Raw genomic sequence first — 57,671 nt, forward strand, 5'->3', positions numbered from 1 at the left:
ACCTGTTAATAACCAGTTGCAAAGTACAAAGCCCGCCATATCAGGTATTCAACCCCTAATTAAGTTTAAACTGGTTGATTTAAGCTTTAAAAGCTAATTTATCACATTTAATGCATTTTTCATTCGTATTTTTTTAATTTTTTCCTTTTTAATTAAGCTTTAACGTGGTTATAACATCATAGAAGCGAACTTTTTACGTCGCCACCTTTAATATAATGTGGATATTAACGATTTACAGGCAACGTTCAATGTGGACAACTAAATTAATGTCCACAAGATATTGTGGATAACTCTGTGTGTAATGTGGACAAATACTAAGTAATCAACCCTTCAAACTTATCCACAATATTTTTATAAGTTGTGGATAAAACTTCTTTTTCTCCTTTTTCATAACGCAAAAACCCTTTAAAATAGGCATTTAACCTAGTTAAAAACTTTATTAGCATATTGTGGATAAATTCCATTTAACAACTTATCCACAAATGTTAAACTTGATTAAGAATCTATAAAACTATTTAAATTGGAGTAAGCTAATTTATGAATATCAAAATAATCGGTGTTGGTAAACTTAAAGAAAAGTACCTTAAGGATGGTATTGCTGAATATAGTAAGCGTATGTCTAAATTTGCTAAGTTTGAAATCATCGAGGTGCCAGATGAACGCGCACCTGAGCAACTATCGACTGCCCAGATGCAGCAAGTTATGCAAAAAGAAGGTGAACGAATTCTAAGCAAGGTTAAAGACCGTGAGTATGTATTTGCCTTGGCAATCAAAGGGGCAGAGCGCTCTAGTGAAGAGTTAGCCGCTGAAATCAGTGAATTAACTATCCGTGGTGATTCCGACCTTACCTTTATTATTGGCGGCTCGCTCGGCTTAGCACCTGAAGTTTTGAGCCGTGCGGACACACAAATTAGTTTTGGGCGTTTTACACTTCCCCATCAACTAATGCGGCTTGTCCTAAGTGAGCAAATCTATCGGGCCTTTATGATTAACGCACATAGTCCCTATCACAAGTAACTGCTCACTTTCATGTTACAGTCCATGCTTAATTTTATATTAGAGCCCCACAATCAAAGCTTATTGTGGGGCTTTTTGTTATCCACAGAATGCCGAGAGATTCACATATTTATACACAGTTAAATGTTTGTAGTTCTATTTAAGATTCCCGTTACAGTTTCCCCGAGAAATATATAAAAAGGGGGTGTCTTGACTCTTACAGGGGCTGACTTTATGGTGTAGTTCCCGTTTTTCATCCGATTAGATAGCAATATATTTATTTAGTCGCTATCTCCATTCTGATCTTTGCAGTAGCCCTCTGCTTTACGATTTTCTCATATAGTCCAGTTGCTTCAATTGTGTCTAACTGCCAAGGTAGCCCTGAGCTTCGTACTCCACTAGATAATGGATGTGCTGGTTCCTTCTCATTTTGCGATACTAGGACTTTTATCTTATCAACTGCCAACACTAGAAAGTTATTCCCGGCCACTGTTCCAACTTCAATTCCACACCAAATCAACCGCCACACCCGCGCACTAAAAAACGCTTCATCATCCATCCACAGATTTGACTCCACGTTGACCTGTTTTTGACTGACGAAGCGCCATTACATCTACATTATTTACATTTACTGCTTGTTAAATCTGTTTCACCCCACTATTGAGACTCCAATCAACCTGCTCCACGCTAACTAAACCATCTTGATTAGTATTAATCTTTACTGCATGCATCTTTTACCCTCCAAATAAAAATAGGGCACTGCTCTTAGTTTTTGTAACCTAAATACCTTATTAAAATATATATTTAAAATTACAAATCAAAAATTTCAGATGGACGTAATCCCCCAAAAAATAAGATCGACAAACGCGAATTAAATCGGACCATATTTTTAATATAGGAGCACTTTGACAATCGGAAGGAATTTTTTTAATTCAAATTATAGTCCGGTTTATCCGTTGTACCTTCCCAGATAGTAATCGGATGGATGTACTCTTTCTTGGTTTGCTTGCCACTCATACGAGCTTCAAGTATATCAACTGCAAGATCAGTCATATTATCTAATGGCTGTATTATTGTCGTTAATTGTGGCAATACATTGCGTATCAATTCTGTACCATCATAACCAATTATCAATAAGTCATTAGGAATAGATAAACCTCGGGTTTGAGCAACTTGCATGGCAAAGGCCGCATCTGTATCATTACCTGCGAATATGGCATCAATATTTGGATTTTCTTCAAATATTTGATCCAATAAATCCAATTTCTTTGTAATTGGTATATCAAAATCTATAATATATGTTTTTCCGTCAAGATTGTTTGCTTCCATCACGGATTCATAACCTAGACGCCGTTTTTGCATAGGACTTTCTTTTTGAGAAACATTTGTATGGACTATATTTTTTGCTCCCTGGTCAATCAATCGTTCAGTCGCTAGCACTCCGCCTTTGTAATTATCTGACTCGATAATAGGTATATCATCGTTGATAATTCTGTCGATCGCAACTATTGGTAAATTTTGCTGCCTATACTCAGCTATATTCTGATTATGGGTTCCAACTATTAATCCGTCCACTTGTTTACTTAGTAATTGATTAAGGTAATCAATTTCCTTACTAGCATCATTGGTTGAGTTTCCAATTATCACTTTATAGCCTTTTTTATACAATTTCTTTTCTAACAAACTCGCCAATTCACCAAAAAAAGGATCAGATATCGTCGGCAATAAAATGCCAATTAAGTTTGTTTTAGTTTTTAACAATTGCCGAGCAACAATATTTGGGTGATATCCTAATTCACTTATTGCTAAGTTTACGTTATCAATTGTTTTTTGGCTCAAATAACCTCGATTATTTAGGACTCTGGATACGGTCGTTTTCGAGACGCCAGCATGTCTCGCAACGTCCTCTAATTTTGGTGTTGGCATGATTAATTCCTCCATACATTATATTTTACACAAAAAACCCTTAGATAATAACCTTACGGTTTAGGTCTAAGGGTTTGTACTATTATGCTTTTAATTCTTGGTATGCCAATGCAAAATTCCCTAAATTCGCTGAGCCATTGTCTTTAATTAATGGACGGGTCAAGTACTGATTTAGGTTTGGAATATCAATATATCCATTCATCATTTTCTTAAATTGATTACGAATTTTACTCATCAATGTATCATTGATAACCCCACCTCCAAAAACAATTTTATCAGGGCGAATAATTAATGTCGTCTGCATAGCTGCCTGAGCGATATACCATGCCATAATATCCCAAACATGATCATCGAGTGTAACATCAGCACCTTTTTTTCCTAATCGTGCTTCAAATGTGGGACCGGCTACCAGTCCTTCAAGACAATCATCATGGAAAGGACAAATTCCCTTAAAATTCAAATCATCAGGATGTCTTTTTACAAAAACATGGCCCATCTCAGGATGTCCAAGTGATCCAACGAAGTCTCCGTTTACAACAGCGCCAGCCCCAACACCTGTACCGATAGTGTAATAAACTAAAGAATTGGTCTTTTCATTAGCCAATGTAGACATAACATATTCTCCATACGCAGAACCGTTTACATCGGTTGTCCAAGTGATAGGTACATCAAAATGTTTCTTTAGCGTTCCAACGAAGTCAACGTCTTTCCAACCCGGTTTTGGCGTATTTGTGATAAATCCATATTTCTTTGAGTTTTTGCGTATCTCAATTGGTCCAAATGACGCAATACCGATTGCATCTAGGTCAAACTGCTTGAAGTAATCAATAACTTTTTCTAAGGTTTCTTCTGAATTAGTTGTTGGAATTGATACTTTATCCAAAACTCTGTAATCTTCGTTTCCAACAGCACAAATGAATTTTGTACCACCTGCTTCAACACTACCAATTAACATAATATTTTCTCCCTCTTATTATAAGATTTCACAGAATTCGATAATAACGCCTTCAGGACCGCGAATATTGAAATACTTAATGCCATTCTCCCAAAACGGTAATAATTGAATTTCATTGTCAATCATCGAAAAGCCCTCTTTTTTAGCATCTAAGAAAGCCTGGTCTATGTCTTTAACGTTTAACGAAATGTGATTAATAGCTCCAGCAGCATCAACAATATTGTCTAATTGCCATGTTTCAATTACTAGATGGTCCTTTTCCATGAAAATGACTTTTCCGCTTGGAAAGTCTCCAATTTTAGTAAAGCCAAGTTTCTCCCAAAACTTTTCTACTTCATTGAGGTTTAAGGTTGGAATGCCGATGTGTTGTAAACCGTCAAAATCATTTTTTAACATACTTTTTCTCCTAATTGATTCGTTGGTGTTTTAGACTCGGAATTATATGACTATCTGCCCAACCAGTGATTCCACCCTGGAAGATGAATGCAAATATTGTTCCTAAGCCGTAATTAGTGAAATCTGGATAAATAATTATTGCAATTAAGCCAATAATTGTAGGTGGTATATATGATACCCACATCGCAATGATTGCATTTCCTTTAAAGTATTTAAAACGAAGGATTTGCATAAGATCATCAGCAGGATGAAGGACTAAATTAACTCTTTGATAAATCGAAATAGCTACAGCTATAAAAAACACCCCAATGAAATTTAACAATGTATAGCTGGCACCACCAAGTAAATTATGAACATCTGGAAATAAACCTGAAAATTCAGTAGCGAAGAAACTGATTAACATTGAGAATGGAACCATAAATGCGAGATTCCCAAAAAAATTTTTCCAGTCAAAATGTCCTTGTAATATAACGTTCAGTAGTGCAGTCAGAACGCCGAATCCAAAGAAAGTCCAACCTAACATGCTAGTTGATCCGTTAAATACGGCTTTATTAAACCCTGATTGAGTAGCGGTCCAGTATGCTGATCCCAATATCGAAGGATGCATCTTCTGACTTGTCACTATTGTTAATACATTACCAAATGAGTTTAATAATAGAGACAAAATGAAATAATAAATTGAGTGACCTAATGACATAGTATTAGACCGATCAAGGGCCTTATGATTAAGCATTCTATTCCCCCTTCTTTATATGCTTGAATGATGTTGGTTAAATACCTCTATAAATAAAAGCGCTTTCATTAATTTAAATTATAGTCGTAAAAAATTAACTGTCAATCGATTGACATAAATTCATTTTAATGTAAGTATCAAAATATTGTCTTATGAATTACTATTACTACTTCTGCTTTGTCGGCAAACAGAAAAACCATACCCGAAAGTATGGTTTTGTTATATTATCTCTTAATTTATGAATCTTCGAATGTACATACTGATAGCTATAACCAATATTAGTCCTATTATTGAAAGCCAAATTTCATTATTCATCATTCTTTATTAGGATATTTACAATCTCTATGGCAACAGTACAAATCATCGCCTTACCTATTTGGATAAATTATTTCGTTGCTAATAGTGCATTTTACTGAAGATATAATTCTTTAAATATTTCCAATGCAGTTTCTAATTCTTTTGAATTTTTCCCAAAAGCATATTCTACTTTTTCTCTTAAATCCTCCTCAACTAAATTATAAAATGGCGTAATCGGCATAATAGAATCCTGTGGATAGCTTGGGTTTTCAACCATAATAGATAATATTCCACCTGAGCCAGCATTGAACTGCTGATTTTTTGCCGTAGCAGTAATTCCAATACGTACATTTTTCCCAAAACCAGGTAATTCAAAAGAGAAATTTTCATAGTTTGACTCGCGAATAGCTATCTCATCTAAATTGATAAGGAATACATTATTCATTGCTTGCTTCAAATTAATATAGCCTACACTGTCCCTTACTGGTAAGTAGTTTTCCATTATTGTTTTACCGCCTTCCAATGACCATCAAATTCTTCTATTTTATAACCATTACTTTCCAAGAAAGTTATTTCTTTGTAGTAAGATGTCTCTTCACCAGTCACACTATAATTTTCAAACTCAATATAAGGACTATCATTTAAAATAATATTTTTACCTTCATTAACCTGATCCACTAGAAACTGGTGATTAACTTGAAATGGAACTCTATCACCAATTCCCTCCATTGCCTTCCATCCATCATCACCGGCATCAAAATATGTCATTCCATTAGTATATGCTATCTGTTCATATGAATTCACATCTTTAGCTTTGAACTTCCCCAATAATGTAGTATCTGCACTCTCGTTATGGGTAGTAAATTCAACTAACGCATCGATATCTTCCTGACGAATATTTAATTTATCAATTCCTGTTGCATAGTCAATTAAATCACTTGTACTAAATCGCTCCGCAGTCGATAAGTGCTCCCTACCAATTTCAATGATTTTTTCAGCTTTAGCTGCACCTTCTCCAAGTTCAGCGCCCTTAAGTCCAACCTTCAACTCACCAGCACCGACAAACAAGCTACCAATATCAAAAACATAGCCACCTATCTTATAATTGTCACCTTTCAAAACAGAATTTGCCATATCACCAAAATAATTTTTTACTGATTTTAAATCATTCGAAGATATTTTATTAGCTGTTTTTAGAAGATTTTGCATATTCTCAGGTAGCACAGGTCGAATTATTTGCAAAGGTTCCGTATTGCTAGCCAACCAACTGATTGCGTGTTCTCCAGCCGCTACAAAATTATTTAATGCACCCGTTTGGTCATCAAGCTCCCATTGACGTTGTTTCTGACCCGCCGCAAAAGTTATGCCAATTTCTGCAACCTCAAAACTAGCTTGTAAAGCCTGCGAAGCACCAATTGCCACAGAGGATACTAACTTACCGGCTGCCCCAATCATCCCTTCTAATTCAAGCATACTTCCCTTAACACCACCAAGTAGCCACGGTACCTTTAAGTCTTTTGTATTCTTAACAATATTCTTATCCCACCAGTTACCGATGCCAGCGGCCTTTTCTTCTAACCAACTAGTAACCGGGTGACGTTTACCCCACTGCGCTCGACGCCGCTTCTGTTCTTCAATTGCCCTTTTTCTTGCGGCTTTTTCACTAGCAATTATTTGTTTATCAATTTGATTAATTTCCGTTGCAAATTCATTATTTTTAAACGTTGCCTGCAACTTTGCATCTGAATACGCCAATCCCGCAACTGATTTAGAAGCTGCTAGCTCCATTTTCGCTCTATTAGCTATTTCCTCAACTGTACTAGCCTTGCCCGCTGCATCAAATTGATGAACTGATTGAATTGTATCAGTTAATACTTTTTTTGATTCTCTAATTGCATGATTAAAATCTGTTGTTGATGGATTCTTCAAGGAAACAATGTCATCTACGCCATGATAAATCTGTGCAAATTTCTTACTAATTTGGTTATTTTCGTCAATTAATTTTTCTAAGTCACGACTCAAGTCTTGGAGAATATCCTCATCTAAGATAGCATTTTCATCAGTTTCTTTTACCATGCTTTGGAAAGCTAGAATTGTCTGTTGATAATCTTGGACCAAAATTGTATCCATATCCTTAATAGCTTTTTGTAGAGGTACATGCACATTAGCTGCATTATTCTTTACCGCTTCACCTGTTGCGCCTTCAAAAGCATTTGTATTAACAATATTTTGAAAACCTTTACTCGCTTTATCAGCCGCATCTGCTTGTTTTTTCGCTGAATTTTGCAAATGATTGAGATTCTCAGATATCTCTTTCATATTGATATGGAAGCCCATTTTACTCCCCCTCAGATTGCTGACTTAGCTCAACAATCTCTGCTAGGTATTCTCGAGCAACCTCGTCAGGCATAAAAGCTGAAGACACCTGTTGATTGGCTAATTGTGACGCCTTTAAAATCTTCTCTTCCATTTCTTTTTCTAATTCATTGGTGTAACCAGGGGAAACCACGTTCTCAATCATCATATTTGATACACCAATTGGCTCAACTTCTGGTAATGCTCCCAATGGCCAAATCACCGTAATATAATCAAACAAATAATTTGCATATACTCCTGGTAAATCTTGCTTACGTCCAGTGACCATCACTAAAACTTCTTCTTGATCTGAAACCATCTCTTGCCACTTATCAGGTAACATTTCGCGGTTTAACTTTAAAACCGTTCCTAGTGGATGAACTGGGCTATACACAGAATCAATTAATCCCATTAAACGCAACAACTGATTAAAAATCAGGGACTTTCTGTATGGTCCAACTTGTAAATCTACGTTCCCCGTTACCCAATCAAAATCAGCCTTAACTAAAGGCCCCATCATAACTTGGTGTGAAAAAACTTCACCTCGTTTACGGATTACCTGATAAATATCCTTAAACACTGCTTGATTAATACCTAAACTCATTGCTAATGTTATTAAACTATCATCCACCAACGGTGCAATAATTTCGTCTGCTTTTAAAACCGTCTCAATAACCTTATTTGGTTCAATATGTTCTTCCATTATCCTCTCCCCTTAATATGTGTTGCATTCTTAGCAATGTTAGCAGCTGCTTTACCATCAAAATCCACCACATTTTGACCAACAGATAACATCTTCGCAGTATCGTTACTTGCCACTTCCTGCGTTGCTTTAACAACACTGTTTACCTTATTTTGAATATCCTCAAATTTTTTAAAACGCTGAAGGTTAGTGCTTCCTGTACTGGTACCTGAAATAGTTGGTACCGCTGTTGCTTGGGCCTTTGCAGTATTGACCAATTTAGTCCATTCACCATGCGAAAATTTTATTTTTGCCATTTAAATATCCCCATTTATTTAATCGCTGCCATAAGTCCGCTAATTGTTGCATTAATCTCCGCCATTGCTCCACCAACGCTTGACTCTTCAAATTCCAACTTAGCAATTTTACGATTTAAAGCATTAATTTCGTCCTGATTCTTATCATATTCGCTCTTAACGGCCTTAATAATTTGCTCACTGCTTTGTTCAAACTTTTTTCGTCGAGACCCTTTAAAACTCCCTTGTGCAGTTTTCTTAACTTCTCGGTTCACCTTCGATTTAAAACTGTTTAACTCGGACATTTCACGCTCAGCTAAACGTTTAGCATCTTTCAGCCGTTCTAACTTTTGAGCAATTTGTTTATGTTGTCCCATCTTACTGTCATATTCCTTACGGAAATTAGCTACCTTGGAGTTAATTGCCTTATTAGCAGCTTCTTTAACCTTATCTAGTTCACTCTGTCCCATTTTTACCCCCGCTTAAAAAAGGCGATGAATTCATCCATAACCCATCGCCTTTTTATCAAATTTTAAAATCCAAAACTCTTAGCGTCTTGTTGGTCACGCTCTTGAACTGTTTGTGCGTATTGATTCAACTGTTGATTAATATTCGATAGCAATTCTTCAAACTGATTAACTTGCTTTTCCAATTGTGCATATTGTTGCAAATATGACTGGAAAGCTTGTCCTTGCCATTCGGAAGCAATTTGGTCATTCATTGACTTAACTTGTTGCTTGGCTGCTTCAATTTGGTCCCGTGCCTGTGTATAAACCTTTGCTTGTTGAATCAACGTCTCCGGTGTTACTGAAATTTGTGCCATTATTTCCCCTCTTGTTAAAAACCAATTCTTCATTATTTGCTCATCATTTAACTAACTCACTTTAGATATAATATCATGTCAGCTAAATTTATTCAATTGGAATACAAAGAGAATAATTGAATCACTTTAAAAAATGTTTTAATTATTGTTTTTACAAAAATAACAGTTGTTAACATCGTAATGAATTACGCCATCTCCCTTTATATTTATTCTTAGTCAAAAATAAAAGGTCACTCCATCTTCCAAAACATTAATTTCCTAACTCACTAAAATAACTTACAAAATTTGAAACATTGTTCCACATGAAACCCTCAAGTTTCAAATACTAATTCACAAATAAAACTGGGTAACTCTCTTAGTCCATCTATTTCAAATTTTATTCTTAGCTCCTTAAAACCATGATATTTCTAATGCTCTGTACAATAATTAAAATATCCTGCCATAACCACATAACTTCAATCTAAAACCTCGCTTATCCTAGTTCAAAACCTCCTACCATAGATTTACCTATCCTCTCCATTACAGCGCTAGAAAAATAAAAAATCCGACTAAATCAATAGTCGGATTTCTCATTCTTATTGCGATTCAAACCGTTCTTCTGGGTTCTTCAAATTCTTATAATCCATATTCATCTTAGAAATTAGTTTTTGTGAATCGTCCTTAAAAGAACCATACATCATTCCACCGCTCATACTAATAATCGTCTGCCACTGTACATTCTTCATAGTCGTTTCAGCTGCAGTCATGCCATCAGGAACTTGCGCATATTGCATTGTATACTGACCATCATTGCCTATAACGTATCGGTAAGTGTGTTCTGCCCAATTACTCAAACCATCATTAACATTTGTAAAGTATATATAACCGTTACTACCAAGGTAGACTTCAAAATTTGCTCCTGAAATGGGAACTTTATCATGATCTGAAGCCCAAGCATAATAAAGCATTACAGCGAGTTGCTGCTTCTCACTCGCTTTTTCAAAATCCTCATCGTCCTTCTTATTCGTATATTTAATTTCCTGTGCTTGCGTAACCAAAGCCTTGCTAGCATTTTGATACTTCTTACTATCAGCATACTTAATTGCTAACTTTTTAAGGGAGTATACATGTGGCGCTTCATAGTCTGACGTTTTTACGTTCATCATATAGACAAACAACTTATCCTTGTCCCAACGTATTTTAGCAGAACTAATCGTATACTCAGATGAGCTCACCTTACTAAACACTACATACTTATTTTCTTTAGTTATATCCGTATCATATGTTATATGTTTACCCTGTGCATCATTCACTTGGGGCTTTAGATAACTCATCTCAAGTGCACCCAATGTAAGTTTTTGTTTGCTAGTTAGTTGCTTATAATCAGTATTTAAATGATTGCTTCCCACTTCTTTAGGTCTTGAGCTTATGTAAAAATACAATACTCCCCCTACTACAACTAATATTACTAACCCAATTAATAAACTAAACAACTTTTTCTTCTTCACAATTGTATAATCCCATTCCTAATATTCTATAACGTTTAGTATATCAGTTATATTAATTTATATCACTAACCATCCTCAAGTGTAACTCACTGGCTTTTGAGTTTACTCACTTCTCAAAACTACATTTAGTCCAAAATTTCCACCTTTTCTCTGGAATTATAGTATTATCCCTATACACCATTTCAAAATATTACTCGCCTCAGCACTCTAAAGACCAACTAACAATACTTTTAACGTAATACCATTTAATTCATTTATTATATATGAGCTAATTTTAATAGCTTGCTTTAAGTAAAAAAATGACCATTAAGAAATTTCTTAATGGTCACTCAGTATTTATGTTTCATGTGGAACAGAAACGCAATTTAAAATATAGCTATCACACTAACAACCACACCTGCAACGGTTGCCATTGTAATAATTGAATTAAGTCTTGCTGCATTAGAATTATTGACTTCTGCCTGATTCTCCGCATTTCTTCGTTGCTGCTCTTGTTCAACTGCAAGAAGCCCTCGCCGTCTAATGTAAAAGAATACTCTTTCTTGGTCAACATTCTTAATATCTATTTCACTGTCTTCACTATATCCTATTTTACTAAAATCTGTTTTATGTTTATCTACTTCAATATAACCATACTGAAGTAGATGTTTAATAATTGTTCGATAAAAATTGACGCCTGATTTTTTTGCATATAAATTTCTTTCACGATATGGCCAGACCAGCATTTTATTTATATGCCTTGTTCTATTTATATAACTTTTTTCCATAAGTAATTCTTTCATAGAAACTGATACACCAAATTTCTCATGGGGATTTTTCTGTATTAAATAGAACATCTCCAAAACGTATAATTCATCAGCTGTCAATTCGCCAACATTTTCTTGAATTGTATTATTCATTAATATTTCACCTTTATTGTCAGAATGGTAAGCTCATAAAAAACTAGTGCTCACCACCGGGCAACATAATCCGTGAGGTATGTCGTCCATTAAAGTAGTTCGTCTGGTCTTCTGGAACCTCTGGCTCATTAAAGTTGGACTTAACCTTAACGTACTTTTGGTCATTCAATTTTGAGCCAACCAAACCAGCCCGCACAATGCGCTTCAAGTAATTCGAAGCTTCATTCATATCAAAGTCCAAAGCACTCTTCTCTGCTTGAATAATTAAATGAATATTGCTCTCTTTAACGTGTTTAATAATCTTATTGAAAAAGGCTTCTGAGGGCATCGTCTGCATTGTAAACTCCTTCCAACTAGGGAAGTACCAAATTGCTGATGAATTGCCCTCTGCTTGCATAATTCGATTATCAACAGCCATTGCAAGGTTTGGCAAAACTTCACTAAATTTGTCAGCCTTCAAGACCTGAGTAAACCTAGCGTCATCTTCAGCAAACTGATCAGCTGCATCAAAAATGTATACTTCCGCTTGGTTCTCACTTTGTAATTGCGCCAAATCCTCAATGACAATTGGTGTTAATAGCTCAGCCTGGGTTGGCGTCTCATTAACAATTAAGAAGAAATCATCCTGCTCAGGTTGATAACCAACAATTTCAGTTGTTTCAACGTCCATCCCCATTGGAAGATTACCAAGGGTTAACTGCTTTTTAACTGCCGGTAGCGCATAGAAATCCCTAACTGATAACTCAGTTGGTAGCATTGGCACACCACTTGGCCGGTCACCTGACCAGGCTGCATCCATTGCCTTAATCTCATTCTCCATCGCGTTCATACGCTCCAAATCAGCTTCACCCTCAGCCGGTAAGTAAGTTTGATAACCAACTGGCTCCTCTAGCTTAATTTGCGCTCTTCCAATTATCTCTTGTTGTAGAATTGCGTCATTACCAATCAAGCTACGCGCTGATGTATCGTCCACTAAGTAATAAACTAGTAGATTTGGCATATTCGACATCATCGAAATCTTAAAGGTATTTTCACGCAGAGCCGTTGTGATGAAATACATTCCTACATTGGCACCCTCACGAAGTAATTGATTGAAAATTGGTTCAAGCCGATCTTCTAAATCACTTTCCCGTAAGGCATCATAGGCATCAACAACTGTGACAATAACTGGTAACTGCTGACCAGTTTTACTCTCATACTGTGACAGACTCGCAACTCCATCCTGTGCAAACATTGCCTTTCGTTCGTCCAAAGTTTCATGAATGCGCTTGGCAAACTTGATAACCTTTTCCTCTTCGTCCAAACGTGCCAAATCAGCAACATGCGGTAAATTCTTAACTGGGAACAAACCATTTGTTCCAAAATCTAGCAAATTGAACTGAACTTGTTCAGGCGTATTTACCCGTGCTAAGTTCATGATAATTGTCTGTAACGCAATCGTCTTACCATAACCAGCTGAACCAAAGATCGCCGTGTGACCCATTTCTTCTAAGTCAAAGTTCAAAACCTCTTGCGCTTGTTTTGCTGGTAGGTCCATTACACCAAATGGTACCGCTAACTGCCGTTCACCATCCAACCAATGCTGCTTGAAGTCAGCGACCGGCGTGATAAGATGTTCACCCAATGGTGGCAACCAAGGCTTTTCTGGAATTGCTGCAGCATTCTCCTTAGCCAAGTCAGCAATATAATCAACAATTGCCTCAAGTTGGGAGACTTTCTCTGCCTTATTAAGCGCCGCTGCATCCGTTTGGGCATCATCTTCATCCATGTCTGTCGCAATTAACTGACGTTGGCCTAAATCATTAACCAGCCATATCCGCTCATCGACCTTATCTTCAACAACAGCTTCTGGGTCATAAGTTGCACCTGACCAAGCACTTTGGAATAATTCGTAAATTTCATTATTTCCAACTTGTAGATATGCTCGTCCAGGTTCGACAATACTAGCTGCATCCGGTGTTTTTAAAATTTCTTGTGAATCTTGAACATCCTGCACTTTCAGTGCCAACTTAAAGCGTGAATTAGACCAAATTTGGTCATCAACCACCCCTGATGGCTTCTGAGTCGCCAAAATCAAATGAATTCCAAGCGACCGTCCAATACGGGCAATTGACACTAATTCAGCCATAAAGTCTGGCTCATTTGCCTTTAATTCGGCAAATTCATCCGAAATCAAAAAGAGATGCGGGATTGGCTCCGTTGGGTATTTTTGCTTATCAGGATCATCATTGGCGATGTTCTTACCCTTTTTATAAAGCTTTGCATATTTGGTAATATTATTGACGCCAAACTGATTAAACATGGCCTGACGCTTTTGTGATTCCGCACGAATTGAGGCTAACGCACGTGCCGAGGCGGCACCATCCAGATTAGTAATTGCCCCCATTAAGTGTGGTAAATTTTGGAACAAATTGACCATTCCACCACCCTTAAAATCAATTGGCAAAAATCCAACATCTTCAGGAGCAAAGTTTACGGCCAATGACAAAATATAACTTTGTAAAGTTTCCGACTTTCCTGAACCAGTTGTACCCGCAACCAGACCATGCGGACCATGTGCGCGTTCATGCAAGTTCAAATCAACTACATCATCCTTCCCCCGTAAACCAAGGGGGACGGCCAATGATTTACTAGTATCGGCCTTATCCCAGCGACTAACAATGTTTAATTCCTCAATCCGTCGAACATTGTACATATCCAAGAAAGTAACTGCTTTTGGAATCGCATTTTTTTCAACTTCAACGTGCTTTAGGTTTGCCAGACGCGTAGTCAATTCACCAACTGTTGTGTTCTTTGGTAACTGCAATGGCTTGAAATTAATCTCACGTAATTTCTGATCTTCAGTGATCAACTCAGCCGCAGCATTTGAAGTATATTCAACCATAGTTGTTACCGTTTCTGGTAACATCGCCCGATCTTCCTTCCCCCAAATAACTGACACACCATATTGGTTCATATCTTCAGCTAAAAACTCATTTAGCCCGTGTCCAGCAAGCCAGGAACTATCCAAGATTACTAAGACATATTGCACTGCAAATTGCGGTAAGTCGCGTCCAGCTTCCCGTACCAGTTGACGACGCTTGTTTAACAACTGGTAAAACGAGCCTAAGACCATATCACGTGATTGTGCGTTATGAATGATTCCACGTAAATTCAATTCTTGCATTTGAAAATGAGGTAACCAGCGCCAATCAGCCCAATCGCTATCGTAGCTTTGTTCCGGCACCAAGGCGATAAACTGAACATCGCGATAAGAATGGAAAGTCGCAATTTGCAATAAAGTCGTTGTAACCGCGTTCTTCAAAATCGGATAAACACCGACCAAACCGACTGTCTGATTACGTAATGTAGTACTAATTGGCATATTATCTAATTGGCGATACTGGCTAACTAAATCCAAAGCACTTCGTTCTAAGTCATCCTTTGGATCACCTTCCAACTTGAAGTCAATTGTATAAGAGGCGGCAACATTTCCTTTACCCAAAGAGAAGTTTAAATAATCTTTATTGTCAGCTGTTTTTTCATAAATTCGCGAATCATAATTTTCAATTAACTCGGCTAATTCACCCATATCAGGGTATTGGTACTCTTCGGCATGCCTTTGAACTTTTGCAGCTTCTTTTAGCTCAACTGATTTTTGCAAAAGGTAGTGCTGGTAACGGTCAAGGCGATCCTCTTTGGCCATTTTATCAAGCTTCTTATTCTTAAAATAAGATGCGCTTGTTAAACCTGCCGTGAAGATTCCAGCTCCTCCCATCCCCAATGACAATAATGGGTTACGACCAGACATTACCGCCATCAAACCACTCATTGCAAACATTCCTAATGGTGGTAAAATTGTGCGCATTAACTCACCCTTTTGACCTGGTTGTTCTGCCTCAGGTAATGCTAATGCAATCTCATTGGTTGGCTTCGTATATATAATTCTTGGCGACCTACGGTAATCAGGAAACTCAACGGGATAAGTTGGCTCGTACTTAGTCTCACGCAATTCCGTTTCATCTAAGGCAAAATCATTCCAGATTCCAGTCAGTTTTAATTGGTCTTTTGCTCGCTCGATTAAAATACCATTCACTAATAAACGAGTTCCAACAACAAAGTCACCTGTCAGCTCAGCGACGCGCTGGTTATTCACGAACACAGCCTCACCACGGCTATATACGCTAAAGGTCAAGCCTTGCGCATCTTTGCTAATAATCGCCATACTATTGCCAGCCGCCGTCTTAATCGTTGCATGTTCATCACTATTAACCGTCATCGTTTGACTTGGTAAGTTCGTCGTGATTGTTATAAGTTCCGTATGGTCCTTAATTAAAAGAGAGTCATTTATTGGTAGCTCACTAGTCAATTGCTGGCCATTTATATCAATTACGTTATTATCGCTTAATTGATAGGTTGGCTTCGTTCTTGATAGTTCACCATGTTCAAAGTGATCGGTTAGATAAAATACATCTAACTTAACATCCGCCTTACTAAGAATCTGATCATCAATATTAGCTACATCAGGAAATGCTGCTGACTCATTACTTTTCAACGCCATCAGTGCTTCCCCCTAACTGCTTAACGTACTTGTTAATCTGTTCTTTATACGTAGCCAACAATTCTTGCTTCTTATTTCCTGACATCTTAGTATTTGCCTGCGTACTATCGTAAAGCTTGGTATAGGCATGCAAAATCAATTGGTCATCACCGACATTTTTCGCCAAACTCAAAGCCTTATCAAAATCGCCACGGCCTAGGTATATCCAATACAACAAGATATTTGTTTCTGTACGTTGCGAAAGATTATTCAAAACGATTTTTTTCTGTGCTGAAGTCAAAGAATCTAAATTGACATAGCTAGCAGCCAAAACATACTGCGCTGATTTAGGTAATGATTCAGGTTGATCATTTTCTAGAGTTTTAGTTGTCCCATCATAATCATTAGTCATAAAATCGGCTTGACTTGCGATTACGCGTTCTTGTTTAGGTCCCACCTCAATCCCTTGATAAACTGCATAACTACCAACTGCCACAACAACCGCAATTGCGAGCATAAAGCCATACTTATATAGCTTAAAGGTGGCTTTCTTAACAAGCTCCTTAGAACTTTCTTGTTCGTTTAATGTAATCTGTAAGTGATTATCAACCAACGTCCGCAATTCATCCAATGAAGCTGCATTCAAAATAGCCCGGCTGAATGTATCACGGACAACTTTTGCATCACCCATTGCATCTTCAAAGGTCAATTTTGAATTTAAAATTGAAGCTACCAAGGCCCGCAAAGCGGCCAAATCTGCAACATCACTATTTTGCATTGGCACCCAAAGGTCACGCCAACCACGATGCGCAACCTTAAGGTCACCAGCTACCACAAATAAATTAATTGGATTCAAAACTGGAATAAGATCACTATTAAAATAATCCCCTAACTTAATTGCCTTTTGGGCCAACCGTAAACGCTCAACCATACTCTGTTTTGCAAGTGCGTGGTGCAAGGACACCGCACCCTTTGGTAGCTCATACGCAAAATAAAGTTGGCTATCTTTAATTTGTCCTTTTCCTGCAATAAATGTCGAATTAGTAGAAACCAAGCTGTCTAGCATTGCTTCTGATATATCACGGTATTGGCTTGCATTTAGTACAACAGTTACTTCATTCTTTACCCGTGTAATGTCCAGTAACTCTTTTCCTACTTGAATTTCCATCTTTACTTCCCAACCTCAATCTCAAACTGATCCCCATTACCAACCGGATATGCACTCAATGGCACATTCTCTGATAAACTTACTGTCTTGTTTTTAATCCTTAACTGCCAATTTACTGGCAAATTAATCCCTAATTCTTTAAACACAGCACTCAATAATTGCTCTAAGCGTGATAATGTCACTGCGACTGGTATCGCTAAATCAACTACCTGCCCCTGGTACCAAACTCCAATATTTATGGCCGTTCCCTCAGTCATCCTAATTCCCCACTATTTTTCTTACGCCCCAAGTTACGAATTTGTCCAGCATATTTCTGACCGATAAATACGCCAGCAACCACAACTGCTAACCCAATTAAAATCAACATTATCCTGGTTAGCCAAGTTATAAACACTTGTGTACCATAACTTACTGCTGAACCTTGCTGACTCGTTCCAGACTTATCCCAATTAACATTTTTACTTGTAAACAATGCTTTTTCACTTTGATTACTATTAATTTGGTCATTTTGCCCTTTTGATTTAACAAAATCAGCTTTTTTCGCTGCTGCAAGTGTCTGCTCATCGGCCCGTTGGGCTTTCTTCACAATTGCCGTTTTGGCTTGCATAAACAAGTCGGGTGCAACTTGATACTCAATATTTTGATCACTAACTTTTGTTGTCCCATCAGACCCGGATAGCGCTTGATCATTCAACTCTAAGTTACCATTATCCGCATACACCGGGCTGGCAGTTAGTGCTAGTAGTAGCACAACAATAAATCCTACTCCCTTGGTCTTTTTCATTCCCCATCCAACTCCTCTAAGCTATAAGTAGCTTTTGGCTTTACAAAGAAATTCGCAATCAAGGCACCCAAGATAATAATCAAAAATACCAATATGGCTTGCCAACCAACCGTTCCGCCGCCATAAACTACCGTGAATAAGTTTTCAATATTTTGGAAGGGTGACAAACGATATAACCAAATGAACCAAGTTCCTGTCGAAACAGTCAGACCCAAAACTGGTGTGAGCATTAAGTAAAAGGCGATTAATGCACCAACAATCATTGCTCCAATCTTACCTAATAAACGCCAAATAACCGTTGTTAATAGAATTCCCATAGCAATTACCAACCCAAAGGTTAGCATCAAAACTGGTGATACCAATCTAAAAGTCATCTTCAAGATTAATGCCAGTAAAATACCTAGACCAAAGGCTGTAACAATCGTTTTAAGCGCAATTGGTGTGTTATACCAAGACCTGGTTAGCACCCGCATTCGATCAATATCGGTCAATTTACGTAGTTGTTCACTCTTTACAAGTAGATATGCTGTGACAATCATAATTACAGCACTAATTACGGTTAACAAATACGGTACCAACGTTGTTTGCTGATAAGCACCCGTCTTTCCGACACTCGTCAGCGGATTAGCCAAAAAGCCAAAGACGTGCATATTATTGGCCCCACCATTATGCGTATTTGCCAAGACCTTACCAAAATTATTTGAGTAAGTCTGATTATTGGTAACCGTCTTTGTCATCGTTGAACTCAATCCATTCATGTCATTCAAAACATTGCTGACTGAACTTTTCACGTCCTTTGTGGTAGCAGTTAAACTCTTAAACTCCTCAGTTAATGGTTTTATTTCCGCCGCTGATTCCTTTGTTGTATTAGCTGATTCTTTTGATGATTTGGCTAATGTTTGGAATTGCTCACCAAGTGACTTTCCTTGGTCATTGTCATAATAGATTGTATTTTCATTAGCTGTACCTTCGTGATACTGATCATATTTAACCGTCTTACTTGGGTTTTTCTGCCAAGTTTTATACTGCGTATCAATCTCTGTCATCGCTGTCCCATACCAGCTCCAAACCTTGTCAGCTTGCTTTGTGAAAGTTTGCGGATTCGTCATTAAACTCAATGTCTTACTCAAAGAATCACCATTATCACCGCCAATGACTTCACCAAGTGCGTTATATTGCTCCGTACTTGAATTAAAGACCACTAATCCATTTTCTTTAAAGCTCTTAAGCATCGCTCCGGTTATCATGTCAGTTCGCTGCGTTGTGGTTAATTTATTGTAAAGTTTATAAACTGAATCACTAGCTGCCACTTGATCCAAGGTTTTACCCTTGGTCAATGTCTTCGCTAAAGTAATTACATCTACCTTATCTGGCTTACTATAAAGCAAGGCAATGTTAGCGGCATTCGTATCTAATACATTTAACTGCCCTAGTAATTGGGGCAAGTCAGCTTTGATTGCCCGTGCTGATTTTGTAATGTCAAAGAACACTGCAAATTCTTGGCCTTCACCTTTATCACCAAGAACATTTCCAGCCTCCTTGCCGTCAACACTTTTTAGTAACTTTACGTTTGTATCAAAGTAGCCACTTGGTGTATCACTTCCTAGTTGCCATTCAAAATCCAACGGTACTGCATCCAATGTCTTCGTTTCCGTAGAACTTGGATGTTGCTTGCCATCCTTGTCAGGCACCATCTTAGGTGTAATCTTAATTTGTTTATCACTAAAAGCTATATCTACTGCATCCAAGCCACCCAACTGGTTACTAAGCTCTTGCTTTAAGTTACCCGTCTTTTCCAACGTAACCGTTCCACTACCAGTATTAGCTAAAGTTAAAGTAGTTGTCTTCCCTAAATCAATTTTTGTACCAAAAGAACTTGTCTTCTCTTCGGTCGGCTTCACCGTTGCATCTTCTATATCGTCAGTACGATACTTAAACGCTGATGTATTACTCGTTGGTAGAGTGACGCCGTTATCACTAGCATACTGCCGAATAACTTTAAGCTCAGCTGCATATTGGTCTGCTTGGCTTTCAGTAATCAAGTGATTACTTGCTAATTTCTTGACCATCAATCCTAAATCATCTGCATTTAAAGTTGATAAACTGTCAGCGATATTGATGAAAGTTTTCTCGGGTAAATTCGTTTGCTTATTGTCATCACCACCCACGATCCAATCTTGCAAAGCCTTTTTAACTTTTTCATCCGATAAATCATTAGCTGACAACACTTTGGTCGCATTGGCTAATGAACTATCACCAAAGAATTTTGTAGCAATTTGCTCTCGAAGCTTCTGCACATCACCACGTTGCCTAATTAAAAATGTCAGCTCGTGCCTTAGCTCCTTAATTCTTGCTGATTGATTATCAGAGAAATCTTTACCGGTTTTACTAAGGTCTGGCAAAATTCCTGTTTTTCCATCTTTAGCATCCAATAATAGAAATTCACGTAAAAGTCGTTTATCCAGATTGTCATAATACTGTTGATAAACCTTAGTATCATCATCAGACTGACTTGTAACGACCGCTTGCCCCGTCTTTTGATTTAATTGACTGATTTTTTCTTGAAGTTTGACATAATCCTGCAAAGTCAATGCGTTATCGGAAATGCTGTCACTATTTTGCGTCAATAATTCTTGGGTGCCCTTGGAGAATTGATTCTGCTGGTCTCCCCATGCATTATTCTGTTGTTCCAGTCCATCCGCATAACTTGTGACCGCCGAAAAGGTATCTGGCAAACCATTCAATGGCTTTGCAACATTATTCGTTAGCTTTTGTGTTTGCGTTGATTGTCCCGTGACAATTCCTGAAACATTGCGTTGTGCTTCTGAAAGATTATCAACAATACTGGTCAAATACATTTCAACGATTTTTTTATCAAAAGTATTTAAAATTCCACCAACTTGTTGCTTGATAGCCGAAGTTGCAAGCGCATTTTTACCATCACGCACCTGATAGTTAATTTCCGCGCGGGTTGGATTGATACTTTTTAAATCTAATAAATGCGTTGTAAAATCTTGCGGAATTACAATTTCAGCATCATAAGAGCCGTTTTTCAAACCTGCGTTCGCTACATCTAAAGTAGCGCTCGTCCAAGTATTATTACTATCCTTACCGATTAAATTTAATAATTCTTGTCCAAGATTATATTTTTTATTATTGAAACTCCCCCCGGTATCCTCATTTACTAGGATATAATTCATGCTTCCTGTTTTTTGTGTGTTCACGCGGTGAACCGCCTGATTGCCAAATGCAACCCAACCTAACCCACAAGCCAAGGCTAACCCCATGAAAATTATCGAAGCCGTTTTTAGCTTCTTGCGAACCCCACTCATTTACTTAATCTCCTATTAGTCCCCAAAAAAAAGATGGGTTCAAACGAACCCATCAAAATTTACTCGTCAATTATTTTTAGAACCCAAAGCTTTTAGCATCTTGTTGATCACGTTCTTGAACTGTTTGAGCATATTGGTTCAATTGTTGGTTAATGTTTGATAGTAGTTCCTCAAATTGGTTAACTTGCTTTTCCAATTGTGCATACTGTTGCAAATATGATTGAAAAGCTTGTCCTTGCCATTCTGAAGCAATTTGATCATTCATTGACTTGACTTGTTGCTTAGCAGCTTCAATTTGATCCCGCGCCTGTGTATAGACCTTAGCTTGTTGAATCAACGTCTCTGGTGTTACTGAAATTTGTGACATTAGTTTTCCCCTCTTTTAAACCTAATCCAATAATTGTTCAAAACTTAACAAAGTTTCTTTAGACATATTATCATGTACTTTTAAATTATGCAAACGAACTGCAAAAATAATAATTAAACAATTCTTAGAAGTGAATTAACAATTGAACATAGTGAAGTATCTGTAAAATTGAAATTAAAGATGTTTTTAACATATCCAATCCTTAACTCCGCCAAAGACTTATGTCTATGTAAGTTTAAATGATTACCCATCTACCCACTGGCTAGCCAATCATCAGCTACTTGCTATCAGTTAAATATATAGTATCCTTACTTTATAAAAGTGTAATTGTAATTGTAATTTTCAGTATGGGGGCTTTTATGTACGAAAAAGATGGGCAAAAGAAACCTTTAACTAGTCTACAAACCATTTTATTGTTCACGATTGGCTTACTTTTTGATGCCGTTGGAAATAGCTTTACTGTCGCAACAAATATGGGATCAACTCCTTGGACTGCGTCAGCTGCTAATTTATCCTACATTTCTAATATCTCAATCCCAATTATTTTATTTGCCTATGGCTTAATTGCTGCAATTGCAAATGTCATCATCCTAAAACAGTTTGATTGGCGGCGCTTTTTAGGCAATATGATTTTTGTTATCCTGTTTAGCCTCATTATTGGAATCGTCGACGATTTTTTTATTCGCTTAGGCCTCATGTTAGCCCCACTCTGGATAAGAATAATTATCGATTTGATTGCGGTTACTTTAGTTGCAATTAGCATTTCAATTACCCAGCGTCTACAATTCGTCCTCCATCCAATCGATGATTTAGTAGTAATTACGCGCTTTAAATATTTTCATGGGGATGCTAAGCTCTCACAAGCGATCAACTTTTCTTTACCAATGTTAATATCTTTAGGGGTATGGATGAGTACTGGTCGCTTAGCAGCTATCAGCATCGGAACTTTATTTTTATTCCTATTTCAAGGCTATATTATTCAACTTTCAGATCATTTAGTCTTTCCACACCTAGTTCATAATTTTGAGCGCTTTTGATTTAAGCCTAATTGCGTTCAGAAAATTAATCTGAAAGCTATTTTATCGTTGATTTCAATAGGTACAAAAAAGAGTGCAACTAGCTTTGCGAAGTGCCCCATAATTGTTAGATTTTTTGTCTAACAATTATGGGGCACTTCACACTTCATTGTTGCACTCTTTTTATTTACTAATTCTTTTTGTTATAAGCTAAGACGGTTAGTGGTGCAAAGATTATAACAATTAATATTCCTGCCCCTAAGACAATCCAAGCCTGTTTACTCCAAGTTCCTTGCTCCAACATTATTCGTGTGGCCTTAATCACGTAAGTAACTGGGTTAATATTAACAATATTTTGCATTAGCTTAGGCATCGTTTTAACGGGAACAAAAGCACTAGACATAAATGAAAGTACCATCATTGTTATCATCGAAAAGCTCTGCACCATTGTTGAACTTTTTGCTAATAGACCAAATAAAGCAAAAACCCAGCTTAACGCCCAGCCTAAGAAAATAGCTAATAAAGCAGCGGCAACAACCCAAGTAAAACTCACTGCTGGCCGCCAACCCATGATAAATCCAGTCAGTAAAGACACAGTTGTTGCAATCAACAAACGTAAAATATCTGCAAAAAGCTGGCCTGCTAACGGAGCAATGTGGGCAATTGGCAATGACTTAAAACGGTCAAACACTCCAGAATCAAGGTCATCACGGATTTGCGTTCCTGAACCAGCCGCCGCCGATAATAATGTTTGAATTAATATTCCCGGTACAATCGTTGGTAAATAAGCCTTAACATCACCCGCGATAGCTCCACCAAAAAGATACCCAAACATTAACATAAACATTACCGGTTGAATAATTACATCCATGAACTGTTCTGGGTTGTGAATGGTCTTAAGTAAGTTACGATAAGCCATTGTGGCTGTATTAGCAATTACATTTGTTTTTTGTACACGTATGTCCATCATATTTTCTATCCTCTAATCTTACTAATGTTTTAATTTTTACCAGTGGTTAATGCAAAAAATACATCATCCATTGATGGTTGTTCTACTGATAGATTCACAATATCAATGGCTGCTTCCTCTAAGCGATTTAAAATTCCCGTTACCTGCTTAGTATCATCTAGTGGTGCTGTCAAAATTTGTTTTTTAGTTTGGACTTTGCTTTTTAGAAAATCATCGAGTAGAGATGTCGCTTTTTGTGCATCCGCATCGTTCAAAAGCTCCAAGCGTAACTTTGCCCCACCAACTTGCGCTTTTAGCTCAGCCGGCGCACCAATGCTGACTAGTTTCCCATGATCAATCACAGCAATTCGGTCAGCCAATTCATCAGCTTCCTCTAGGTATTGTGTTGTTAAGACAATCGTTGAACCTTGTTGAACTAAAGATCTAATCGTATCCCACATCTGTGTTCTAGTTCTCGGATCTAGTCCAGTCGTTGGTTCATCCAAAAAAATTAGAGTTGGTCGTGAAATTAGACTTACCGCTAAATCCAAACGACGCCGCATGCCACCTGAGAAATTGGAGATTGCTTTATCAGCCGATGCCTGCAAAGCAAATTCAGCCAGTAATTCGTCTGTGCGCTTCTTGGCTGCACTTCGACTCAAACCATTAAGCCTTGAAAAAATCATTAGATTCTCGCGGGCCGATATATCCTCATCAACCGAAGCATACTGCCCAGTCAAACCAAACATTGACCTAACTAACTTATCGTTCTTTTGTGTATCATAGCCAAAGATTTTTATTGAGCCACTAGTTGGTTTTAATAGGGTTGTAATCATCCTTAGTGTGGTTGTCTTCCCCGCTCCATTAGGCCCCAATAGGCCAAAGACTTCCCCCTTTTTAACTTTTAGTGATATATCATCAACTGCTGTTTGTCCCGAAAAAACCTTGCTTAAATTATCAATTTCAATTGCATATTCTTGATCCATCATAATGCCTTCTCTACTTAATTCATATTAATCAGGTTACCTGATTAATATCATAATAAGGGTACCTTATTAAATAGTCAAGTCTTTTAATCTGGCACCCTTACTATTTCATTGAATTAACTGACTAGACTTCCTATAATGGAACTAGAATATTTAGTCTAGGATGGTGGTTATATGGATTCATTGTTACAAAAACAAAAATTAGCTGAGAAAATGTTCGAATTTTCCTGGATGCAACATTTATCGGATGAACAAGCTGATCGTCACGAACAACATGACCACACCTTTCAAGGTCAAAATAAAATTTTAATTGCTTTGGCTGAGGAAGATAATATTTCGCAAAAAGAACTAGCTAATCGGCTAGGTTTAACCCCTCAATCAACAGCTGAATTTATTTCAAAACTAGTTAAAAAGGGTCTCGTAACAAAGGTCGCATCTACTACTGACCGCCGTGTTCAATTAATTAAAATCACTCCAAAAGGCCAACATGTGGCTGATAAAAATATTGCTGTAATTCCTGACTATCTTGATTACCTTTCTGCTGAAGAACAGGTTGAACTTACTAAGATTTTGGACAAAATAATTGTTGGTATTCGTAAAGATCTTTCTTTTGATGGCCATTCAATCCATAACTTTGCTCATCGTATGATGTACAATCACATCAACAAACAATTACACCCTGATGATTTAAATGAATAATATTAAAGCCCGTATAACTAATATTGTTATACGGACTTTTTCTTGTCTATTGCGTACATGTTCCACATGAAACGCCAAGTAATATGCGCATTATTGACTGGCAGTTGCTTTGACTTTTCTGGCAATAACCTGGCAAAGTCAATACTATTTACCGCAATGAAATATTAATAAAGAATTGCATAGCTCCAATTAATTTCATTTCCATCAATAGCTGTAATCTAAAATAGATACAACATAGATTGTTATTCTTGATGTAAAGTGTTACTATTCATTCAATTAATGTTTTAAGTGGAGGAACTTGTTATGAACAAGAAATTTTTCAAATTGAATACTCTAGGATTAGCGATAACCACCACCTCAACCACTACTATCATCGGTTGAGGATTTTTGAAGCACTGTAAATAATAACAGCTATCAAGCCCCCTCAATTAACAAGAAACTTCATGTTTCGATTGAGCGGGCTTTTTTGTATCTCAAAATAAGAAACGGATTTATTATGGAAAAACAACCTAAAGAACTTAGTCTAAAACGTTCACTGTCATCGAATCAAATGCAAATGATTGCCCTTGGTGGCACCATTGGAGTTGGCCTCTTTATGGGCTCTACAGCGACAATTAAGTGGACCGGACCCTCAGTGTTACTAGCTTATGCATTTGCTGGTTTAATTTTATACTTAGTCATGCGTGCCTTAGGAGAGATGATTTATATCAATCCGACAACTGGTTCTTTCGCTGATTATGCAACAAACTATATTCATCCCCTAGCCGGTTTCCTCACCATGTGGAGCAATATTTTCCAATATATTGTCGTTGGTATTAGTGAAGTATTAGCGGTCAGCCAATATATGAACTATTGGTGGCCCCATTTACCGGGGTGGATTGCTAGTTCAGTTGCCCTATTCACCCTACTTGCTGCTAATCTGCTCTCTACCCGGGCTTATGGAACAATTGAATTTTACTTTGCATTGATTAAGGTTGTTACCATCATTTTGATGATTATTGTCGGACTATTTGTCATCTTTCTAGGTTTTGGTAATAACTGGGTTCCCCTAGGCTTGTCAAACCTCTGGGCGCATCATGGCTTCTTTACTGGTGGTTTCATGGGTTTCATCTTCTCACTGTCAATCATTGTTGGTTCATACCAAGGAATCGAAATTCTTGGTATTACAGCTGGTGAAGCCGCTAAGCCACAGGAAGCGATTATCAACTCTGTTAAATCAATTGTTTGGCGAATCCTGCTCTTCTATATTGGTGCAATTTTTGTCATTGTTACTATTTTCCCCTGGGACCAACTTGCTTCAGTGGGTTCCCCCTTCGTAGAAACATTCTCCAATGTCGGTATCACTGGGGCTGCTGGTATTATAAATTTCGTCGTCCTAACCGCTGCGATGTCTGGAGCCAATTCTGGAATTTATAGTTCCAGTCGAATGCTTTTCAAACTTTCTAGTGAAGGTAAAGCTGCTAAGATTTTCAAAAAATTATCTAGGCGGCAAGTCCCATCAATCTCTATCCTTGCTATCTCAGCTGGTATTTTCATCGGAATTATTCTTAATACAGTTCTTTCGATGTTTACGACGGTTGGTGCTAATATCTTTGTCCTAGTATATAGTTCCAGTGTTTTACCTGGCATGGTTCCTTGGTTCGTAATTCTTTTATCTGAATTGATTTTCCGACGCTCAAATCAAGAGTTACTTACTACACACCCTTTCAAAATGCCCCTATATCCACTTAGCAACTATTTTGCCCTTGTTTCACTACTTGCCATTGTAGTCTTTATGTTCATTAACCCTGATACACGAATTTCAGTATCAATCGGTCTGCTCTTTCTCTTACTGCTAACTGCTATCTTTCTATATCAGCAAAAGAAACAAACTACAATTTAAAAAATAGCCTTAGCGAATTTTAACGCTAAGGCTATTTTTTTGCTAAGCTGTTTCACATGAAACAACTTACTTGTAAATAACTTTTAAATAAGTAACTTACTTTAGATTAACCTAAATAGTGGCAAACTGTGGAAGTCATATTTTTCAACAAACCACTTACCACCCTCAGCTACTTCAATGATTCGACCATCAATTATATGTTCCCACTTACCAGCTGGCAGGTAATAATCAACTGTACCATCCTCAGTCATAACTGGTGCAACTAATACTTTACTACCCAACATATACTGCCGATCAAGGGGCGCACAATTTGGATCATTTGGAAATTCTAGATACATTGGCCGCATCAATGAAATACCTTCATCAACCGACTGCTTGGCTTCTGCATAGATGTAAGTCATCATTTCCTGCTTAAGTTTAGCAAATTCACGGGTAACTTGAACTGCTTCCTCATCAAACAACCAAGGCACGCGATACTCAATATTACCGTGATAACGAGAATGCGAAGACAATAGGCCAAATTGGGTCCAGCGCTTATAGATTACGGCTGATGCGTTATCTTCAAAGCCACCAATATCGTGACTCCAGAAAGTAAAGCCGGAAGATAGGAAGCTCAAACCACCACGGAGCGTATCAGCCATTGAATGGAATTGTGATAAATTATCACCACCCCAATGAACCGGGAATTTTTGACCGCCAACGGTTGCCGAACGGGCAAAGACAACTGCTTCATCAGCCCCTTTTTCTTTGACTAGCACATCATAGACGGCTTGATTATAGCGATAGGTGTAATAATTGTGTTCACCTTCAGGATTATTTCCATTAAAGTAAACAGCATCATGCATTGGGATGCGCTCACCAAAATCAGTCTTAAAACAATCAACTCCCATATTAATCAGCCGTTGTAATTGCCCCTGATACCACTCAACTGCAGCTGGATTTGTAAAGTCTACAAAAGCATTACCAGGTTGCCACAAGTCCCACTGCCATACATTTCCATCGCCCTGCTTTATAAAGTAGCCATTTTCCTTACCAATTTTAAACAAGGGAGATTTTTGTGAAATATAGGGATTAATCCACACACATACCTTTAAGCCACGATCGTGGATTCTTTGTAACATACCAACTGGGTCAGGGAATTGGTCTTTATCCCACTCAAAGTTAGTCCACTCAAATCCCTTCATCCAAAAACAATCAAAGTGGAAGACTGAAAGCGGAATATCACGTTCAGCCATTCCATCAATAAATGACATAACCGTCTTTTCAGAATAATCAGTTGTAAACGATGTTGATAACCATAAGCCAAAAGTCCATTCAGGTGGTAGCGTTGAGCCGCCCGTTAATTTGTTGAATTTCCCAATAACTTCCTTAGGCGTTGCACCTGAAATAATGTAGTAAGATAAGTCTTCACCCCGTTTTGAAAATGAAACTCGGTCAACAACCTCACTGGCAACCTCGAAACTGACTGGCTTGCTTTCATTAACAAAAATTCCATAGTAGGTGCCAGGATTCCCTGCAAGACCAGCTTTGCCCGCCAAATAAAAGGGAATTGACTTATAGGTTTGTTCTGAACCTGTTCCACCATCCCGATTAATAATATCAATCGTTTGACCATTCTTTACAAAGGTTCCAAACTGTTCACCAAAACCATACACATTTGTGCCGGGTAAAAGACTAAGTTGTTCGCGCATATAGTGGTCGGCCCGTCGAACCATCCTTTGTGGCAGCATTGATTGTGCACCCGTTACAGAATTAGCGTGCATCACTTCACCAAGCTTTTGACCAGTTAAGTCAGCAATTGACGCCTGCGCTTTATATTGTGAACCGGTAATCCGCTGTCCTTTGTACAAGACATCCATATTAAAGGCATCATGCAAGGCAAAATCAACTGATAAATCACCAGAAGTAAAACTAGCCCTTTTTTCATCAACATGTGCATGTGCATGTGTTTCCTCAGTCACCAAATCATATAATGGCACCCGATCATCTTGATCAAAATGCACTAAATTAACGCCGATGACCCCATCCATTGGTGACGTTAGCGTAATTGTTGAATTACCAATATCAAGCATATTACTGCGTGAATGCAACCGTTGATAACTCGCATAAAGCGTTAATTTTGTTTGTGCAGCCGTTTCATCAACGACTGCTTCATAAGCTTCTAAAGGCGAGTTAATAATATATTGTTCTTGACCCAGCCAATAGCCATTTGAAAATTTCATTTTTCCGCCCCCTACTCTGCTTCTAATTCTGCCGTATGCTTAGCTTTTAAATCTTTCAACATTTGTGGCTCAAGCTTATCAACATTATTGAACAATAAGGCAACCGCTGATGCCGCATAACCAATAAAGGGAATCCAGATGAAGCCTAGCGTAATTGCATTCAAAGAGGCACTACTTTGTGCAGCTGAACCAGCAATATAATGCCCAGCGGCCAAAACAGCTGCTAAAATCATTGAGCCTAAGCCCATGCCTAATTTAGCTGAAAATGATGAGAATGAAGTAACGAAACCTTCAGCTCGCACGCCATTTTTCCATTCACCAAAATCAACGGCATCAGATAACATAACGGCAATTAAGGCGCCGGTTAAGCCGTAAGAAATATAGTATAGAACAATTCCAATCAAAATTACTGGAATCGAATCACCCATACGGTCAGCTAGATATAAAATCAATTGTGAAACAGCTGTCCCAGTCATCCCTAGTAGCATTGTGTTCCGCTTACCAATCCACTTTGAGCAGAAAGGAATTAATGCCGTTGATAGCACCGTAATGATTGTACCGGCCAAAACTAGGGAACCAAGACCCTCATTATGTAGATTGTACTTAAAGTAATAAGGTAGTGCCGATGCCCGGACTGCAAAGCCACCCCAATAGATAAAGTTGATGAAAATAATAATCGCCCATGGATAATTTCCTTTGAGCGCCTTAATTGATTCGCGCATTGGAACTGCCCGCTGCGAGTCACGCGTTACAACCCGCTCACGAGTACCTGAAAAGGCAATTAACAAAGCCGCAACTGTAATGACGGCTAAAATCACAGCCCAGATAAACCAACCAACTGATGATGTTGAAGGGTCTTTAGCCCCCTTATCAAAAATTCCAGCAAATAAAATCACGGCTGGTAAAGTCAAAGGCAAAAAAATCGCTGCTCCAAAATTACCGAATAATTGCCGCACTGTTGATAAGGTAATCTTTTCTGAGGGACTTGATGATAATGTGGGCAAGATTGAAGTGACTGGAATATTGATACCTGAGTACAATACTTTCGCTCCAATATATGCGATGTAAATCCAAATGATTTTACCAGTCTGCCCAAAAGGTACATTGGTAAAGGCCATTACACAGAAAATTCCAAATGGAATTGAAAACCATAACCAATATGGTCGTGACTTTCCCCAACGTGTTTGTGTTCGGTCGATAAATTGACCCCAAATTAGGCCATCAAATGAATCAATAATTGCCGAGATTGCAAACAAGCCCGTAACGGCGGCAGCAGCTATGCCCATTGTGTCGGTTGCAAAAACTAAAAAATAAGTTCCTACGATTTGGAAAATCGTATTACACCCAAAATCGCTCATTGCATAAGAAATCCGCTGTCCCCAAGGGACTTGGTGGTTATTTTCAGCGTCCATAATACCTACTCCTTAAAACATGGTTAACAAAATTTGCTTATAAATTTGCTTGTGCACGCAAATCAAGTTATCATGTAGACGCTTACATTCAAATGGCTTTTTTTATTTTAGTAACAATTTGAAAATAATTAAGTAAGAATTTGAAGTTTTCAGGAGAGAATAATGGATACTAATCAACATGAAGCCATTCATGCGAATCATGACGTTTTGGTTCGCTTTTTTTTATCAACAACCAATCAAGCTGGCGTTTTTCCGCTACACTGGCATCAAAGTATTGAGCTTATTTATGTTCTAAGTGGTGAGGTGATTTTTACAGTTAATTCCGAGTCCTTTAGCATCAAAGCAAACCAGTTTTTTATAATCCCTTCCAGTGTTATTCATTCAGATGTACACACTGCTAATCAAGCCTACGTCATTCAAATCCCCCTACGTTTTTTTTATAACTTTGGCATGAATGCTGAGAATTGGCGGATTGATTATAATAAATTAGGCGACCTTGATCACCAAACCGTCCTACGCCACTTCAACCACCTCTATCAAATTTATCAAGCTAAGGCCCCAGGTTATCTATTTTCATTTTATTCAGTTCTGTTGATTCTTTTAGAGCAAATTCAAGTCACTTGTATGCTTGAAAAAAGAGCAATCCTTACTCAAAAAGATCAAATTAACGATGTCATTGATTATATTAATGTCCACTTTACTGAAAAAATCACCGTGAATACGCTAGCTGCTACCTTTGGTTACAATCCAAATTATCTTAGTCGAAAGTTTAAGACTACCACTGGCTATACACTGATTAATTATCTATACAGTTTACGTGTTAATCGTGCCTATCTAATGCTCATTGAAACTGATGATTCAATTAAAACGATTTTCCAAAATGTCGGCCTGCCAAACAACCAAACAACCAAACAACATATCACTACTTTAAAAAATTCTTTGGTGAAGGGCCTTTGCAATTAAGAAAAAACAAGCAAGCCATTAAAATCATTTCAGACTCACCTAATGAAATTTAAAACTAATAAACATTGATAATCTTTCAAATCCGATACATAAATGCTCAAATAAATAAGCCATCAATTGTTGTGATAGCAATTGATGACTTATTTATTTGGTAAAGTTAGCTTTTTACTAGTGCTGTTCCACATGAAACATCCCTTAAATTAGTTCCGCGTAATTTTTTGTTGGTCAATATACTGACTATTTAAAAACCAATATTCATGGTAATCCCCTACTAAGGCTGTATAATCTATTGCTACTTTACCGGCAGCCTGAATTTTATCAGCCAAATATTCTTTTAAAACCCAAGGATTTTCAATTACATTTGTTTGTAAACTGAAAATTTGCTCAATCACTGCCGCGTTCGTTTGTAAATCATTAGCGATTTCTTCAAAAGTAAGCCCAGCAATTTCTCGATTAGCAGCTAGTTCTTTAATCGTATTACGCTTTTCAATAAAATTTAGTGACATCCTTAAATCCAACCTTTTAAATTTATTAACTTTCAAAATGATTATTTCTGACCTATCATTTAGTGAATAACTATAAACGCTAAAATCAAAGTTAAGAAGGGACTTACGCAACATTTTGAATAAAATCGTTGTGTAACTATTAATTATGCCAAAAGCCTTCATCGATGAACAATTAAAACTTGACCCACGCATTCTTAAGTCACAACATGCCTTACACAATGCCTTAGTCCATTTTTATAATCAAGGTTATGCCTTCAATGCTCTATCAATTAGTATGGTCACTGATAAAGCTAAAATTGCGCGCTCAACCTTTTACCGTCATCATACAGACCTTGCCGATATTATTGTAATTGATTTTTTCAGTCAGATTTATACTCTCCAACAAGCATTTGATAAATTACCTAAAATAAATTTTGAACGTACTGGTGAACTAATCATTGATAGCTTCTTAGCTCATCAAATTGATTTTAAGTTAGCGCTTTGGGCTGGTATCGAAGGCCATATTATTGACATCTTTGCTGGTGAATTTATCAAAATTGTTAGATTACAACAAATTCAGCTTGAACAAACCCATTTCCATGCTTATTTCTTTGCAGCGGCCTTATTTAACTTTGGTCAACTACTGGCAAACGACCAAACAAATATATCCAAAAATACCGCCTATCGACTTTATAAGCAACTTATACCCAAACTTAACTAAAAAATACACTAGCCCTGGTAAGCCATATAACTTACCAGGGCTAGTGTATTTTAATTCTTATAATCTTTTGCTAATTATTAACAATAAACTTTGTAGGTTTATCTTGATTGACAGCTAAAATATTTTGGGCTACAATTTTCGCCATGGCATCACGGGCTTCAACCGTTGCATTACCAATATGTGGGGTCAAAACTACATTATCAAGCCCAATTAAACCAGCATCTACTTCCGGTTCATTCTCATATACGTCCAATGGAGCTCCAGCAATCATGCCCTGCTTCAAAGCTATTACTAAGTCACTTTCATCAACAATTGGTCCACGACCAACATTAATTAATTGCGCCGTATTTTTCATTGCTTTAAAGACATCTAAATCAAAACGGTGCCGGCTAGTGCTATTTAGAGGGGCGTTGATACTGATAACATCACTAGTCTTAACTAGCTCGTCAAAAGGCACATATTTAGCCCCCAGGTCACGCTCCTCTGGATCAGATAGGCGCCTTGGCTGCCAATACTGAATTTTCATTGATAAAGCCACCGCCTTTCGGGCAACTGCTTGTCCGATGTTACCAAAACCAAAGACCCCCAACGTTTTACCAGCGATTTCATTACCAAGAAAATATGTTGGTGCCCAACCGGTAAATTTTCCGCTGCGCGTTACTTTATCGCCTTCCGTTATTCGATGATTTAAATCTAGAATTAGGCCCAGTGTCACCTCAGCGACCGAATTAGTCGAAACTAGTGGTGTATTGGAAACAAAAATCTGCTTACTTTTCGCATAAGCTACATCAATATTGTTATAACCAGCCCCAAAATTAGCAATAAACTTTAGCTTAGGTGCAGCATCAATAATTTCACGGTCAATCGTTGTTGATAACGCACTAATTATATAATCAACGTCCAAAACTAAATCTAGTAATTGCTTATGGGTGATTAATGTTTTTTCTTGATAGGCGACAACTTCAATACCACTATCATCAAAATACCGATAGGTGCTCTCTGGCAATTCTGCGGTAATTAATACCTTAGCCATTTCTCTTTCCTCCAATTATCAGCCGACTAAAATGTAAATTCTAGGAACAATTGCTACTTAATTGTTTCTTACCAGCTAAGTCATTGCTGGTTACTTAGTCCAATTTTACCATTATGTTTAGAATTTGAATCCTTAGATTACCGCTAACTATTCTTTTTTATCTGGCTCATTTTGGAGTAAGATAATAGATAATGTTGCACAAATAGCTACCTTTAAGGAGTTCCATGTTATGTATCAAGCAAATTTAACTCGTTATGATAAAATGCTCTACAATCGCGTTGGTAACAGTGGCCTCAAACTATCAGCAATTAGCTTAGGTCTTTGGAATAATTTTGGCAGTGTTGATGCTTTTAGTAATCAACAGGCAATTATCCACCAAGCCTTCGACCTGGGGATTACTTATTTTGATCTTGCTAATAATTATGGGCCAACTCCCGGTAGTGCCGAAGAAAATTTTGGCAAAATCATGCTTAAAGATATGAAACCTTATCGCGATGAAATAGTGATTGCTAGTAAAGCGGGTTATGAAATGTGGCCCGGTCCATACGGTAATTGGGCTTCTCGTAAGAGTATTATCGCCAGTGCCGACCAAAGTCTTCAACGTACCGGCCTAGATTATTTCGACATTTTTTACAGCCACCGGCCTGACCCAGATACACCACTTGAAGAAACGGCTTTGGCCCTTGACCAATTAGTTCGTACAGGCAAAGCCCTCTATATTGGTATTTCAAACTATAATACGCAACAAACAAAGGCCATTAATCAAATCTTTGTAGAATTAAAAACGCCCTTTATTATTAGCCAGCCTCGTTACAACATGTTTAACCGAACTGCCGAGGATGACTTATTTACCACATTAACCCAGCTTGGCAAGGGTGCTGTTGGCTTTAGTTCACTCTCGCAAGGCCTTCTGACAGATCGTTATTTGGATGACGACATCCCTGCTAATTCACGCGCAATGAAAGCCACTATCCCCTTTCTATCAAAAAACCAGGTCGGAGCAACCAAGCTAACGGTTACTGCTTTAAATAAAGTTGCCCAACGCCGCAATCAAACCCTCGCCCAAATGGCCTTAGCTTGGAACTTACGAATCGATGGGCTTACATCTGTACTAACTGGGGCTAGCAGCCCCCAACAAGTTATTGATAATGTAGCTACCTTAGATAACCTAACCTTTTCTGAAGCTGAACTAACTGAAATTGATGCCATTTTAGCACAGCAACCCGCAATATCATGGCGTCGCTGATAAGTGCTTACTTAACGTATATTGTTATAAAAAAGCCAGTAAACTTGATGAAGTTTACTGGCTTTTTTTAATGCTTAAATTCAACCAAAACACGGCCGCGGCTATGATTCTCAATCATAAAGTGTTGTGCTTCCTTTGTTTCCTCAACAGCGAAAATCTTGCCAATTGGCGCTTTAATTGCCCCAGTAGCTAGTTGCTTAATCAATTGGCGATAGTTATCAGCCGCAAATTCCTCATGCACAAATTTAAAATCAGCCGTTTGTTCATGCTTCATCAACACAATTGTGACCACCCGCGCCTTTGTAAAATGCTCAGCCAGCGTTTCAATTAAGGCTTCACTACCTGCAATGTCAATAATTAGCGCATCTTCCGCCTTAACCGGTACTTCATCAACGGTATAGGTCTTTATATTTGGCAACTCGGTTGCTAGGTATTGTTGACTTGCAGCACTAACAACTGGCCAGACTGCCTGATTTTCTTTTACGACTAGACTTTGGAGCAGATACATCCCAATAACTGAATTTGCACCTGTGATAACAATATTTTCCTCATTACTTTGGGTAATTTGCTCCTGTAATGTGATTGCCGTCGCCGTTAAAGTGGCAGACGCTGCATCACTCACAGCGTCTGGTAGTACAAAAAGCCAGTCTGGTTCAGTATTTTGGATATACTCACTATATGAACCCGCTGGATTCAAAACAAAGACCCGCTGATGTAGCAAATTTTGGTCACGCTTAGCCCCCACTGCCGTAACCTCACCAACGCCACTCACCCCAATTGTCCGTGGTAGCGCAGCAAAGTGTTCATTTGTTGCATGGGCATCAGATTCCCGCTTTACATCCGTTGGAACAACCGGCAAGAGATGTAGCTTAATGATTACCCCATCTGGTGTCAGACTGGGTTGATCAATGGTCTTGTATTCTAAACCATCAATTCCTTCGAAATTAGTTTGTACAACTGAAAGCATTTTAACTTCCTCCTTTTAATGATTAATTACGTGTCTTAAAGTCACAATACTTTTGATAATAATGCCAAACCAGGCTTGATAATTTTTCGGGTTCAGTCTGTTTGACCCAGGTGTCAAAAGCTAACTGATAAATATTACCTGCTAACTTACTTGCAAATGCTGCATCGTCAATCCCATAGGTAGGTTCTAACACTGCTTGAATCTGCTGTGTGACCTGATTTGCTTTCAAAAGTTCCCGTTCATATAAATTCTCATCTGCCATGATGATTTCATGTCGTGCAGCGGTCATTGTATGTGTATCATCAAACACCTGTTTGGCAATTTCACGATAGCCGCTTACTACTTTTACTAAAGATTGCTCTTCCTTACATTCTGTAATTGCTTTTAGCAAAGCTGCGATAAATTCTTCATGGGCAGCAAAAAGTACATCACTCTTATCTTTAAACTGCCGGAAAAAAGTTCGTTCCGTCAGGCCAGCGGCTTCCGCAATCTGTTGGACCGTTGTTTCACGATAGCCTTGGTCGGCAAATAAACGATGGGCTGCATGTCGTAAACGTGCTTTACTTGTTTCTTTTTTAGCCATTAAACTCCCTTATTGATAAAACGCAAAGCTTCTTTGTCACTGCCAAAAAAGCTTAATTTACTAAGTTTTTGATTACTGGGCTTATCTTAACACAAAATGTCAGTCTATGACATTTTGTGTTATAAAATTTTTAAATCCCATCAAAAAAACACCTTAAGTTTTAAACTTAAAGTGTTTTATCCCAACTTAAGCCCGCTGGTCATAAGCCCGTTTAGACTTAAAGCCTGCCGCTAAGATAATCTTCATTTGCTCAATATGCCTTGCTTGTGTTTCAACTGCCTTAACCCCAAAAATATACCGCGCCCATTCTCTTTGATAGCCCGGCGTCAAGCTTGTAAAAAAAGTCGCCAAGTTTTGGTCACCATCAGCAACCAATATTTCTAATACTGCTGGAATCTTTTCTTCAAAATCCGCCAAACTTTTCATCCCCATATCTACCTCTCTTTATTAAACAATTGTCCCAATTATATACCAAGCAACTGCATCTTAAAATTTTTTATACTTAGCTGTGACAACTGTCGCAGCATCTAGTTATTTACTAGTCTATAAGCAATTAGCCGGGGCTAACCTTCAAAAAAAACTTAATTTTGCTATCGCTAGTATTAGCTAAAAAGCCGTAATAATTACTGTATCATTTACATAAAAAAACAAGTCAAAAATTACTAACTTCAAGGGTTAGCCAATAACAAAATAAGCGTAAAAATAAAATCATGTTATACATAGACAAATTGCATATTACATATGCCGTAACAGCTTAAGCTATTTTATTCTATCAACTCACCTAATTTTCATGCTATCTGATACATTTCATTCAATCATATTGACAAGCTATAGATTGCTCTGTATGCTATTGTCAATATAGTTGGTTAAATCTACGAGAGCAAAAAAGACTACCTTCCTTAATTCTAGCGAGTCCATATTTGGTGTAAATGGATATTAAGTGATAGTCAGGGCGTTGCTTGAGAATACAATCTATAGCCTTAAATGAGCAGCTCAGGTAAACTGAGAAATAGGGTGGAACCGCGTTATTCAACGTCCCTATGTCAAATAATTTGGCATGGGGACTTTTTGTGTCTCCGTGTATAGGAGGATTTTATGGAAGATCAAGCAACTCCCCGGGAACTATCTCGTGGCTTAAAATCACGTCACATCCAAATGATTGCAATTGGTGGCGCAATTGGAACTGGACTTTTCTTAGGTTCTGGTTCAGCAATTCACCTCGCTGGACCCTCTTTAATTTTGGCATACATTATCACTGGTTTTTTTGCCTATCTAATGATGCGGGCTATTGGAGAATTACTTTTATCCAATACTAATATGCGTTCCTTTATTGATTTTGTACGTGAGTACCTTGGTGAGAAATGGGAATTTGCAATTGGCTGGGCCTATTGGCTAAGTTGGGCTAGTCTTGCCATGGCCGATTTAACGGCGACCGGAATTTACCTACGTTACTGGTTTCCTGCCCTACCGCAATGGGTAACGCCGCTAATTGTAATTGTTATCCTTGTTACACTTAATTTAGTTAATGTCCGTTGGTTTGGTGAACTTGAATCCGGTTTTGCATCAATTAAAATTTTTGCAATTTTAGCCTTAATTATCATTGGAATTATTATGCTATTAACTGGTTTCAAATCACATGGTACTAGCGCTTCGCTGACTAACCTTGTAAACTACGGCGGCTTTTTTGCCACCGGAGCGAAAGGCTTTATTTTAGCCTTCCCCATGGTAATCTTCGCCTTTACTGGTATTGAAATGGTCGGTTTGACTGCTGGTGAGACCGAGAATCCAAACAAAGATTTACCTAAGGCAATCAATTCTGTTCCTGTCCGAGTTGGTCTTTTCTACGTTGGTGCCATGATTATTATCATGTCAATTTACCCTTGGAAGGCCCTTGATGCAACACAATCACCCTTTGTTCAAGTTTTTTCAGGTATGGGGATTAGTTTTGCCGCAACAATCGTTAACTTTATTGTTCTAACAGCGGCATTATCCGCAGCTAATTCTGCCATCTTCTCAACCAGTCGTACGCTTTACGTCTTGGCCAAGAATAAACAAGCACCTAGCTTCTTTGGCAAGATTTCTCGACAACAAGTACCAGTTAATGGCCTGGTCGTTTCATCCGCTGTCTTTTTAGGAGCGGTCCTATTAAATTATTTTTATCCCTCACAGGTTTTCACATTAATCACTGGGGTTGCAACAATGAGTTTCATCTTTGTCTGGATTATCTTACTAGTTACTCATGTACGCTACAAACGTATTAATCCAGCTGCCAAATTAAATCCTTTTAAAATGCCCCTTTATCCTTGGTCTGACTATTTAACAATTCTCTTCTTTGTCAGCATTCTAGGCATTTTGGTCTGGGACCCCGCAACTCAAATATCAGTAATTGCCACGGTAATCTTCTTTATTGCTATGGTAGGTGGTTATTCCTTGTTAAAATGGAACAAACAAAATTAAATCTTACTTATTTTAAACCGTTAGCATTCAGCTAGCGGTTTTTTGCATATAAAAAAGAGCCACTAAATTAGTGGCTCGCTTAGTCGTTATTTAGTTATTAGCTGTGCTAAAGAAGTTTTTGTATTGGTCATTTATGTTTGTCTGTGCTGATTTTGAACCCCAAAATGGCACCTTAACAACTCCCATGATTGACTTCTTTGTTACAAAGCCCCAGTAACGAGAATCATTTGATACAGAACGATGATCACCTAAGACGAAGTACTCGCCTTGTGGCACGGTAACTGAAACTTTGCGTTGCCAGTTCATTCGGTTCCCTAGAGTCATCAAGTTATCCCAATTACCAACGTTATTTACAACATTAGTGGCTTCCTGCTCTGACTTTGAAATGTATGCTTGATCAACAACTTTGTTGTTGACCTTAATTACACCATTTTCAGCACTTACAGTATCACCAGGTAAACCAATTACCCGCTTAACATAGTCTTTATTTACCGTTGCCTCAGGATCTTGTCCATATGCATCAAAGACAACTACACTGCCACGGTGAATCTTATCATTGTTGTAAACCATTACCCATTCGTTATTCTTTAAATTAGGTTCCATTGATGTTCCATCAATACGAACAAATCTAAACCAATAAGTCTTAATAGCCAAGGCCACAGCAATTCCCAAAACAATCGGGATTACCCACGACATGATTTCGCGTAAAGCTTTCATGTGCTTTCTCCTTAAATCAATACTTAGCTACAGTCTACCATGCTTAACTTAAGAAAACCCATACTAACGATTTCTTAACGCTTTCTTGAACGCTTAGCCTTTCGAATTGCACGCTCTTGTGCACGCTGAGCATTCTTTTTAGCTTCACGATCAGCTTGCAATTTAAATGGATTTTGGATGAACCAAGTTTGACCGGCTTGGAAAGCATTCGAGATAACCCAATAAATTGAAAGGGCTGATGGTAGTTGGAAGGCCATGAAGAAAATTACAACTGGCATAATATATGTCATTGAGCTAGTCATTGTATTACGCTCAGGCTGACCAATCATAACTAAGTAAGAAGATGCAAAGGTGAAGGCAGCTGCTAATAGTGGTAATACAAAGTAGGGGTCATTACTACCCAACTGTGTCCACAAAAATGAACCAACTTGTAGTTCTTTAGTAGTACGAATTGCTTGATACAAAGCAATCAAAACTGGCATTTGAATAATCAAAGGTAGGAAAGAAGCAAAAGGATTAACCCCAGCTTCTTTGTAAATTGCTGATTGTTCAGCCTGCATTGCCCGCATTGAAGCTTGATCACGTGAAGGATACTTAGCTTGCAAGGCCTTCAACTGTGGTGCAACTTCTTGCATTCTAATCATTGAATCAGTTTGGAAAATCATCAAAGGTAGAATCAATAATCGAATTAAGAGGGTAAAGCCAATAATACCAAGGCCATAACTATTGCCTAACCATTGTGCGACCCCTAAAATTGACCGCGCAAAATTATTAATAATCACACCTTGCCAAAATCCACTGCCAGGTAAATCACCATGATAGCTAATTGCTGCAATGATCATAATCAATAGGGCAACAACCGCCGTAATAATGGCCGGGATTGAAAACTTACGTTGTTTTTCAGCCTTTTGCATCGTTTTTCTCCATATAATATTTAGTTTTCTTAGTCGATAAATAGGTTTGCCTTTGTAAAGACATGCTCAAGATTTTCTTTAATCGTCTGCATGTCTACATCATGGGCACTAGGTCTAGCAATAACTAAAATATCCACGTTTTGCTTTAATTGTGGTTTAAACTCTAAGACGCTTTGGCGAATCCGCCTTTTAATCCACACTCGTTCATGGCCACGTAGGCCAACCTTCTTTGATACAGAAATACCTAATCGAAAATGCTTTGCTTCTTGTCTTTCCATTGTATAGACAATAAACATTTTATTTGCGACTGAGTTATGCTGCTCAAAAACTTCTTGAAAATCACGTTCTGTCTTTACTCGATAACTCTTGCGCATGTTATTCTCCTCAAGCACCCCTTAAAAATGAGCAAAAAGAAAACGCGCAGCCGCCCAAAAAGGCGAACCACGCGTTTTTTATCAGTAATCCTAAAAAAGGACTGGCCTAATTAGGCTGACAATACCTTACGGCCCTTTTGGCGACGGCGAGCAAGTACCTTGCGTCCGTTACTAGTGCTCATGCGCTTACGGAAGCCGTGTACGCGCTCACGGTGACGCTTCTTAGGTTGGTATGTACGCTTCATACTGTGACACCTCCCATTCGTAGTTTGATTTGGCCTGCGGTTGGCAAGGCCAAACCACAATTCGGATTCAATCTTACCATATACAAAGACATAACACAACAATTCTAAAAGCGTTAAGCTTTCCTTAATCTTTATTAAGATAATAAATTCGCTTTTTTTATCCAAAAAATAACTCTCCGTTATGTTAGCAACTTTTAACTATCTAACGTTCTGTTATGTGTTTTTCCACAAAATCCACAGTTTATCCACAGTAAACACAGACTTGGATAAAAACCTGTGTATTACCCTGTGGATATGTGGAAAACTTTTTAAATGCCTATTAAATAAGCAGAACCTATCCACAATCCGTGGTGAACAACTAAGTTATCCACGATTTTTGCACATTTTTACTGCTATCTGTGGATAACTATATTAACATCCCTGTGGAACTCCGGAAAACCTTATCCACAGCTTGTGAATATAACCAAAAGTTATCCACTAAATCCTAAAATATTCACACTTACCTGTGGATAACTCTTACATTGCTTGCTACAATGAACTTAACTAAATTGAAATAACCTTGTATTTTGAATCTTTTGTTCGCTTAGTATTTTTATTTTTTTCTTATATAGGTATTTTGACTTTTATTTTATGAAGTAAGGAGGCTATCCAATGGACCATCTTGAACTTTGGAAAGCCATTAAAGAAATTCTACGGTCACAAATCACTGAAGGATTTACCTTTAATAATTTCGTTGAATCATTAACACCATTAATGGTTACAACCTCAAATAACACGACGATGTTATACCTCACAACAACCAGCGATGAAGTAGCCGAAGCTTGGAAGGGGCAGGCAAGCCCTTATTTCACTTCATTTGTGACCGCCGCAATGCAGTCTACAATGAATCTTTATGGTACTCCGACCTTTGTCCAACCTGTTGTTCAATTTATTGCTGCGCAACCAAAGCCAACGGTAAGCGAACAAAGTTCTGCTACCGTAGCTACAAATGCCGCAACCCCAAAGTTCTCCGTTTCATCGACGACACTCAATCCTGAATTCCGTTTCGATACCTTTGTTTCTTCAGATCCCAATCTAGAAGCTTATTCGGTCGCTCAAGCTGTAGCTAAAGATCCAGGTAAGCAGTGGAACCCCTTGATGATTTACGGTGGGGTTGGTCTTGGCAAAACGCACTTAATGCAAGCCATTGGTAATGCCGTTTTAGAAGCCAATCCATCTGCTCGGGTCAAATTTATAACCACTGAAACTTTTATTAATGATTTCACTGAAGCTTTGCGTAAAAGCCAAGATGCAGTCGAACAATTCAAACGTGAGTATCGGTCTGTCGACCTACTTTTGGTTGACGATATTCAATTCCTAGCTGATAAAGCTAAAATTCAAGAAGAATTTTTTAATACTTTTAATGCCGTAACTGAAGTCAACCATCAGATTGTCATGACTTCCGATAAGCTACCGCGTGATATTAAAGGAATTGAAGATCGCTTAGTTTCTCGTTTTTCGATGGGGTATTCGGCTAATATTACTAAACCTGATTTACCAACCAAGGTTGCTATTCTGCGTAACAAAGCTGAACAAGAAGATCTTCAAATCCCAAATGATGTGATTGATGAGATTGCTGCTTCTGTTGACACAAACGTGCGTGAGCTAGAAGGGGTCTTCAACCAAGTTGTTGGAAAACTTCGCTTTAGTCCCGAACCAATGACCGTTGATACTGCACGCAATATCCTTGATTCGCTTAATTTTAAACGCCAGCGTACCGTTACGATTGAAATGATTCAAGAAGAAGTTGCTAAATACTTCGATGTCACCGTCGCCGATATTATCGGGAAAAAACGTAATAAAGAAATTGTTATGCCTAGACAAATTGCCATGTATTTATCCCGTGATATTACGCAAGAATCGTTACCGCAAATTGGTCGAAGTTTTGGTGGCAAAGATCATACAACCGTTATGCACGCCAGCGATAAAATCGTTAATTTAATTGCTGAAGATACTACGTTAATTCGACAAATTCAAGAATTACGTGAAAATTTGAGCAATTCATAGCGATGTGCTTTAACTAGCTTGTGGATAAGTTTTCTGAAGTTAAAAAGTTATCCACATAGTGTTCCACATAGACCAAATATTGGTACAATGGTCTAGATGGGGCTTTTCCACAGTTTACACAGCCCTTATTATTATTATTATTTTATTTACTTAAATAAATCAGTCATTAGCAGGGAACAATGTTCCCCTTAACTGACCAAAACTGAGGAGTGCAAAATGCAATTTACAATTAACCGTTCCAGTTTTATAAAAGCATTAAATAATGTTAATCGTGCAATTTCATCAAAAACGGCAATGCCAATCTTAAGTGGAATTAAATTAGTTCTTGAAAATAATGGATTAACCCTTACTGGTTCTAATACTGATATTTCAATTGAAACAACGATTCCAACAACCGATGACCAAGCTGATTTAAAGGTTCTTGAGCCAGGCGCATTAGTTTTACCAGCAACATTTTTTACTAATATCATTAAGCGTTTGCCTGGTCAGACTTTTACTTTGAATAATGACAACGGCTTTCAAGCTAAAATAACTTCTGAAAATGCTGAATTTGATATTAATGGTCAAGATGCAGCTAATTACCCACATTTACCTGAAGTAGAAATTCAGAACAGCTTGACTTTAGCTTCAGAAACATTAGTTGAAGTGATTAATCAAACCGTTATTGCAGTTTCAAAACAATTGAGCCAACCTATTTTGACTGGGGTACACTTTATAATTGCGGGTGGAAATCTAACTGCAGTTGCAACTGATCGGCATCGTTTGGCGCAACGCACTGTGGCACTTGATGGAGATATGACAGCAACGGCCGATATTATCGTGCCAGGTGACAGCTTAAATCAATTACAAGCTATGCTTTTGGAAGTTGAAACGGTTGATGTTCGGGTATCAGAAAATCAAGTAATTTTCCAACTAGGAACAAACACAACCTTTTACTCACGCTTACTTGAAGGTAATTATCCAGATGCAGCCCGCTTGATTCCAACTGAAAAGCGCACAACTTTAACAATTAATTCGCGTGATTTATTGCAAACAATTGAACGAGCCGCTTTGTTGAGTCATGAGGGCCGCTCAAATGTGATTCAATTTACCGTTAATGATGACCGGTCAATGATTTCATCAAATTCACCAGAAGTTGGTCGGGTCGAAGAGCAAATCTTTGCGGCTGAAACAGCTGGGGATGAGCTAACAATTTCATTTAACCCGGACTATATGCGTGAAGCACTTAAGTCTTTTGGAGATGAGCAAATTCAAATTGGCTTCAAAACCGCTTTGGATCCATTTACGTTAGTGCCTACAAATAATGAAACTAATTTTATTCAATTAATTACCCCGGTAAGAACTTATTAAAAATCAAAAAAGCCGAAATTAACGATTTGAGCAATTAATCGTTGATTTCGGCTTTTTTGTCGAATAATAATGAAAATCGAATCTAGGGGCTATTATTCGCTTAAAATTGAAAAGTATAGTTAAAAAGCGTATAATAACACCTATATATGGACAGATGTCCTTACCGGTATGGTAGAGAAAGGATGGTTAGCATGGCGACGCAAGTATCCATTGAAACAACCTATATTACATTAGGTCAGTTGCTTAAAGAAGAGAATATCGTTGCAACTGGCGGTCAATCAAAATGGTATCTACGTGAAAATGATGTTTTAGTTAATCAAGAGCATGACGATCGACGTGGAAGAAAGTTATACCCAGGTGATGTTGTAGCGCTACCAAGTGGTGAGCGTTTCATAATCAACGGAACCGGCGTTGAAGCTGAATAATGTGGCTAAAAAACCTCGAATTACAAAATTTCCGTAATTATCAGGCTGTCAATGTGGACTTCACACCAGGAGTGAACATCTTTTTGGGACCAAATGCGCAAGGAAAAACCAATTTATTAGAAGCAATCTATGTTTTGGCTTTAACTCGTTCGCATCGAACTAGTAATGATAAAGATTTGATTGCTTGGGATAGTAAGACAGCTAAAGTGAGTGGTCAGATCGAACGTAGAGTGGGGGAGCTGCCCTTAGAGCTTAGTTTTAGTGCTAAGGGTAAGAAGGCCCGGATGAACCACTTAGATCAAGCAAGATTGGCTAATTATGTGGGGCAGATGAATGTGATTTTGTTTGCGCCAGAGGATTTAGCCCTTGTAAAAGGGGCGCCAGCACTGAGAAGAAATTTCATTGATCGTGAATTTTCGCAAATGAGTCCCAAATATTTATATATCGCTAATCAATACCGAGCAAGTCTGAAGCAACGTAATCAGTACTTAAAGCAGTTACAAAGTAAAAAAGTGAGTGATTTACTTTTTTTAGAAGTATTAACGGAACAATTAAGTGCTTTTGCAGCAGAACTGATTACAAGAAGACTTGTTTTTATTGAGCGATTAACGCAGGCTGCTGCACCGATTCACGGGGCAATTACTCAGGAAACTGAGGTATTAAAAATTGAGTATACTTCGCAATTGACGACAGCAGAACTAGCCGATCAAGCAAGCATTCAAGTTGCCTTACTCAAACGCTATGAAAAATTAACTGAACGCGAGATTTTTATGGGAACAACTTTGCTTGGCCCGCATCGTGATGATTTAAAATTTATCGTCAATGGACGAGACGTTGCTGAGTTTGGGTCACAAGGACAGCAAAGAACAGCAGCTTTAGCTTTAAAGTTGGCTGAGATTGATTTAATGAAAGCAGAAACAGGCGAGTACCCAATTTTATTGTTAGACGATGTTTTGTCTGAACTCGATACTGTTAGACAAACCCATCTGCTAATGGCCATGCAAGATAAGGTACAAACTTTTCTTACAACACCATCATTGAGTGATGTTGCTAGGCAATTAATCAAAGAACCAAAAGTTTTTAAGGTTCAAGCTGGAACTTTAAATGTGATTGAGCAAGAAAATGGAGGATAGCATGGATGATGAAACAGTAACGCAAATGCAAACGAATGCGGATGATTATGATGCGAGTCAAATTCAAGTGCTTGAAGGACTTGAAGCCGTTCGTAAGCGTCCAGGAATGTATATTGGTACGACCACAAGCCAAGGATTACATCATTTAGTTTGGGAAATTGTCGATAATGGAATCGATGAAGCCCTAGCAGGATTTGCGGATCATATTACTGTCACAATTGATGCTGATAATTCAATTGTCGTAACGGATAATGGTCGTGGAATTCCAACTGATATTCAAAAGAAGACTGGAAAACCAGCTTTGGAAACAGTCTTTACAATTTTGCACGCCGGTGGAAAGTTTGGCGGTGGCGGTTATAAAGTTTCTGGTGGTTTGCATGGAGTTGGTGCGTCGGTTGTTAATGCTTTGTCGACCAAGCTAGAAGTTACAGTCGTTCGGGATGATCGTGCATTTTATATGGACTTTACTCGTGGGCATGTTGCAACTAGTATGAAGGAAATTTCTGCTGAGAATCAACCAGTTTCACGTGGAACAATTGTCCGTTTCATGCCAGATCCTGATATTTTCCGTGAGACAACGGTTTTTGATTACAAGACCTTATTGAGCCGGGTTCGTGAACTAGCCTTCTTGAATAAAGGGTTACGCATTTCAATTACTGATAAGCGACCTGCAGAGCCAGTTACAGAGTCTTTCCACTTTGAAGGTGGAATTAAACAATACGTTGAATTTTTAAATACAAATAAAGATGTAATTTTTCCTGAACCAATTTACGTTGAAGGTTTAGAAAATGGTATCGAAGTCGAAGTTTCATTGCAGTATACGGATGATTTCCATAGCAATATGTTGTCATTTACCAATAACATTCATACCTATGAAGGTGGTACTCATGAAACCGGATTTAAAGCGGCTTTAACACGAGTTATAAATGATTATGCACGTAAGAACGGTCAGCTCAAAGATAGTGATGATGCACTTTCTGGTGATGATGTACGTGAAGGCTTGACAGCGATTGTATCTGTTAAGCATCCAGACCCTCAATTTGAGGGTCAAACTAAGACTAAGCTTGGTAATTCGGATGCACGGACGGCGGTTGACCGGATGTTCTCAGAAACCTTTAGTCGCTTCATGCTAGAAAATCCAGCCGTCGCTAAACAAATCGTCGAAAAGGGGATTTTAGCCGGTAAAGCTCGACTAGCAGCTAAGCGTGCACGTGAGGCAACGCGAAAGAAGAGTGGTTTGGAGATTGCTAATTTGCCAGGTAAATTAGCTGATAATACTTCTAAAGACCCAGAAATTTCTGAATTATTTATTGTAGAGGGTGATTCAGCCGGTGGTTCAGCCAAGCAAGGACGCGAACGTTTGACCCAAGCAATTTTGCCAATTCGCGGAAAAATTTTGAATGTTGAAAAGGCAAGTTTGGATAAGATTCTCAATAATGAGGAAATTCGGTCACTCTTTACGGCCATGGGTACAGGTTTTGGTAATGAGTTTGATGTTACCAAGGCTAAATATCATAAATTAATTATCATGACCGATGCTGATGTTGATGGCGCGCACATTCGGACGTTACTATTGACTCTGATTTATCGCTATATGCGGCCACTGCTAGAGGCTGGCTATATTTATATTGCTCAGCCACCGCTATATCAGGTTCGGCAAGGTAAGTTTATCCAATATTTGGATTCTGATGAAGAATTAGAAGCGTTAATACCAACTTTGCCAGCAACACCAAAACCAATTATTCAGCGTTATAAGGGGTTAGGTGAAATGGATGCCGAACAGCTATGGGAAACAACCATGGATCCAGCTGCCCGTCGCTTATTACAAGTTGATTTGGATGATGCAATCGAAGCGGATCAGGTATTTTCAATGTTAATGGGAGATAAAGTTGAGCCACGACGTGAGTTTATTGAACAAAATGCCCAGTATGCTGAATTGGACGTTTAAACTGTCTCAACGAAATGAAGGGATGAGTAGATGGCTGAAGAAGAAACAAATAGTCGTATTAAAGTTGCTAGATTAGGCGAGCAAATGCGGACATCATTTTTGGATTATGCGATGTCAGTTATTGTGGCCCGTGCTTTACCCGATGTACGTGATGGTTTAAAGCCAGTTCATCGTCGGATTCTTTATGGAATGCACGAATTAGGGGTTACACCTGATAAGCAACACAAAAAGTCTGCCCGTATTGTTGGGGATGTTATGGGTAAGTACCATCCACACGGTGATTCAGCAATTTATGATTCAATGGTCCGGATGGCCCAAGATTTCTCATATCGGTATATGTTAGTTGATGGTCATGGAAACTTCGGTTCAATTGATGGCGATTCGGCAGCCGCTATGCGGTATACCGAGGCTCGTTTGAGTAAAATTGCTATGGAGATGTTACGTGATATCAATAAGGATACAATTAACTTTATTGATAATTATGATGGTACTGATCGTGAGCCCCAAGTGCTACCTTCACGTTTTCCAAACTTACTAGTTAATGGTGCGAATGGAATTGCGGTTGGAATGGCAACTAACATACCACCACATAATTTAGGTGAGGTTATTTCAGCGATTCATCTCTTAATGAAGAATCCCGAAGTGACGACAACGGAATTAATGGAAGTTTTGCCAGGACCAGATTTTCCAACAGGTGCGCTTGTGATGGGCAAGTCTGGGATTCGGAAAGCTTACGAGACTGGTAAGGGAACCGTAACCGTACGAGCAAAGGTAGAAATTGAAACTGAAAAGTCTGGTCATGAGCGAATTATTGTCAATGAGTTACCATACATGGTCAACAAGGCACGTTTGATTGAACGAATTGCCGAATTAGGTCGTGAAAAGCGGGTTGATGGTATTACGGCAGTTAATGATGAGTCAGATAGAGAGGGTTATCGGATTGCTATTGATGTCCGGCGTGATGTATCTGCTTCAGTTGTGCTAAATAATTTGTACAAAAATACTTTGATGCAAACTAATTTTAGCTTTAACATGTTAGCGGTGCAGGACGGTCGTCCACGTTTGTTGGGTTTGAAAGCCATCCTAGAGGCTTATTTAGTACACCAACAAGAAGTTGTCCGGCGGCGAACTGAGTTTGATTTAAAGAAGGCCGAAGCACGTGCCCATATCCTGGAAGGTTTGCGGATTGCGCTTGACCATATAGATGCCATCATTTCAATTATTCGGGCTTCTGAAACTTCAGAGATTGCTAAAGGCCGTTTGATGAGTGAATATGCCTTGTCAGATAAACAAGCCCAAGCAATTTTGGATATGCGACTTGTTCGGTTGACTGGTTTGGAACGCGGCAAGATTGAAGATGAATATCAAAACTTGATGACTTTGATTGCTGATTTGAAAGACATTTTAGCAAAACCAGAGCGGATTGATGAGATTATTTATACTGAATTACTTGAAATCCAAGCAAAATTTGGTGATGCTCGTCGGACAGAACTCCAAGTTGGTGATGTAACCAGTATTGAAGATGAGGACTTAATCGAAGAAGAAGATGTCTTTGTCACATTAACAAACAATGGTTACATTAAGCGAATGGTTACAACTGAATTTAGGGCTCAAAATCGTGGTGGTCGTGGAATCCAGGGGATGGGCGTAAATGATGATGACTTCATTGAACAGCTTGTATCAACCTCAACTCATGACACGCTATTATTCTTTACTAATATGGGTAAGGTTTATAAGATGAAGGGCTATGAGGTTCCTGAGTATGGTCGTACTGCTAAGGGTATTCCAGTTGTAAATCTTTTGGGCATTGAAGCCGGTGAGAAAGTACAGGCAGTATTAAATGTTCGAGGTGAGGCTAGTGAGAGTAAGGATTATATCTTCTTTACTACGCGTGAAGGCGTTGTAAAGCGCACCCCAGTAACCGAATTTTCGAATATTCGAACTCATGGATTGCGGGCAATTAACCTACATGACAGCGATGAGTTGATTTCAGCGCAGATTACAGACGGACAACAAAAGATTTTGATTGGAACTCATGGCGGTTATGCTGTATCCTTCCAAGAAGATGCAGTTCGCTCAATGGGACGCTCAGCAGCTGGAGTACGTGGAATTAATTTGCGACCAGATGATTATGTAATTGGCGCAGAAGTTTTGCCCGCTGATAGTAAGGTCTTGGTAATTACTGAGAATGGTTATGGTAAGCAGACGGCTAGTGATGAGTATCCAACTAAGGGTCGCGGTGGTAAGGGGATTAAAACGGCCCAGATTACCACTAAGAATGGACCTTTGGCAGGTATTACAGTGGTCAATGGTAACGAAGATATTATGCTAACCACAAATAAAGGTGTGATGATTCGTTTCACTGCTGATTCAGTATCTGAGACTGGTCGAGCAACGCAAGGTGTCCGCTTGATTCGTCTAGACGAAGATGCTAAGGTTGCAACTTTAGCCAAGGTTGAGGCTGAGGATGATACTTTAGCAATTGATCCAGAGGTAGCTGACGTAAATCAGACGCCAATTGATGATAATAAGCAAGTTGAACAATTATTAGAACGTGCAGAAGCAGAGACTGAAGAGTAAGTATTAGTTTTGTTAATTAAAAGCCCAGCTAGACATCAGATATTTGATGTTTAGCTGGGCTTTTTTGTTTATATACGATCGAGATAGTCTGTAATTGGCTTTTCGAAATCAACATAGTTTTTCTTAGTGAGGTAGTAATATGGTGCGGTCAACTTAGCATCAATGACAAAGGCGATACTCTCCTTTAAATTGTGCCAGGTTGCTTCAGCAGCAACGAAATCGTTATCTAAAATTAATTGAATAATTTCAACTGAGCGACGGACAACGCCAAAGTAAAAGTCAGGTATAATTAGTTCAAAATTCGCAATTTGCGCAATAATTCGTTTAATTTCTGCGGTATCATCATTATGAATTGCCAGCATTAGAAGATTTAGCGCAATTAGGCCGTAATTGTGGTAAGCAGAAATTAAATTACTGCGAACAGTGTTTAGACCATAATCTTCAAGTTGACTCAAACTATTTGCATAATTGTAGCTTTCAGCTACGATTTCTTTGGCTTCTTCGTAATCTTGATAAAATAGCACATTTGCGTAGAGTAAGGTGTCGATATTCGAAAAGAAGCGCCGCTTACGAAAGAGCTTGGTAATGACCGGCAAAATTGGCTGCATTAAGCGTGCATGTTCATCTGGATCAGTTACTCGATAATTAATTGAAATTACGAGTTCAGTAAGGAGGCTAACATCATTTGAAAATTTAAATTGGTCAAGTAAATTGTTGACGTCACTCAATACTGGCTTTTTAGGTTGCTTGGTATTTGATGATAAATGTAAATCCTTGATAATAGTTGGAACTAGTTCAGGTTGAGTAATATAAATATGGGTGATGATTTCATCAAAACTAATACCAATAACAAGCAAAATATTAGCCATGGTGGTAGCCGATATTTTACCATTACCTTGTAAGTAATCGTACAGGCGAGAGCGGGATACGTTGACATTTTTTAGAATATTAGGAATTGAAACGTGACGCTCTTTGATAAAATATATAATGGCCGTACGTAAGGCCGTGGCAGGAATTTTATTAGTAATGTCCATAATATAACTCACTTTCAAAGTAGGGTTTGCACGGGTAAACAAATGTATATCCAATATAAAAATTCTTTAGAAATCTGAAATGTCTAAGTTCAGCAGATATGAAAGCAGTTTCAATCTAATATTATATAGTAATTTATTGGGAGATGGTAATGAAAAAAGAAAATAATACATTTTGGATTTTACAGATGTTTAAAGGGGCAATGATTGGTTCGGGCTTTATTCTGCCAGGAATTTCTGGCGGTGCTTTAGCTGCAGTTTTTGGGATGTACGAGCGAATTATTCAATTTTTAGCAAATCCATTTAAAAATTTAAAAGCAAATTTTAGATATTTTTGGCCAGTGGCCCTTGGTGCTTTATTAGGCATTTTTGGATTATCATTTGCAATTAGCTTTTTTTTAGGTAATTATGAACGCATTGCTTTATGGTTCTTCATTGGTGCAATTTTAGGAACTTTGCCAGCATTATGGCGGCAAGCTGGTCGATATGGACATAAACCAATTGATATTGGAATATTGAGCATTAGTCTTTTGGCAATGTTAGCATTCTTAATTTTTGGTGCTCCTCTATTTTCGAAAATGGAACCAAGTTTTGCAGCCTGGCTACTAGCCGGTGCTTTAATCGGCTTAGGGCTAATTATTCCCGGCTTAAGTCCATCTAATTTTTTATTATATCTAGGTTTGTACAAAGGAATGAGTGATGGGATAAAACATGTAGAAATTTCAGTATTATTGCCAATTATGTTAGGGCTAATGGTGGTTTTGCTATTACTTTCGAAATTAATGGCATTAATTTTTCAGCATTGGCATGCAGAATTATTTCACTTTATTTTTGGGGTCGTTATCGCATCAACAATTATGATTGTACCAACTAATTATCAGAATTTTGGTCTATTTGATTTTATTTGGTCGATTACCTTACTAATTTTTGGAATTGGGTTAGGATATTGGATGAGCAAATTAGAGATGAAAGTTAAAGCATAAAAAAAGTCGGTCATAACATGACCGACTTTTTGTTTAGACTGTAAGAGTCATTTCAATATGCTCAATACCAGCATCCATAAATGGCTCGCCAACGGGTTTAAAGCCTAGCTTTTCATAGAAGCCACGTGAGGGAACCTGGGCGCCTAGCTCTAGTTTATGTACACCAGCTTCCTTTGCATCAGAGATAATTGTTTTCATAAGCTTGGCTGCATAACCATGACCGCGGGCTTCTGATAATGTTGCTACGCGTTGAATATGCCAACTATTGTCCTGGTCGTTAATCGATACACGAGCAGTTGTAACTGGCTTTGCAGCAGTGAAGCCAACATAATGAGTGGTACGACTATCAAAATCATCAAGTTCTAGGTCGAGTGGAATACCCTGTTCTTCAACAAAGACGGTTTGTCTGATTGACAAAGCATCCTTACTGAAACTACCTAAACCGTATTCTTTGCTCACAATTAATTCATTTTCGTTCATAGTAAAGTTACCTCAAAAAGATTTCTTTAGGTTATTCTAATCTATTTTATCGTATAATGAGCAAAGTGTATTTATTATCAGATACTTCTTTGAGATTTATTAACAAATAATTAGTGAAAACTAGCAAAAAGGTAGGATTATGAAACAATATAACCGACTAAGTTGGACGCGGTCACGGCTAGGCTTTGTGATGCTATTAGTAGCATTGGTGTGGGCTAAAATGATGCTAGCCTCGGCCGTAGATTTCAGCTTGTTTTCAGCAGCGGAGCCCGTTCAGTGGATAACCATGCTTATTAGCCCGATAACTGTGCCTCTATTGATGATTGGTTCAGCATTGTATTTCCGTAAGGCACGGTATTTTTATTCAATTGCGATTTTAATGTACATTATCAATGTAGTTTTAATTCAGTTGAATGTAATTTACTTCCGGGAATTTACTGATTTCATGTCAGTTTCAGTGATGCTTGGGTATAACAAGGTCAACCAAGGTTTGGGGGCATCAGGGTTCGCGCTAACAAATTGGCATGATATTCTTTATTGGATTGATTTTCTAATTATTCCAGTGTTGTTCTTTTTTAAAAAAATTCGTTTTAGTCGCGAAGAAACGCCACGTTTTACGGCTTTTGCAGTAACAACTTTCGCGCTTTTTGCCTTTTTAGTAACTTTTGCATTTGGAGAGGCACAGCGGCCACAATTGATTACGCGGCAATTTGATAGTAAGGAAATGGTTAAAGACTTAGGCTTAGATACTTATACCATCGTAGACGGTATTAAGACGCATGGTGTTAATCAGATGCGTAAAAATGCTAAGAAATCAGACATTGATAAAGTTCGGGCCTATTTGAAGGGACATTATGCGGCAGCTAATCCACAATATGCGGGAATTGCCAAAGGTAAGAATGTTTTTGTGATTCACCTAGAATCTTTCCAACAGTTCTTAATTGACCTAAAAATTAACGGTCAAGAAGTTACCCCATTTTTAAATAGTATCTATCATTCAAACAGCACGATTGGATTTGATAATTTCTTTAATCAGGTTGGTCAAGGTAAGACCTCAGACGCAGAGAATATGCTAGAGACTTCAACTTTTGGTTTACCACAGGGTTCTTTATTTGCAACGCAAGGTAGCAGCCAAACCTTCCAAGCAATGCCAGCTATTTTGAATCAAGATGAAGGTTATGCGTCAGCTGTTTTCCATGGTAATAATGCTAGTTTCTGGAATCGAAATAATACCTATAAGAATATGGGCTATCAATATTTCTTCGATGCTAGTTATTATGATACTTCTGGTGATAAGGCAATGGGCTATGGCCTAAAGGATAAGTTGCTATTTAATGATTCGATTAAATACTTAGAGCATATCCAACAGCCTTTCTATGCGAAGTATATAACGGTAACGAATCATTTCCCTTATACCCTTGACGACCAGGATAAGAATCCTAATTTCACAACGACTAATACTGGTAATTCAGTAGTCGATGGTTACTTCCAAACGGCTAACTATTTGGATGCTTCAATTAAAGAATTTTATGACTATCTTGATAAGTCAGGATTGGCTAAAAATTCAATCGTTGTAATTTATGGTGATCACTATGGAATTTCTAATTCTGAAAACAAGTCACTAGCTTCGGTATTAGGTAAAGATCCAAATACTTGGAATAGTTATGATGATGCAATGTTGCAACGTGTTCCATTCATGATAAACATTCCGGGTTATACAAAGGGGTATACTGATCACACTTATTCTGGTGAGGTTGATGTAATGCCAACGCTTGAACATTTATTAGGGATTACTGATACTTCTGGTTATATTCAATTTGGTCAAGATTTATTAAGCACTGCGCGTAAACAATTAGTTGCTTTCCGAAATAAGGATTTTGTGACACCAGATTATGCCTACATAAATAAGACGATTTATGATAATAAGACTGGTCAAGTTGTTAATAATCCTTCTAAAAAGCTGACAACTGAAATCAATAATTGGCAAAAAGCGGTTAGTGATCAATTAGGTTATTCTGATGATGTTAATCAAAAGGATCTGTTGCGTTTCTATACGCCAAAGGGCTTTAAATCAGTTGATGGAGCGAAGTATAATTATGCTAATGGATTAGCAAAACTAGAGAAACTTGAGCAACTAAAGGGTAATAATTCAAAGAGTCTCTTCTCAGAAAATGGTAAAAATTCAACTGTTGGACTTTACCAGACTGACGCACCAGAAAAAGATGAACCTAAGACAAACACATCACGGATTCAACAAGTTAATCCAGATGGTGGTGATAGTACAGATGGTGGTAGTAATACACCAAATCCATAATGCCTTTGCTTGATAAAAAGGCAGAAGAGGGGGTAGTAAGTGGCTTTTATCAATAAACATGATTTGTTAAAAAAAGGCCTACAAGCAGATCGTTTTAAATTTCGTATCGGTGAAATCGCTAAAATGACCGGTGTTTCAACGCGCCAGTTGAGATATTGGGAAAGTAAGGGAATTATTAGACCGATTGAACGCGAAAGCGATGAGGCTAGGGTTTATAACCACGAAACCTATATTAAAGTGTCAATGATCAAGCATTTTTTGGATGAAGGGGCAAGCTTGAAGGTCGCTGTCATAAAGTGCAAAGAATTAGAAAAAATTTGGCGAATGGTACATGATGTAGTCAGTATTGGTGTACAAGGGATTGGGACACTAGACGGTGAAGAGGTTGTTGACCTAGGCTTCTTTGATGAAGCACATCTGCAGCGCCTATATGCAAGACGTATGTCTGATAATGAAATTAAATATATTGTGCGCGATGTAAATGAGCGCTAAAGAAAAGAGTCAAACAGTAATGTTTGGCTCTTTTTTGAATAAGTGATTTCCAACTATTTTGTTTAGGGGTTAAGCATAAGTTTACTTAAAATGCTCTTGTTATTAGTGGTGACGGGCTGAAAATAGTTGGGGGATGTTAACAAAATGCAGGTTGTCTAAGATGCTAATAAGATGACTTAAACCTTGCGAGAGATATTTTTATAATCAAATTATAAATAGTGGGAGGTTTAGCAAAATGCAACTTGGCGAAAAAATTACAAAACTTAGACAAAAAATGCGTATGAATCAAGGGGAGTTTGCCAGATTGATCCATGTTCATCAGTCAACCGTATCGCGCTATGAGCGAAATCATATTCGACCTGATACAGATACTTTATTGATTTTATCTAGCTTAGCAGAGGTTTCAATCCATGAATTTTTGAGCAATCGTGGCGAGTAAAGTTGATAAAATGTTAAACTAAGCAATGGTGTATGATTGTTTTAGGTTATATAAATTTAGGAGCTAAGAAACTAATGGCCGATTGGAAAAATTTTTATAAGTTGACCTGGAATGAGCGGGTAAAAAAATTAGTTGCTAATAAGGCGCTATCAGAGACTGAACAACAATTAATCGAAAGCCATTTTGACGCAATTTCAGAGCAGCAGATTGAAAACTATTTGTATAGCTTTGGGCTACCAACTGGACTTCTGACGGAATTATTAGTTGATGGAAAGCTTGTGTCTGTTCCAATGACAACTGAAGAGCCGAGTGTTATTGCAGCAGCTAATAATGGTGCTAGGATGATTCGTGCTGGTAGTGGAATAAAGAGTAGGCAGCTTGGACATCAAGTTCGTGGGCAGATAATTGTTACCAATCTGGTGAATCAAGCAACCTTACTGGGTAATATTAAAAAAAATAAAGCCTTGATCATCGACTTAGCAAATCAAGCCTACCCGTCAATGCTCAAGCGTGGGGGTGGTGCACAGGATGTCTTAGTTGAAGTATTAAATGAAACTACAGTTA

General features: G+C 38.1%; 53 protein-coding genes (1 of these 53 cut by a window edge). 19 read left to right on the forward strand and 34 right to left on the reverse strand.

The features are described from left to right. Nucleotides 1-537 precede the first annotated feature (537 nt). Nucleotides 538-1,017 carry a 23S rRNA (pseudouridine(1915)-N(3))-methyltransferase RlmH gene (gene rlmH, locus TT13_RS01230; protein ID WP_027698287.1) on the forward strand — a complete coding sequence of 160 codons (480 nt, stop codon included), beginning with the start codon at nucleotides 538-540 and terminating at the stop codon, nucleotides 1,015-1,017. Between the two features lie 256 nt (nucleotides 1,018-1,273). Here the strand turns inward: rlmH and TT13_RS01235 are convergent, their stop codons facing one another. The 19 genes from TT13_RS01235 to TT13_RS01325 all read right to left on the reverse strand — a co-directional run bounded on the left by TT13_RS01235 (nucleotide 1,274) and on the right by TT13_RS01325 (nucleotide 22,015). Beyond that, nucleotides 1,274-1,555, reverse strand: a complete 282-nt coding sequence (locus TT13_RS01235) for a hypothetical protein (RefSeq protein WP_027698288.1) — start codon at nucleotides 1,553-1,555, stop codon at nucleotides 1,274-1,276. Nucleotides 1,556-1,923: 368 nt separating this feature from the next. Then, nucleotides 1,924-2,922 (reverse strand): LacI family DNA-binding transcriptional regulator, encoded by a 999-nt coding sequence (locus TT13_RS01240; protein WP_045476304.1) that lies wholly within the window; start codon nucleotides 2,920-2,922, stop codon nucleotides 1,924-1,926. Nucleotides 2,923-3,004: 82 nt separating this feature from the next. Then, entirely contained in the window at nucleotides 3,005-3,877 is an 873-nt protein-coding gene (scrK, locus tag TT13_RS01245; RefSeq protein WP_027698290.1) for a fructokinase ScrK, read from the reverse strand. An 18-nt stretch (nucleotides 3,878-3,895) separates the two neighbouring features. Next, nucleotides 3,896-4,273, reverse strand: a complete 378-nt coding sequence (locus TT13_RS01250; protein ID WP_027698291.1) for a VOC family protein — start codon at nucleotides 4,271-4,273, stop codon at nucleotides 3,896-3,898. A gap of 10 nt (nucleotides 4,274-4,283) precedes the next feature. Further along, a complete protein-coding gene (locus TT13_RS01255) occupies nucleotides 4,284-5,006 on the reverse strand; it encodes a DUF6198 family protein (protein WP_027698292.1) in 723 nt (240 codons plus the stop codon). Between the two features lie 409 nt (nucleotides 5,007-5,415). Beyond that, a complete protein-coding gene (locus tag TT13_RS01260; RefSeq protein ID WP_052348500.1) occupies nucleotides 5,416-5,805 on the reverse strand; it encodes a hypothetical protein in 390 nt (129 codons plus the stop codon). Beyond that, complete coding sequence (locus TT13_RS01265) at nucleotides 5,805-7,640, reverse strand: T7SS effector LXG polymorphic toxin (RefSeq protein ID WP_052348501.1); 1,836 nt, start codon at nucleotides 7,638-7,640, stop codon at nucleotides 5,805-5,807. Before TT13_RS01265 ends, TT13_RS01260 begins: the two co-directional genes overlap by 1 nt. Nucleotide 7,641: 1 nt before the next feature. Beyond that, nucleotides 7,642-8,361 carry a DUF4176 domain-containing protein gene (locus TT13_RS01270; protein WP_027698295.1) on the reverse strand — a complete coding sequence of 240 codons (720 nt, stop codon included), beginning with the start codon at nucleotides 8,359-8,361 and terminating at the stop codon, nucleotides 7,642-7,644. Then, complete coding sequence (locus TT13_RS01275) at nucleotides 8,361-8,657, reverse strand: hypothetical protein (protein ID WP_045476306.1); 297 nt, start codon at nucleotides 8,655-8,657, stop codon at nucleotides 8,361-8,363. Before TT13_RS01275 ends, TT13_RS01270 begins: the two co-directional genes overlap by 1 nt. Nucleotides 8,658-8,671: 14 nt before the next feature. Beyond that, complete coding sequence (locus tag TT13_RS01280; protein ID WP_027698296.1) at nucleotides 8,672-9,106, reverse strand: DUF5082 family protein; 435 nt, start codon at nucleotides 9,104-9,106, stop codon at nucleotides 8,672-8,674. Nucleotides 9,107-9,168: 62 nt separating this feature from the next. Beyond that, the gene (locus TT13_RS01285; RefSeq protein ID WP_027698270.1) at nucleotides 9,169-9,459 is read right to left on the reverse strand and encodes a WXG100 family type VII secretion target; all 291 of its coding nucleotides are present in this window, start codon (nucleotides 9,457-9,459) and stop codon (nucleotides 9,169-9,171) included. A 575-nt stretch (nucleotides 9,460-10,034) separates the two neighbouring features. Further along, on the reverse strand, nucleotides 10,035-10,772 hold the full coding sequence (locus tag TT13_RS01290) for a hypothetical protein (protein WP_145912320.1): 738 nt from the start codon (nucleotides 10,770-10,772) through the stop codon (nucleotides 10,035-10,037). Between the two features lie 539 nt (nucleotides 10,773-11,311). Further along, complete coding sequence (locus TT13_RS01295; protein ID WP_027698298.1) at nucleotides 11,312-11,845, reverse strand: hypothetical protein; 534 nt, start codon at nucleotides 11,843-11,845, stop codon at nucleotides 11,312-11,314. Nucleotides 11,846-11,888: 43 nt separating this feature from the next. Further along, nucleotides 11,889-16,385 carry a type VII secretion protein EssC gene (essC, locus tag TT13_RS01300; protein ID WP_027698299.1) on the reverse strand — a complete coding sequence of 1,499 codons (4,497 nt, stop codon included), beginning with the start codon at nucleotides 16,383-16,385 and terminating at the stop codon, nucleotides 11,889-11,891. Continuing rightward, nucleotides 16,369-17,532 (reverse strand): type VII secretion protein EssB, encoded by a 1,164-nt coding sequence (gene essB / locus TT13_RS01305; RefSeq protein WP_052348502.1) that lies wholly within the window; start codon nucleotides 17,530-17,532, stop codon nucleotides 16,369-16,371. The genes essC and essB overlap by 17 nt, the downstream gene beginning before the upstream one ends. Before the next feature lie 2 nt (nucleotides 17,533-17,534). Next, nucleotides 17,535-17,789, reverse strand: coding sequence for an EsaB/YukD family protein (locus TT13_RS01310; RefSeq protein WP_027698300.1), 255 nt, complete (start codon nucleotides 17,787-17,789; stop codon nucleotides 17,535-17,537). After that, a complete protein-coding gene (gene essA / locus TT13_RS01315) occupies nucleotides 17,786-18,316 on the reverse strand; it encodes a type VII secretion protein EssA (RefSeq protein ID WP_027698301.1) in 531 nt (176 codons plus the stop codon). The genes TT13_RS01310 and essA overlap by 4 nt, the downstream gene beginning before the upstream one ends. After that, complete coding sequence (gene esaA / locus TT13_RS01320; protein ID WP_027698302.1) at nucleotides 18,313-21,648, reverse strand: type VII secretion protein EsaA; 3,336 nt, start codon at nucleotides 21,646-21,648, stop codon at nucleotides 18,313-18,315. The genes essA and esaA overlap by 4 nt, the downstream gene beginning before the upstream one ends. Nucleotides 21,649-21,724: 76 nt before the next feature. Beyond that, the gene (locus TT13_RS01325) at nucleotides 21,725-22,015 is read right to left on the reverse strand and encodes a WXG100 family type VII secretion target (protein ID WP_027698303.1); all 291 of its coding nucleotides are present in this window, start codon (nucleotides 22,013-22,015) and stop codon (nucleotides 21,725-21,727) included. A 359-nt stretch (nucleotides 22,016-22,374) separates the two neighbouring features. On the opposite strand from TT13_RS01325, the gene TT13_RS01330 reads away from it, so the two are divergent. Then, on the forward strand, nucleotides 22,375-23,052 hold the full coding sequence (locus tag TT13_RS01330; protein ID WP_045476309.1) for a DUF6198 family protein: 678 nt from the start codon (nucleotides 22,375-22,377) through the stop codon (nucleotides 23,050-23,052). A 169-nt stretch (nucleotides 23,053-23,221) separates the two neighbouring features. Here TT13_RS01330 and TT13_RS01335 read toward each other — a convergent pair whose 3' ends face one another. Beyond that, entirely contained in the window at nucleotides 23,222-24,001 is a 780-nt protein-coding gene (locus TT13_RS01335; RefSeq protein ID WP_027698305.1) for an ABC transporter permease, read from the reverse strand. Nucleotides 24,002-24,030: 29 nt separating this feature from the next. Beyond that, nucleotides 24,031-24,966: a daunorubicin resistance protein DrrA family ABC transporter ATP-binding protein gene (locus TT13_RS01340; RefSeq protein WP_027698306.1), complete on the reverse strand. Its 936-nt coding sequence runs from the start codon at nucleotides 24,964-24,966 to the stop codon at nucleotides 24,031-24,033. Nucleotides 24,967-25,140: 174 nt separating this feature from the next. On the opposite strand from TT13_RS01340, the gene TT13_RS01345 reads away from it, so the two are divergent. Continuing rightward, nucleotides 25,141-25,665 carry a MarR family winged helix-turn-helix transcriptional regulator gene (locus TT13_RS01345; protein WP_027698307.1) on the forward strand — a complete coding sequence of 175 codons (525 nt, stop codon included), beginning with the start codon at nucleotides 25,141-25,143 and terminating at the stop codon, nucleotides 25,663-25,665. Nucleotides 25,666-26,161: 496 nt separating this feature from the next. Then, entirely contained in the window at nucleotides 26,162-27,547 is a 1,386-nt protein-coding gene (locus TT13_RS01350) for an amino acid permease (protein ID WP_027698308.1), read from the forward strand. A gap of 101 nt (nucleotides 27,548-27,648) precedes the next feature. Here the strand turns inward: TT13_RS01350 and yicI are convergent, their stop codons facing one another. Both yicI and TT13_RS01360 read right to left on the reverse strand, forming a co-directional pair. After that, complete coding sequence (yicI, locus tag TT13_RS01355) at nucleotides 27,649-29,769, reverse strand: alpha-xylosidase (protein ID WP_027698309.1); 2,121 nt, start codon at nucleotides 29,767-29,769, stop codon at nucleotides 27,649-27,651. Between the two features lie 11 nt (nucleotides 29,770-29,780). Continuing rightward, on the reverse strand, nucleotides 29,781-31,181 hold the full coding sequence (locus TT13_RS01360; RefSeq protein ID WP_027698310.1) for a glycoside-pentoside-hexuronide (GPH):cation symporter: 1,401 nt from the start codon (nucleotides 31,179-31,181) through the stop codon (nucleotides 29,781-29,783). 162 nt (nucleotides 31,182-31,343) lie between these two features. On the opposite strand from TT13_RS01360, the gene TT13_RS01365 reads away from it, so the two are divergent. Continuing rightward, on the forward strand, nucleotides 31,344-32,144 hold the full coding sequence (locus TT13_RS01365) for a helix-turn-helix transcriptional regulator (RefSeq protein ID WP_027698311.1): 801 nt from the start codon (nucleotides 31,344-31,346) through the stop codon (nucleotides 32,142-32,144). Between the two features lie 200 nt (nucleotides 32,145-32,344). Here the strand turns inward: TT13_RS01365 and TT13_RS01370 are convergent, their stop codons facing one another. Continuing rightward, nucleotides 32,345-32,650: a DUF2316 family protein gene (locus TT13_RS01370; protein WP_027698312.1), complete on the reverse strand. Its 306-nt coding sequence runs from the start codon at nucleotides 32,648-32,650 to the stop codon at nucleotides 32,345-32,347. A 145-nt stretch (nucleotides 32,651-32,795) separates the two neighbouring features. Between TT13_RS01370 and TT13_RS01375 the strand changes: the two genes are divergently transcribed. After that, a complete protein-coding gene (locus TT13_RS01375; RefSeq protein WP_027698313.1) occupies nucleotides 32,796-33,350 on the forward strand; it encodes a hypothetical protein in 555 nt (184 codons plus the stop codon). 70 nt (nucleotides 33,351-33,420) lie between these two features. Here the strand turns inward: TT13_RS01375 and TT13_RS01380 are convergent, their stop codons facing one another. Then, entirely contained in the window at nucleotides 33,421-34,383 is a 963-nt protein-coding gene (locus TT13_RS01380) for an NAD(P)-dependent oxidoreductase (protein ID WP_027698314.1), read from the reverse strand. 229 nt (nucleotides 34,384-34,612) lie between these two features. Between TT13_RS01380 and TT13_RS01385 the strand changes: the two genes are divergently transcribed. Beyond that, nucleotides 34,613-35,629: an aldo/keto reductase gene (locus TT13_RS01385; RefSeq protein WP_027698315.1), complete on the forward strand. Its 1,017-nt coding sequence runs from the start codon at nucleotides 34,613-34,615 to the stop codon at nucleotides 35,627-35,629. 67 nt (nucleotides 35,630-35,696) lie between these two features. On the opposite strand, the gene TT13_RS01390 is transcribed toward TT13_RS01385, so the two are convergent. The 3 genes from TT13_RS01390 to TT13_RS01400 form a co-directional block, all read right to left on the reverse strand. After that, nucleotides 35,697-36,596: a quinone oxidoreductase family protein gene (locus TT13_RS01390; RefSeq protein ID WP_027698316.1), complete on the reverse strand. Its 900-nt coding sequence runs from the start codon at nucleotides 36,594-36,596 to the stop codon at nucleotides 35,697-35,699. 22 nt (nucleotides 36,597-36,618) lie between these two features. Next, a complete protein-coding gene (locus tag TT13_RS01395) occupies nucleotides 36,619-37,179 on the reverse strand; it encodes a TetR/AcrR family transcriptional regulator (RefSeq protein ID WP_045476312.1) in 561 nt (186 codons plus the stop codon). Nucleotides 37,180-37,365: 186 nt separating this feature from the next. Continuing rightward, nucleotides 37,366-37,611, reverse strand: a complete 246-nt coding sequence (locus TT13_RS01400) for a YdeI/OmpD-associated family protein (protein WP_027698317.1) — start codon at nucleotides 37,609-37,611, stop codon at nucleotides 37,366-37,368. 663 nt (nucleotides 37,612-38,274) lie between these two features. Between TT13_RS01400 and TT13_RS01405 the strand changes: the two genes are divergently transcribed. Next, nucleotides 38,275-39,636 carry an amino acid permease gene (locus TT13_RS01405; RefSeq protein WP_027698318.1) on the forward strand — a complete coding sequence of 454 codons (1,362 nt, stop codon included), beginning with the start codon at nucleotides 38,275-38,277 and terminating at the stop codon, nucleotides 39,634-39,636. Between the two features lie 90 nt (nucleotides 39,637-39,726). Here the strand turns inward: TT13_RS01405 and lepB are convergent, their stop codons facing one another. The 4 genes from lepB to rpmH all read right to left on the reverse strand — a co-directional run bounded on the left by lepB (nucleotide 39,727) and on the right by rpmH (nucleotide 41,886). Further along, nucleotides 39,727-40,353, reverse strand: a complete 627-nt coding sequence (lepB, locus tag TT13_RS01410; RefSeq protein ID WP_027698319.1) for a signal peptidase I — start codon at nucleotides 40,351-40,353, stop codon at nucleotides 39,727-39,729. A gap of 74 nt (nucleotides 40,354-40,427) precedes the next feature. Beyond that, nucleotides 40,428-41,267: a YidC/Oxa1 family membrane protein insertase gene (locus tag TT13_RS01415; protein WP_027698320.1), complete on the reverse strand. Its 840-nt coding sequence runs from the start codon at nucleotides 41,265-41,267 to the stop codon at nucleotides 40,428-40,430. Nucleotides 41,268-41,296: 29 nt separating this feature from the next. After that, a complete protein-coding gene (rnpA, locus tag TT13_RS01420) occupies nucleotides 41,297-41,641 on the reverse strand; it encodes a ribonuclease P protein component (RefSeq protein ID WP_027698321.1) in 345 nt (114 codons plus the stop codon). A 110-nt stretch (nucleotides 41,642-41,751) separates the two neighbouring features. Continuing rightward, nucleotides 41,752-41,886, reverse strand: coding sequence for a 50S ribosomal protein L34 (gene rpmH, locus TT13_RS01425; RefSeq protein ID WP_002828338.1), 135 nt, complete (start codon nucleotides 41,884-41,886; stop codon nucleotides 41,752-41,754). A gap of 651 nt (nucleotides 41,887-42,537) precedes the next feature. Here rpmH and dnaA point away from each other — a divergent pair. From dnaA to gyrA, 6 genes are all read left to right on the forward strand, one after another. After that, nucleotides 42,538-43,932 carry a chromosomal replication initiator protein DnaA gene (dnaA, locus tag TT13_RS01430; RefSeq protein ID WP_027698322.1) on the forward strand — a complete coding sequence of 465 codons (1,395 nt, stop codon included), beginning with the start codon at nucleotides 42,538-42,540 and terminating at the stop codon, nucleotides 43,930-43,932. Nucleotides 43,933-44,148: 216 nt separating this feature from the next. Then, nucleotides 44,149-45,282: a DNA polymerase III subunit beta gene (gene dnaN / locus TT13_RS01435; protein WP_027698323.1), complete on the forward strand. Its 1,134-nt coding sequence runs from the start codon at nucleotides 44,149-44,151 to the stop codon at nucleotides 45,280-45,282. A 191-nt stretch (nucleotides 45,283-45,473) separates the two neighbouring features. Then, nucleotides 45,474-45,707, forward strand: coding sequence for a S4 domain-containing protein YaaA (yaaA, locus tag TT13_RS01440; RefSeq protein ID WP_027698324.1), 234 nt, complete (start codon nucleotides 45,474-45,476; stop codon nucleotides 45,705-45,707). Continuing rightward, nucleotides 45,707-46,840, forward strand: coding sequence for a DNA replication/repair protein RecF (gene recF, locus TT13_RS01445; RefSeq protein ID WP_027698325.1), 1,134 nt, complete (start codon nucleotides 45,707-45,709; stop codon nucleotides 46,838-46,840). The genes yaaA and recF overlap by 1 nt, the downstream gene beginning before the upstream one ends. A gap of 1 nt (nucleotide 46,841) precedes the next feature. Then, entirely contained in the window at nucleotides 46,842-48,788 is a 1,947-nt protein-coding gene (gyrB, locus tag TT13_RS01450; protein ID WP_027698326.1) for a DNA topoisomerase (ATP-hydrolyzing) subunit B, read from the forward strand. Between the two features lie 30 nt (nucleotides 48,789-48,818). Continuing rightward, nucleotides 48,819-51,368, forward strand: a complete 2,550-nt coding sequence (gene gyrA / locus TT13_RS01455; RefSeq protein ID WP_027698327.1) for a DNA gyrase subunit A — start codon at nucleotides 48,819-48,821, stop codon at nucleotides 51,366-51,368. A gap of 68 nt (nucleotides 51,369-51,436) precedes the next feature. Here gyrA and TT13_RS01460 read toward each other — a convergent pair whose 3' ends face one another. Then, nucleotides 51,437-52,402, reverse strand: a complete 966-nt coding sequence (locus TT13_RS01460; protein WP_027698328.1) for a transcriptional regulator — start codon at nucleotides 52,400-52,402, stop codon at nucleotides 51,437-51,439. A gap of 149 nt (nucleotides 52,403-52,551) precedes the next feature. Between TT13_RS01460 and TT13_RS01465 the strand changes: the two genes are divergently transcribed. Then, nucleotides 52,552-53,382: a DUF368 domain-containing protein gene (locus tag TT13_RS01465; RefSeq protein WP_027698329.1), complete on the forward strand. Its 831-nt coding sequence runs from the start codon at nucleotides 52,552-52,554 to the stop codon at nucleotides 53,380-53,382. Nucleotides 53,383-53,415: 33 nt separating this feature from the next. On the opposite strand, the gene TT13_RS01470 is transcribed toward TT13_RS01465, so the two are convergent. After that, a complete protein-coding gene (locus TT13_RS01470; protein ID WP_045476321.1) occupies nucleotides 53,416-53,862 on the reverse strand; it encodes a GNAT family N-acetyltransferase in 447 nt (148 codons plus the stop codon). Between the two features lie 139 nt (nucleotides 53,863-54,001). Between TT13_RS01470 and TT13_RS01475 the strand changes: the two genes are divergently transcribed. The 4 genes from TT13_RS01475 to TT13_RS01490 form a co-directional block, all read left to right on the forward strand. Next, entirely contained in the window at nucleotides 54,002-56,176 is a 2,175-nt protein-coding gene (locus tag TT13_RS01475) for an LTA synthase family protein (protein ID WP_027698331.1), read from the forward strand. Between the two features lie 39 nt (nucleotides 56,177-56,215). Continuing rightward, nucleotides 56,216-56,668 (forward strand): MerR family transcriptional regulator, encoded by a 453-nt coding sequence (locus TT13_RS01480; protein WP_027698332.1) that lies wholly within the window; start codon nucleotides 56,216-56,218, stop codon nucleotides 56,666-56,668. A gap of 235 nt (nucleotides 56,669-56,903) precedes the next feature. Further along, complete coding sequence (locus TT13_RS01485) at nucleotides 56,904-57,107, forward strand: helix-turn-helix domain-containing protein (protein ID WP_052348503.1); 204 nt, start codon at nucleotides 56,904-56,906, stop codon at nucleotides 57,105-57,107. A 74-nt stretch (nucleotides 57,108-57,181) separates the two neighbouring features. After that, nucleotides 57,182-57,671, forward strand: partial view of a hydroxymethylglutaryl-CoA reductase, degradative gene (locus tag TT13_RS01490; RefSeq protein ID WP_027698333.1) — the 5' end (the start) only. Its footprint extends 761 nt past the window's final position; only the first 490 of its 1,251 coding nucleotides appear in the window; its start codon is at nucleotides 57,182-57,184; the stop codon falls past the right edge of the window.

This window comes from Weissella oryzae SG25 (assembly GCF_000691805.2).
In the GTDB taxonomy this organism is placed as follows: domain Bacteria; phylum Bacillota; class Bacilli; order Lactobacillales; family Lactobacillaceae; genus Weissella; species Weissella oryzae.

Coding starts and splice junctions, on each gene's coding strand:
- rlmH (WP_027698287.1), top strand. CDS start 538: ATGAATATCAAAATAATCGGTGTTGGTAAACTTAAAGAAAAGTACCTT.
- TT13_RS01235 (WP_027698288.1), bottom strand. CDS start 1,555: ATGGATGATGAAGCGTTTTTTAGTGCGCGGGTGTGGCGGTTGATTTGG.
- TT13_RS01240 (WP_045476304.1), bottom strand. CDS start 2,922: ATGCCAACACCAAAATTAGAGGACGTTGCGAGACATGCTGGCGTCTCG.
- scrK (WP_027698290.1), bottom strand. CDS start 3,877: ATGTTAATTGGTAGTGTTGAAGCAGGTGGTACAAAATTCATTTGTGCT.
- TT13_RS01250 (WP_027698291.1), bottom strand. CDS start 4,273: ATGTTAAAAAATGATTTTGACGGTTTACAACACATCGGCATTCCAACC.
- TT13_RS01255 (WP_027698292.1), bottom strand. CDS start 5,006: ATGCTTAATCATAAGGCCCTTGATCGGTCTAATACTATGTCATTAGGT.
- TT13_RS01260 (WP_052348500.1), bottom strand. CDS start 5,805: ATGGAAAACTACTTACCAGTAAGGGACAGTGTAGGCTATATTAATTTG.
- TT13_RS01265 (WP_052348501.1), bottom strand. CDS start 7,640: ATGGGCTTCCATATCAATATGAAAGAGATATCTGAGAATCTCAATCAT.
- TT13_RS01270 (WP_027698295.1), bottom strand. CDS start 8,361: ATGGAAGAACATATTGAACCAAATAAGGTTATTGAGACGGTTTTAAAA.
- TT13_RS01275 (WP_045476306.1), bottom strand. CDS start 8,657: ATGGCAAAAATAAAATTTTCGCATGGTGAATGGACTAAATTGGTCAAT.
- TT13_RS01280 (WP_027698296.1), bottom strand. CDS start 9,106: ATGGGACAGAGTGAACTAGATAAGGTTAAAGAAGCTGCTAATAAGGCA.
- TT13_RS01285 (WP_027698270.1), bottom strand. CDS start 9,459: ATGGCACAAATTTCAGTAACACCGGAGACGTTGATTCAACAAGCAAAG.
- TT13_RS01290 (WP_145912320.1), bottom strand. CDS start 10,772: ATGAGTTATCTAAAGCCCCAAGTGAATGATGCACAGGGTAAACATATA.
- TT13_RS01295 (WP_027698298.1), bottom strand. CDS start 11,845: ATGAATAATACAATTCAAGAAAATGTTGGCGAATTGACAGCTGATGAA.
- essC (WP_027698299.1), bottom strand. CDS start 16,385: ATGGCGTTGAAAAGTAATGAGTCAGCAGCATTTCCTGATGTAGCTAAT.
- essB (WP_052348502.1), bottom strand. CDS start 17,532: ATGGAAATTCAAGTAGGAAAAGAGTTACTGGACATTACACGGGTAAAG.
- TT13_RS01310 (WP_027698300.1), bottom strand. CDS start 17,789: ATGACTGAGGGAACGGCCATAAATATTGGAGTTTGGTACCAGGGGCAG.
- essA (WP_027698301.1), bottom strand. CDS start 18,316: ATGAAAAAGACCAAGGGAGTAGGATTTATTGTTGTGCTACTACTAGCA.
- esaA (WP_027698302.1), bottom strand. CDS start 21,648: ATGAGTGGGGTTCGCAAGAAGCTAAAAACGGCTTCGATAATTTTCATG.
- TT13_RS01325 (WP_027698303.1), bottom strand. CDS start 22,015: ATGTCACAAATTTCAGTAACACCAGAGACGTTGATTCAACAAGCTAAG.
- TT13_RS01330 (WP_045476309.1), top strand. CDS start 22,375: ATGTACGAAAAAGATGGGCAAAAGAAACCTTTAACTAGTCTACAAACC.
- TT13_RS01335 (WP_027698305.1), bottom strand. CDS start 24,001: ATGATGGACATACGTGTACAAAAAACAAATGTAATTGCTAATACAGCC.
- TT13_RS01340 (WP_027698306.1), bottom strand. CDS start 24,966: ATGGATCAAGAATATGCAATTGAAATTGATAATTTAAGCAAGGTTTTT.
- TT13_RS01345 (WP_027698307.1), top strand. CDS start 25,141: ATGGATTCATTGTTACAAAAACAAAAATTAGCTGAGAAAATGTTCGAA.
- TT13_RS01350 (WP_027698308.1), top strand. CDS start 26,162: ATGGAAAAACAACCTAAAGAACTTAGTCTAAAACGTTCACTGTCATCG.
- yicI (WP_027698309.1), bottom strand. CDS start 29,769: ATGAAATTTTCAAATGGCTATTGGCTGGGTCAAGAACAATATATTATT.
- TT13_RS01360 (WP_027698310.1), bottom strand. CDS start 31,181: ATGGACGCTGAAAATAACCACCAAGTCCCTTGGGGACAGCGGATTTCT.
- TT13_RS01365 (WP_027698311.1), top strand. CDS start 31,344: ATGGATACTAATCAACATGAAGCCATTCATGCGAATCATGACGTTTTG.
- TT13_RS01370 (WP_027698312.1), bottom strand. CDS start 32,650: ATGTCACTAAATTTTATTGAAAAGCGTAATACGATTAAAGAACTAGCT.
- TT13_RS01375 (WP_027698313.1), top strand. CDS start 32,796: ATGCCAAAAGCCTTCATCGATGAACAATTAAAACTTGACCCACGCATT.
- TT13_RS01380 (WP_027698314.1), bottom strand. CDS start 34,383: ATGGCTAAGGTATTAATTACCGCAGAATTGCCAGAGAGCACCTATCGG.
- TT13_RS01385 (WP_027698315.1), top strand. CDS start 34,613: ATGTATCAAGCAAATTTAACTCGTTATGATAAAATGCTCTACAATCGC.
- TT13_RS01390 (WP_027698316.1), bottom strand. CDS start 36,596: ATGCTTTCAGTTGTACAAACTAATTTCGAAGGAATTGATGGTTTAGAA.
- TT13_RS01395 (WP_045476312.1), bottom strand. CDS start 37,179: ATGGCTAAAAAAGAAACAAGTAAAGCACGTTTACGACATGCAGCCCAT.
- TT13_RS01400 (WP_027698317.1), bottom strand. CDS start 37,611: ATGGGGATGAAAAGTTTGGCGGATTTTGAAGAAAAGATTCCAGCAGTA.
- TT13_RS01405 (WP_027698318.1), top strand. CDS start 38,275: ATGGAAGATCAAGCAACTCCCCGGGAACTATCTCGTGGCTTAAAATCA.
- lepB (WP_027698319.1), bottom strand. CDS start 40,353: ATGAAAGCTTTACGCGAAATCATGTCGTGGGTAATCCCGATTGTTTTG.
- TT13_RS01415 (WP_027698320.1), bottom strand. CDS start 41,267: ATGCAAAAGGCTGAAAAACAACGTAAGTTTTCAATCCCGGCCATTATT.
- rnpA (WP_027698321.1), bottom strand. CDS start 41,641: ATGCGCAAGAGTTATCGAGTAAAGACAGAACGTGATTTTCAAGAAGTT.
- rpmH (WP_002828338.1), bottom strand. CDS start 41,886: ATGAAGCGTACATACCAACCTAAGAAGCGTCACCGTGAGCGCGTACAC.
- dnaA (WP_027698322.1), top strand. CDS start 42,538: ATGGACCATCTTGAACTTTGGAAAGCCATTAAAGAAATTCTACGGTCA.
- dnaN (WP_027698323.1), top strand. CDS start 44,149: ATGCAATTTACAATTAACCGTTCCAGTTTTATAAAAGCATTAAATAAT.
- yaaA (WP_027698324.1), top strand. CDS start 45,474: ATGGCGACGCAAGTATCCATTGAAACAACCTATATTACATTAGGTCAG.
- recF (WP_027698325.1), top strand. CDS start 45,707: ATGTGGCTAAAAAACCTCGAATTACAAAATTTCCGTAATTATCAGGCT.
- gyrB (WP_027698326.1), top strand. CDS start 46,842: ATGGATGATGAAACAGTAACGCAAATGCAAACGAATGCGGATGATTAT.
- gyrA (WP_027698327.1), top strand. CDS start 48,819: ATGGCTGAAGAAGAAACAAATAGTCGTATTAAAGTTGCTAGATTAGGC.
- TT13_RS01460 (WP_027698328.1), bottom strand. CDS start 52,402: ATGGACATTACTAATAAAATTCCTGCCACGGCCTTACGTACGGCCATT.
- TT13_RS01465 (WP_027698329.1), top strand. CDS start 52,552: ATGAAAAAAGAAAATAATACATTTTGGATTTTACAGATGTTTAAAGGG.
- TT13_RS01470 (WP_045476321.1), bottom strand. CDS start 53,862: ATGAACGAAAATGAATTAATTGTGAGCAAAGAATACGGTTTAGGTAGT.
- TT13_RS01475 (WP_027698331.1), top strand. CDS start 54,002: ATGAAACAATATAACCGACTAAGTTGGACGCGGTCACGGCTAGGCTTT.
- TT13_RS01485 (WP_052348503.1), top strand. CDS start 56,904: ATGCAACTTGGCGAAAAAATTACAAAACTTAGACAAAAAATGCGTATG.